34 protein-coding genes and 1 pseudogene (1 of these 35 cut by a window edge) are annotated in these 43,869 nt (G+C 70.1%); 7 read left to right on the top strand and 28 right to left on the bottom strand.

Features of this window, described 5'->3' with window-relative positions:
- Window positions 1–189, bottom strand: a 189-nt coding sequence (locus KGA66_RS03315) for a hypothetical protein (protein WP_211464333.1), incomplete at its 3' end; no start/stop codon positions are given.
- Between the two features lie 179 nt (window positions 190–368).
- Between KGA66_RS03315 and KGA66_RS03310 the strand changes: the two genes are divergently transcribed.
- On the top strand, window positions 369–869 hold the full coding sequence (locus tag KGA66_RS03310; protein WP_211464331.1) for a hypothetical protein: 501 nt from the start codon (window positions 369–371) through the stop codon (window positions 867–869).
- Window positions 870–1,562: 693 nt separating this feature from the next.
- Here KGA66_RS03310 and KGA66_RS03305 read toward each other — a convergent pair.
- The 8 genes and pseudogenes from KGA66_RS03305 to KGA66_RS03270 all read right to left on the bottom strand — a co-directional run bounded on the left by KGA66_RS03305 (window position 1,563) and on the right by KGA66_RS03270 (window position 11,473).
- Entirely contained in the window at window positions 1,563–2,831 is a 1,269-nt protein-coding gene (locus tag KGA66_RS03305; protein ID WP_211464329.1) for a tyrosine-type recombinase/integrase, read from the bottom strand.
- Window positions 2,832–3,259: 428 nt separating this feature from the next.
- Window positions 3,260–5,938 carry an RICIN domain-containing protein gene (locus KGA66_RS03300; RefSeq protein WP_211464327.1) on the bottom strand — a complete coding sequence of 893 codons (2,679 nt, stop codon included), beginning with the start codon at window positions 5,936–5,938 and terminating at the stop codon, window positions 3,260–3,262.
- Window positions 5,939–5,950: 12 nt separating this feature from the next.
- Complete coding sequence (locus tag KGA66_RS03295; protein ID WP_312886713.1) at window positions 5,951–7,246, bottom strand: poly(ethylene terephthalate) hydrolase family protein; 1,296 nt, start codon at window positions 7,244–7,246, stop codon at window positions 5,951–5,953.
- 653 nt (window positions 7,247–7,899) lie between these two features.
- A pseudogene (locus KGA66_RS03290) lies at window positions 7,900–8,427 on the bottom strand (Clp protease N-terminal domain-containing protein); the annotation flags it as partial.
- A gap of 2 nt (window positions 8,428–8,429) precedes the next feature.
- Window positions 8,430–8,663, bottom strand: a complete 234-nt coding sequence (locus tag KGA66_RS03285) for a helix-turn-helix domain-containing protein (RefSeq protein WP_211464322.1) — start codon at window positions 8,661–8,663, stop codon at window positions 8,430–8,432.
- A 98-nt stretch (window positions 8,664–8,761) separates the two neighbouring features.
- Window positions 8,762–9,457 (bottom strand): MOSC domain-containing protein, encoded by a 696-nt coding sequence (locus KGA66_RS03280; RefSeq protein ID WP_211464321.1) that lies wholly within the window; start codon window positions 9,455–9,457, stop codon window positions 8,762–8,764.
- Between the two features lie 155 nt (window positions 9,458–9,612).
- Complete coding sequence (locus KGA66_RS03275) at window positions 9,613–9,816, bottom strand: hypothetical protein (protein WP_211464320.1); 204 nt, start codon at window positions 9,814–9,816, stop codon at window positions 9,613–9,615.
- Window positions 9,817–9,859: 43 nt separating this feature from the next.
- Window positions 9,860–11,473 carry a hypothetical protein gene (locus KGA66_RS03270; protein ID WP_211464319.1) on the bottom strand — a complete coding sequence of 538 codons (1,614 nt, stop codon included), beginning with the start codon at window positions 11,471–11,473 and terminating at the stop codon, window positions 9,860–9,862.
- A gap of 614 nt (window positions 11,474–12,087) precedes the next feature.
- Between KGA66_RS03270 and KGA66_RS03265 the strand changes: the two genes are divergently transcribed.
- A complete protein-coding gene (locus KGA66_RS03265) occupies window positions 12,088–12,318 on the top strand; it encodes a hypothetical protein (protein ID WP_211464318.1) in 231 nt (76 codons plus the stop codon).
- Between the two features lie 249 nt (window positions 12,319–12,567).
- Here KGA66_RS03265 and KGA66_RS03260 read toward each other — a convergent pair whose 3' ends face one another.
- The 11 genes from KGA66_RS03260 to KGA66_RS03210 form a co-directional block, all read right to left on the bottom strand.
- The gene (locus tag KGA66_RS03260) at window positions 12,568–15,453 is read right to left on the bottom strand and encodes an ABC transporter substrate-binding protein (RefSeq protein WP_211464317.1); all 2,886 of its coding nucleotides are present in this window, start codon (window positions 15,451–15,453) and stop codon (window positions 12,568–12,570) included.
- Window positions 15,450–16,688 carry a GNAT family N-acetyltransferase gene (locus tag KGA66_RS03255; protein WP_211464316.1) on the bottom strand — a complete coding sequence of 413 codons (1,239 nt, stop codon included), beginning with the start codon at window positions 16,686–16,688 and terminating at the stop codon, window positions 15,450–15,452. The genes KGA66_RS03260 and KGA66_RS03255 overlap by 4 nt, the downstream gene beginning before the upstream one ends.
- Window positions 16,685–17,518: a PhzF family phenazine biosynthesis protein gene (locus KGA66_RS03250; RefSeq protein WP_211464314.1), complete on the bottom strand. Its 834-nt coding sequence runs from the start codon at window positions 17,516–17,518 to the stop codon at window positions 16,685–16,687. The genes KGA66_RS03255 and KGA66_RS03250 overlap by 4 nt, the downstream gene beginning before the upstream one ends.
- Window positions 17,515–18,864, bottom strand: a complete 1,350-nt coding sequence (locus KGA66_RS03245) for an aspartate aminotransferase family protein (protein ID WP_211464312.1) — start codon at window positions 18,862–18,864, stop codon at window positions 17,515–17,517. The genes KGA66_RS03250 and KGA66_RS03245 overlap by 4 nt, the downstream gene beginning before the upstream one ends.
- The gene (locus KGA66_RS03240) at window positions 18,861–19,625 is read right to left on the bottom strand and encodes a creatininase family protein (protein ID WP_211464310.1); all 765 of its coding nucleotides are present in this window, start codon (window positions 19,623–19,625) and stop codon (window positions 18,861–18,863) included. The genes KGA66_RS03245 and KGA66_RS03240 overlap by 4 nt, the downstream gene beginning before the upstream one ends.
- Complete coding sequence (locus KGA66_RS03235) at window positions 19,622–20,380, bottom strand: SDR family NAD(P)-dependent oxidoreductase (RefSeq protein ID WP_211464308.1); 759 nt, start codon at window positions 20,378–20,380, stop codon at window positions 19,622–19,624. Before KGA66_RS03235 ends, KGA66_RS03240 begins: the two co-directional genes overlap by 4 nt.
- Window positions 20,377–21,747 (bottom strand): 3-phosphoshikimate 1-carboxyvinyltransferase, encoded by a 1,371-nt coding sequence (locus tag KGA66_RS03230; RefSeq protein WP_211464306.1) that lies wholly within the window; start codon window positions 21,745–21,747, stop codon window positions 20,377–20,379. Before KGA66_RS03230 ends, KGA66_RS03235 begins: the two co-directional genes overlap by 4 nt.
- Complete coding sequence (locus tag KGA66_RS03225; protein ID WP_211464305.1) at window positions 21,744–22,934, bottom strand: Coenzyme F420 hydrogenase/dehydrogenase, beta subunit C-terminal domain; 1,191 nt, start codon at window positions 22,932–22,934, stop codon at window positions 21,744–21,746. Before KGA66_RS03225 ends, KGA66_RS03230 begins: the two co-directional genes overlap by 4 nt.
- A 110-nt stretch (window positions 22,935–23,044) precedes the next feature.
- Window positions 23,045–23,641 carry a DinB family protein gene (locus KGA66_RS03220; protein WP_211464304.1) on the bottom strand — a complete coding sequence of 199 codons (597 nt, stop codon included), beginning with the start codon at window positions 23,639–23,641 and terminating at the stop codon, window positions 23,045–23,047.
- Window positions 23,642–23,770: 129 nt separating this feature from the next.
- A complete protein-coding gene (locus tag KGA66_RS03215; RefSeq protein WP_211464299.1) occupies window positions 23,771–24,991 on the bottom strand; it encodes an MFS transporter in 1,221 nt (406 codons plus the stop codon).
- A 26-nt stretch (window positions 24,992–25,017) separates the two neighbouring features.
- Entirely contained in the window at window positions 25,018–26,265 is a 1,248-nt protein-coding gene (locus KGA66_RS03210; protein WP_211464298.1) for an ATP-grasp domain-containing protein, read from the bottom strand.
- A 500-nt stretch (window positions 26,266–26,765) separates the two neighbouring features.
- Here KGA66_RS03210 and KGA66_RS03205 point away from each other — a divergent pair, with 500 nt between their 5' ends.
- The 4 genes from KGA66_RS03205 to KGA66_RS03190 all read left to right on the top strand — a co-directional run bounded on the left by KGA66_RS03205 (window position 26,766) and on the right by KGA66_RS03190 (window position 31,251).
- Entirely contained in the window at window positions 26,766–27,008 is a 243-nt protein-coding gene (locus tag KGA66_RS03205) for a hypothetical protein (protein ID WP_211464296.1), read from the top strand.
- A gap of 633 nt (window positions 27,009–27,641) precedes the next feature.
- On the top strand, window positions 27,642–28,685 hold the full coding sequence (locus KGA66_RS03200) for a glycosyltransferase (protein WP_246506944.1): 1,044 nt from the start codon (window positions 27,642–27,644) through the stop codon (window positions 28,683–28,685).
- Window positions 28,682–29,719: a glycosyltransferase gene (locus KGA66_RS03195; RefSeq protein WP_211464292.1), complete on the top strand. Its 1,038-nt coding sequence runs from the start codon at window positions 28,682–28,684 to the stop codon at window positions 29,717–29,719. Before KGA66_RS03200 ends, KGA66_RS03195 begins: the two co-directional genes overlap by 4 nt.
- Window positions 29,716–31,251 (top strand): glycoside hydrolase family 130 protein, encoded by a 1,536-nt coding sequence (locus KGA66_RS03190; protein ID WP_211464290.1) that lies wholly within the window; start codon window positions 29,716–29,718, stop codon window positions 31,249–31,251. Before KGA66_RS03195 ends, KGA66_RS03190 begins: the two co-directional genes overlap by 4 nt.
- A 304-nt stretch (window positions 31,252–31,555) precedes the next feature.
- Here the strand turns inward: KGA66_RS03190 and KGA66_RS03185 are convergent, their stop codons facing one another.
- From KGA66_RS03185 to KGA66_RS31355, 8 genes are read right to left on the bottom strand one after another with little or no spacing between them, the layout of a single operon-like run.
- Window positions 31,556–32,935 (bottom strand): hypothetical protein, encoded by a 1,380-nt coding sequence (locus KGA66_RS03185; protein ID WP_211464288.1) that lies wholly within the window; start codon window positions 32,933–32,935, stop codon window positions 31,556–31,558.
- Window positions 32,932–34,158 carry a glycosyltransferase family 4 protein gene (locus KGA66_RS03180; protein WP_211464286.1) on the bottom strand — a complete coding sequence of 409 codons (1,227 nt, stop codon included), beginning with the start codon at window positions 34,156–34,158 and terminating at the stop codon, window positions 32,932–32,934. The genes KGA66_RS03185 and KGA66_RS03180 overlap by 4 nt, the downstream gene beginning before the upstream one ends.
- Window positions 34,146–35,108: a glycosyltransferase family 2 protein gene (locus tag KGA66_RS03175; protein WP_211464284.1), complete on the bottom strand. Its 963-nt coding sequence runs from the start codon at window positions 35,106–35,108 to the stop codon at window positions 34,146–34,148. The genes KGA66_RS03180 and KGA66_RS03175 overlap by 13 nt, the downstream gene beginning before the upstream one ends.
- The gene (locus KGA66_RS30805) at window positions 35,105–36,397 is read right to left on the bottom strand and encodes an O-antigen ligase family protein (RefSeq protein WP_211464282.1); all 1,293 of its coding nucleotides are present in this window, start codon (window positions 36,395–36,397) and stop codon (window positions 35,105–35,107) included. Before KGA66_RS30805 ends, KGA66_RS03175 begins: the two co-directional genes overlap by 4 nt.
- Entirely contained in the window at window positions 36,394–38,433 is a 2,040-nt protein-coding gene (locus KGA66_RS31360) for a glycosyltransferase (protein ID WP_211464280.1), read from the bottom strand. Before KGA66_RS31360 ends, KGA66_RS30805 begins: the two co-directional genes overlap by 4 nt.
- Entirely contained in the window at window positions 38,430–39,290 is an 861-nt protein-coding gene (locus KGA66_RS03160; protein WP_211464278.1) for a class I SAM-dependent methyltransferase, read from the bottom strand. Before KGA66_RS03160 ends, KGA66_RS31360 begins: the two co-directional genes overlap by 4 nt.
- The gene (locus KGA66_RS03155) at window positions 39,275–40,789 is read right to left on the bottom strand and encodes an oligosaccharide flippase family protein (protein ID WP_211464276.1); all 1,515 of its coding nucleotides are present in this window, start codon (window positions 40,787–40,789) and stop codon (window positions 39,275–39,277) included. Before KGA66_RS03155 ends, KGA66_RS03160 begins: the two co-directional genes overlap by 16 nt.
- A 46-nt stretch (window positions 40,790–40,835) precedes the next feature.
- The gene (locus KGA66_RS31355) at window positions 40,836–41,858 is read right to left on the bottom strand and encodes a sugar transferase (RefSeq protein ID WP_211464274.1); all 1,023 of its coding nucleotides are present in this window, start codon (window positions 41,856–41,858) and stop codon (window positions 40,836–40,838) included.
- A gap of 839 nt (window positions 41,859–42,697) precedes the next feature.
- Between KGA66_RS31355 and KGA66_RS03145 the strand changes: the two genes are divergently transcribed.
- Window positions 42,698–43,869, top strand: partial view of a DUF4012 domain-containing protein gene (locus KGA66_RS03145; RefSeq protein ID WP_211464272.1) — the 5' portion only. It continues 529 nt past the right edge of the window; only the first 1,172 of its 1,701 coding nucleotides appear in the window; its start codon is at window positions 42,698–42,700; the stop codon falls past the right edge of the window.

Here is a 43,869-nt window from a genome sequence, read left to right as displayed (position 1 = left end):
ATCCCCGGCCGCGACCAGCCGCGCCAGCAGCCCCGCACGCTGCGCCTGGTCCAGCGCCCGGGCCGACACGGCCGCCGGACCGGCCAGTACCGCGTCGCGCAACCTCGCCCGCCGCTCTGCCTCCAGGCCGGCGGCACCGGCCTGCGGCATGGACGAACCCGGCAGGCCAATGGCAGAATCGGCAGACAACGAAGCTCCTGGTTTTGCGCGTGGTGTCTCGACAACCCACGTCCTACCAGGAGCTTTGTTATATCTGACGCACCGTCCACATCGTGATCGAGTCGCAACCAGCGATCGTCAAACCACCCCACACACCATCAGACCACCCTTAACTTTAGGGCAGTGGCGGGAGCACCCAGCGCACCGGATTGCTCCAGTCCCTCAACGCGCTGCGCGACGAACGCAACCGCTCTGCCCACGGCGACATTCCTCAAAGCTTGCCCGAATGCGCCCTGCGCGCAGCCGAAGCAGGCCATCAGCTTGAGGCCGCAGTCACCGAAGCCGCATTCCTCACCGACTTCCCCTGGCTGCTGATCCGCTCAACCAACTACCGACCGGGCAGGCGAACTTTCGAGGTAACCGCTTCACTCACGATGGGAGGCCACCCGGACTTCGACCTCAGACGCTTCGTCCTCACCCAACCCGTCGGCACCGACCTGTTCTACCTGCTCGACCACGGCGCCCCCATCCTGCTGTCCCCCTTCGTGACCAGCCGTTTCTGCCCCACCTGCCGCAACCTGGAAGTGTGCTATCCGGTGCACGCCGACAGCGGCACCGGCCCCGCCACCATGCGCAGCTTTGAGCGCGGCCACGACATCGAAGACCTCCAACTCGGCGACGAAATCCGCAACCTCACCGACTCCCGCTGAGCTACGCATCACCGCCCAACCAAGCCGCCGCCTCATAACTACACGCGATATGAGTAGCGTCACACCGAGCCATCCAGCGGCACACACGTCCGGCCGCTTTGCCACCACCAATCGGACCGGTTTTGGCGAGCGTATTGCCCGGAACGGGGTGGCACGGCACGGTACGGGCTGGTAGAGTCGTATTGAAGATCCCGAACATAACGGGACGGATTAGGACCGGGCGATACAGTCCGGTACGGATAAAGCCTCGTATATCTGAACTCTTAATCAGCGGGTTCGGGGTTCAAGTCCCTGACGGCGCACCGAGCGAAAAGCCCAGCTTCACGTCACGTGAGCTGGGCTTTCTTTATTGCCCCAACTGTCTCCAAACTCTCGATCGTCACCCGATCGGTGGACGTGCGGTCACGCTGCGGTCACACGTGCTCGCTTCATGCCGTTGATCTTTGACTCAGGCTACTGACCCGTTAGTCCCGGTTCTCACGAGGCCCTAAATTGAACGTCAGGCTGAGCTTGAGCCGCAAGGGGACGTCGCCGTGCGGGCGACAACGCAACTGGGCAAGACGCCCACGTTGCAGGAGTTCAGCGACGTGGGGCGGCCGATCGCCGGGTGATCGTCGACCGTACGCGGACCGGCGTCGATGCTCCGGACGCCCGCTATAGCGGGCGTCCGGAGCATCGACGCTCAGAGAAGGGCTATGCGGCGAGTTGGTCTGCGATGGCGTCCGCCGCAACACGACGGGCTTCGTCGACGACGGATGTATAGGTGTCCGCAGTGATCGTGATGCTGGCATGGCCGAGCATCTCGGAGACGGTCTTCATCGGCACACCCGCGGTCAGGGCGAGGGTGGCCGCGCCATGCCGCAGGTCGTGGAGGCGGATCGGCGGTAAGCCGGCTTCGCGGACCAAGCGTTGGAACTGTTCGAGCACATAGTCGGGGTGCAGCGAGGCGCCGTGGTCGTCGGTGAACACGAGGCCGGTCTGCTGCCAGTCCTCACCGCAGGCCAAGCGGGCCGCGGCCTGCTTCTTGCGGTGTACGGCGATGGCCTTGAGGACGACGAGGGGCGCGATGACGGTGCGGTCCCCGGACTCGGACTTGGTGTCGTCGGTGGCCAGTCGCCCAGCCGAGTTGCACGATCTGCTGGGCGATCTGGATTTCGCCGGTGGAGAAGTCGATGTCGATCCAGCGCAGGCCGATTGCTTCGCCGCGGCGCAGTCCGCAGTGCGCGATGAGCGCGTAAAGCGGATAGAGCGGTGGGACGCGGCGCGCGCGAGGAACGCAGTGGTCTGCGGCGCTGTCCAGACCATAACCGGGCCGGGGATCTGGCCGTCCTCGCGCCAGGCCGTGACGCGCGCGTCGGTCCACACCTTCGGCTTGGGGCGGCGCCCGGAGCGCAGGTTGACCAGTTTGGCCACGTTGACGGTGACCAACTGCTGCTTCTGGGCGTCGGTGAGTGCCGAGCGCAGGCAGGCACGGATGCGTTGGACGGTGGCGGGTCCCGCCGGACGGCGGAACGGCGGCATCGCGACCAACTTCGCGCGGGCTGCCTGGGCGGCGGCACGGTCCCCAGTGCGCCACGCCTGGCGTGCCTCGGCCTCCACAGCATGACGGGCGGCGTTGGTCGTCTCGATCGCCGCCGCGTCCTGCGCGATCCTGTCGAGGGCGGCTTGGACGTGGGCGGCGCGCAGCCGGTCGAGGCGGTGGTGGCCGATCGCAGGGATCAGGTACTGCGTGATCTGCTGGCGGTAGGAGCGGCGGGTGTTGGCTTTCAGGTCCTTCTTCGCGTCGATCCACTCGAGGAGGAACTGGCCCACGGTCAATACGGTGTCAATCGGAACGCCGACGGTGATACGGGCACGCACGTCCTGCGGGTCGGGCAGCGGCGCATGGGTGCGGATCGCCTCCTGGATCATGTCGGCGATCGTGGAGCGGGCGGCGCCCGGCACATCGGCCAGGTCGGCCAAGGCCAGCAGGTGCCGAGCCCGCCTGCTCTCGGCCGAGGCGACCGACCGCTGGATTGCCGTGGTGATCGCCGGCTACGCCCAACTGCGGCCCGCCGCATCCCTGGTGGCCGACCAGCCCCGGCCCTGGCAGCGCAAGACCGCGCCCGGCGTGTTGCCGACGCCGTGCCGGGTCCGGGCCGGTTTCCGTCGCTTCCGCGCGCGCCTGGGCGCCCCCGGCCGGCGCGGCGAAACCCACGCGGCCCGGCCCGGGACGCCCACGCGGGAGCAGGAACGCGCCGAAACCCCGCCGACCGGTCTACGACAAATCGGATATCACGCTCATGGCGAGTCTCGCGCGCAACGTTCCGCCGCCATGACAAGACGGTTATACAAACCCATCACCTCAGCGCGAAGTGCCAGGAGGCCATCCCAGACCTCAAATCTCAAGCTTAGCTCGGCACCAGCTGCCACTGTTGGTTGGTGCCGCCGTTGGCGGTCCATTGCACGACTTGGGCTCCGTCGCTGGTTGAGCGTCCGTACACGTCCGCGACCAGTCCGCTGTCATGGCTGACGATGGTGTAATACCCGTCGCCGGTGGGCTTGAGGTACCACTGCTGGTTTGTGCCGCCGTTGGCGGTCCACTGTTCCAGCTGTAAGCCCGCGGCCGAGGAGCCACCGTTGACGTCGAGCACCTTGCCGGTGGCCGTGTAGGTCAGGGTGTAGGCGCCGCCCGATGTAGTGGCGATGGTCCACGCGGCGCCGCCGGTCTGCTGGACGGCCTTGGCGCCGTCGGCGGTGGAGTTGCCGGCGATGGCGAGGGGCTTGCCGCTGTTGCGGTTGACGATGTGGTACGTGCCCGGCGTGGGGCCGCCGCTGGAGCCGCCGCTCAGGGTGAAGTACTCGGCCGCGTCGCTGAAGGTGGTGGTGCCGGACTTGCTCGTGGCCAGCACCAGGTAGATCCGCGAGCCGCTGGCCGGGGCGGTGAAGGTGACCTGTTGGGTGACGCGGGAGCCGAGCGGGATGGTGAGGGTGCTGGTGCCGGTGGCGATGACCGTGCCGGTGGGCTGGTCCAGGTGCGCCGTCCAGGTGAAGCCGACGGAGGTGCCGGCGAAGTCGTCGTTGAAGACGGTGATGTTCCTTGTCACGGTGCTGCCGTAGGCGTATGAGGGCACTGATGCGGCCAGCGGGAAGTCGCCGTTGGAGTTCGAGACGCCGGAGGCCGACCAGTAGGGCAGGTCCAGGGCGGCGATGGGGTTGAACGCGGCCTGGATCCGTTGGATCTGCGGGTTGCTCCAGGGATCGGTCAGGTTGTCGGCGCCGTAGATCGGGTGCCCGCCTTCTTCGGGGGTGAAGTCGGTGGATTTCACACCGGGCACGAACCCGGCCCAGGCGGACAGCAGCGTGTAGGGGCGCAGGTCGCTGGCGTCCTTGCCGCGCTTGGCGGCCGTGGAAGTGGCGAACCACTCAAAACCCTGCTTGTTGTTACAGGCGGGCCAGATGTACTCACCGTCGCCGGTGGGGCGGCCGGTCCCGGACCAGACCTGGTCGCCGTAGTGGCCGAAGCCGTCCAGGTAGTGCGGCACGAGGTTGAAGTTGGCGTACGTCATGTTCGGGTAGTGGTTCGGTGACGTGCCGACACCCGCGTCGACGCTGATCGGCCGGGTGCCGTCGTTGCCGTTCATCGCCGCGTACAGGTCCTGCTCGAACTGCTGGGAGTCGAAGGTGCTGCCGGTCGGCTCGTTGGCCTGGCTCCAGCGGATGACCGCGGGGTGGTTGCGGTCGCGCAGCACCAGTGCGCGGGCGTGATTGACCATGTTGTCGTGTCCGGCGACGAAGTCCTGGGTGTTGTTGGAGCCGCGGATGGCGGTCTCGTCGATGATCATCAGGCCCATCTCGTCGGCCACGTCGAGCATGTAGGGGCTGGCCGGCTCCTGGTGGATGCGCACCACGTTGTAGTTGAGCCGCTGGTAGTTGTCGACCGCCTGCGGCCAGCCGCCGTTGGTGCCCGACGGCGGCAGGAAGCCGGGCAACGTGTCGTAGGCGTCGCCCACGCCGCCGTTGTTGACCCGGTCGTAGTCGGCGCCCTGCAGGTTGTCGCCGCGCAGGTTCGCGCGGATGCCGTTGAGGTAGTAGTAGGAGCCGTTCTGGGTGAACTCCCGGAATCCGAACCGGTAGGTGGCGTCGCTGGTGTGGCCGTCGTCGGTGGATGCGTGCACGGATAGATCGTGCAGCTGGGCACGGTAGCCGGAGCGGTAGGGCACGTTCGGCCACCAGTAGGAGGTGGTGCCGAGGTTCCAGGCCACCGGACCGACCGTCACCTTGGCCGTCGAATGCGCGGCCACCGTGACGGTCGCGCTCGGCAGTGTCGGGTAGCTGAACGATGCGCCGTTGTCGGAGGCGAGCGAACCGGTCAGCGTCACCGAGCGCGAACTGCCCGAGGTGTTGGTCACCGACACGTCGTAGGTGAGGCTCTGGTTGGCCACCGAGGTACGCACGAACGCGTCGCTGACGTAGACCGCCGGATACACGCGCAGGAACGCGGAGCGGAAGATGCCCTGAGGGACCGCTTCGCACCAGTCGGCGGCGACAGGCACCAGATAGTTGCCGGACGAGCTCTTCAGCGCATTGCGGCCTTTGACGTCCACGCTGATCGTGTGTGTGCTGCCGGGCGTCACGTACGCGGTGATGTCGAACGTCGAGGGGGTGAAGGCGGTGGTCTGGGTGCCGACCACGCGTCCGTCCACCGACAGCGTCGCCTGGTGGTTCACCACGCCGAACTCGATCCACACCGACTGCGGCTGCCCCGAGTCCGGCACGGTGATGCTGCGCGAGTACACCGCCTCGCCCACGTTGGTGAAGCCCTGCTTGTACCAGCCGCCCCCGGGCACCATGATCGACGTCGTGCCCTGGCCGACCGGGGTGAAACTCCAAGACCCGGACAGGTCGACGGACGCGACGGCGGCGCCAGTCGCGGCGTAGCTGCGGGCAACGGCGTTCGCAGAGGCCGCAGAAGCCGCAGGGGCGAAGCGCGGCAGGCCGAACGCGGCGGCCGCACCCACGCCGGTGGCCACCAGCCGGCGACGCGTGAGCTGGTGCTGGTGCTCTGGGATCGAGTCCGAAGCGGGCATGGAACGAGCCTCCTACTGTAGGGTCCACTTCTGGTTACTGCCGCCGTTGCAGGTCCACAGCTCAAGCGGCGTGCCGTTGGCCGTCCCCGCGCCGGTGGCGTCAAGACAGAGCCCTGATTGGACTCCGGTGATGCTGCCGTCGGCGTGCACCGTCCATTGCTGGTTCTGCTGGCCGTTGCACGACCAGATGATCACCTTGGTGCCGGGGCTGGTGCCCCGCGCGTTCGCGTCGAGGCAGCTGGTGCCGAACACCTGCAACTGGCCGGTGGCGGTGTTCGTCCACTGCTGGCTGGTGCCGCCGGCGCAATCCGCCAACTGCACCTGGGTGCCGCCGGTCTGCGTCCCGCCGGGCACGGTCACGCAACGCCCCGAGCCGGTGCCGACGATCGCGACCGACGTGGGCGGCGGCGGGGTGCTGCCGCCCGAAGGCACGTACGGGCACTTGGGCTGGTAGGCGGAGATCGTGGACGGGTCCGGCAGCGTCGGGCACAGGAACTGTGTGTAGCGGGTGTCGCTGTCCACGAACACCTTGAGCCACGGGATGATCAGCTTCATCTCAATGTTGTTCGCGTGCGTGTAGTACACGTGGTCCGCTCCGGCGATCTGCGCGAAATCGCTCTGCGTCGAGGCCGGGAGCGTGCCATACAGGTTGCTGAGATACGACGGCGTGACGGTCCCGTCGTTCTGTCCGCCGACGATCAGCGTGGGCACCGTGTCAGTGGCCAGAGTCAGTCCCTGGCCGGGGAAGCCGGGAGCCAGCCCGATGGCCGCCCGCAGCTCGGGGTGCTGTTCGGCCTCCTCCATGGCCCCGGCTCCGCCCGCGGAGTGACCGAGCACGGAGAGCCGGGCCGGGTCGACCTCGCTCTTGACCGGGCTCTGGGTGGTCAGCCAGGTCAGCGCGGCCTGGAGTTCGGCGGCGCGCTGGCTGTCGCTGTCGGTGCGGGTGTTGGTCTCGGTGCAGATCACGACGAAGCCGAACGAGGAGAGCCAGGGGCCCATCCAGGCCTCCTCGGTGGAGCACAGCGCGCTGTACCCGGGCACGATCGCCAGTGCGCCCCAGGTGCCCTGGGTGGTGTCCGTCGGGTAGTAGACCACCCCGCCGCCGAACCCGTTGCCGGACGGAGCGCTGACCTGCGCGGTGGCGAACGGCCCGCGGGTCGCCTCGATCATCGCGATCGTCGGGTCCGGCCCACGCTGCGTCCCCGTCGCCTGTACCGCCGCAGCGCTCGCGCCCGACTCGGCCGGCCGGGCGACAGCCGGTCCGGCCGAGAACACCGCCGCGAGCAATGCCGCGCCAACCGCGGCCACGGCGACCACCAGCCGAATCGAGTGCCGCCGAAGCGCTGCCCCGGATTCCGTTCGTGCGCAGCCAATCGGCACCGCCGCCCACCTCTGCCACCGCATGACGCGACCTCCTCATGACTTGCGCAGCGTTCACGGTCCACGCGGTCGGGCGGGCGCACAGCCCGCCCAGAAGAGATGGGATGTGTACACGAGTTTGCCGGACCTCGTCGGTGAAGATGGCGGGGCATCGGCGAGCACGCAAGGATCGGCCATAGGTTCGCCGGGACCCGCTGAAGATCAGCCAGTCTTCGCGAAGTAGCTGACCATTGCCTTCCGAACCGATTCGACGGTCGGCTCCTGTGCGCCGCCGGTCGCCGCCCGGTGAAACTTTCCGCCCGGATAGGCACGGCGGTCCGATTGATCAGCCTCCTTGCCTCGTATGCCGCCAAGCACGGTTGGCATCCCATGTCCTCAGTTCCGGGGACGGCAGCAAGCCAGCTGGTGTGGGTGCAGATGCATGGCCGGTGCGTCCGTACTGGCCAGCAGCGAGGTCCCTCCAGAAGAAACGCACCCACCCACCAAAACCACGGGCAGCCGGGACACTTCCGGTGCGGTCGCGTTTGCGCGTGTGGGTCAGCCGGGTCGGATCAACCGTGGGGTCATTCGGTCGTCGGCTCGATCATTCGGGTGATGTCGTCTCGGAGGCCGTCGAGGTCGCATCCGACGTCGGCCAACACCTTGGCCGCGACGCCCTTACCCTCGCGGATGAGGCCGAGCAGGATGTGGCCGGTGCCGATGGATCCGTGCTGGAGGCGCTGCGCCTCGCGCAGTGACAGCTCCAGGACCTTCTTGGCCCGTGGGGTGAACGGAATGTGGCCGGTGGGAGGTTTGCGTCCGGTGGAATCGAGCGCGCCAGGTCCGAAGGCCGACTCGGTCGCCCGCCTGACCTCGTCCAGATCGATTCCGAGGGTGGCCAGCGCCTCGGGATCCAGTCCCTCGCCGCCGACGATCAACAGGATCCTGCGACGCAGGTCCGCGGCGCGCAGGCCGCGCTCGTCCAGCACCTGCGCGGCCGGGCCACGGCCCTCCACCAGCAGGCCGAGCAGGAGATGCTCGGTGCCGATGTAGTGGTGGCACAGCTTCCGGGCCTCGTCCTGGGCAAGCACGACGACCTGGCGCGCACCCTCGGTGAACCGTTCGAACATCGTCACCGCTCCTTTGTGAGAATTCGCCGGCCGCCGCCGTGCTTCTTGTGGACCGCCTGCCGACTCACGCCGAGGCAGACCGCGATCTCCTGCCACGACCAGCCGAGCGTGCGCGCGTGTTCTACCTGCAGCTTCTCGAGTCTTTCGGCGAGTTCGCGCAGTGCGCGCACCGCCCGCAGCCCGACCGCGGGGTCGCGGCTGCCCGCCTCCTGGGCGAGCTGTACTCCATCGCTCATGGTGTCAATGTAGGTTGACCAAGCCAAGCCGTCAACCTACATTGACGCCGTCAACGGCCTGCGCCCTGATACCCGGCCAGGTCGGCGAGAGCCGAATGTCAGGGAACGAGATACGGCACGCCGCGGATCCATCCTCCGGCGTCGGGGGCCTCCAGGGATGCGTCGACGAGTTCCACCGGATCGCCTTGCCGGATCCGGCCGCCGTGCGCGACCCAGCAGTTGAGCGCCATCGTGCCGTCGAATTCGCGGATGATCCGCCGCAGGACTTCGAGGTCCTGTCGCCCGGTGTCCGGGTCGATCGTGGTGACGACGCAGCGCCCGCGCAGCGAGTCGACGCCGAGCAGCGTCTCGCCGATGCGCAGCGCCCTGCCCGGCCAGTCACGTTCGGCAAGCCCGGGTACTGCCCCGATGACGATGTTGGGACGCAGCCGGCGTCCGTCGCGGCCGAGTGCGTCGATGCCGCCGTCCGTGGCCACGAGCAGCGGCAACACGTCGAAGCGTTCAGGGCCCGCGTGACAGGCCAGGTCGGCGTCCGCCCCGGCCACGAAGCGCACGAGGTCCGCCGATCGCGGGTCGTCCCAGGGCCGGCCGTTGATCAGGACGCGGCCCTCTTGGTCGGTCGTCCCGGCGAGTCCGAGCAGACCGTGGCGGGTGCGCGCGGTGAGCACCTGGTTGCGTCGCCGCACGTGAATCACACGGTCGCCGCCTAGACCGCCCGCAGTGAACTCGGCCTGCGTGAGCATCTCGCCGCGCAGCGACTTGACCGGGTACCTCCACAGTTGCTTGACGTACATGTCAGCCGTTTCGGTCGATGGGATCGGAAGCGAGGAGCCCTCGACCAGATGGCCGTGTGGGCGCGCACGCGGGTGGAGGGCGGGTGGAATCAGCGCCTTTCCGCCGGCTCGGCGGACGAAGGTCGCGCACGAGCGCAGTGCCCGCGCGGGCCTCATCACACCTGATGTTCCTTGCGGGGCACACAGCGCAGGCTGAGCACGATAATCGTGAGGAAGCACAACGCGACCAGCAGGGTGCTGACGCGCAGGCCGAGCAGCGAGTCTCGCATGGCGATCAGCGAGCCGAGCAGGGCGACGCCCATGGCCATGCCGACTTGGCGGGCGGTGAAACTCCCACCCGGCTGGGAACGCTCCGACATCGCCTGAACTCCGTCCGGCACCGCTGCCTACTCGGGCGCAACGTCACGCGACGGCGGCGGCCAGCACGTTGTAGACGTCGGGCGGCAGCACCGGCCGCGCCTGCTGGATCCGGGTCTCCAGGTCGGGCACCAGGTCCTGCCCGGCGAGATCGACGCGCAGCGTCGAGGGCCGTCGCGGCCAGCCGCCCGGCACCGCCATCTCCCGCAAGTCACCCGTCGCCCACGTGACCAGCTTCGGATCGTCCGCCGCCGCGGCCACAAGTGCGCCCGCCACCCTCAGCGCGGAATGCTGCCGCCGACAGAGCCGATACAGTGCACGCCGCGCGCCCGCCGGCCGCGCAGGATCACCCAGCAGGGCCAGCAGCTGAGCCGACTCAACCTGTAGACCCGCAGATTCGACGGCGGCGACCGCCGCACGCACCACCACCGGCACCGGGTCGGCCAGCAGCGGCGCGATCAACGCGAGGGTGGGCACGCCAAGCAGCCGCAACGCGGTCACCGCCGCCGCACGCACCTGCGGCACGCCGTCGGCCACGAACGGCTCGACCAAGTCACGGGCCATGTCGGCCCCGGCGTTGCCGTTCACGGCGGCCTCGGCCAGCCCGAGCACCGCACCCGGTTCCACACGCCCACCGCGCAGCAGGGCCCGGTAGCGTTCGAGCACGTCGATACCAGCCGTGCGGGCGGCGAACCGCGCCGTCGCCCGCACCATCGGGCTCGGATCCGCCAGATGCTCCGTCACCTGATCCGCCAGTCCCGCACGCAGCAACCCGGCCAGCGCGATGGCGCGCACATCCGCGCTGCGCGCCGCGGCGAGCCGGTGCAGGAACTCATGCCTCCCGCTCCACAGGGCCTCGCGGGCCGCCGTCTCCGCCAGCAGATCACGCGTCCTCGGATCGGACTCGGCCAGCGCGAGGTGCACCAGCTCCGGCAGCCGAAAGCGACCAGCCTGCGCCGCGACCACGCGCCGCAGCAGCGGCTGCGGGCCGGCGAGAAGCCGCGTGAACTGCTCGTCCGTCAAACGCGACAGGACCGCGTTCACCTGTGACAGTGCGAAATCCGCACGCGTACGCCCGACCAGACGCGCCGCCATCGGCCCGGCAAAACCCACATACCCAGGATCCCAGTGCAAAGCGAGCGCGAGCGCCGCACACGCGCGCTCACGCACCGGCCCCGCCCAGTCGGCAGTCCGCAACACCAGAAACGGCATCAGCTCCGGCACCGGCCGCACACCCATCGCCGCGACCGCTCGCTCACGCACCCACCCGTCCGCCGCCAGCGACGCGACCGCGAGCACCACCGGATCCAGGCATCCCCCGGCGGCGTCGAACCGGGCGCATGCCTGATCGACCCACGCCCCGCGACGCACCGGCAGGTAGCCGTAATAGTCACGGTGCCGGGCGATCCCGTCGAGGCGCAGCAGCAACGCCGGTTCCCGCGCGAGCGCAGCAAGCAGGACACCAGCGTCCTGAGTGCCCGACAGCGCGCACTCCACCAACACTGCGCCAAGCCGGTCGACATCGTCGGCCGACCCGGAGCGCGCGGCGGCAATCAGGGACGGAAGATCAGGAATCGGCTGGGCGACGGCAGGACGATCCGCAGCCGACGTCATCGCGGCAGCAGTATGGACGGTGGCGGCACGGGAACGCTTGAGCACCGCGCCATCGTGCCCGCAAACCCCACGCTCACGCACCACGATTACCGCCGCCCACCCTCATGCAACGACAGGACCACAACCGTGACGGCAAACCGGCGGCAGGCAACCGTCCCCCGAACCAGTGACCTCCGCCAGTTGCTCCAGCGCCTGACTGGATCGATCCTCGAAACAGATCACGGATACGGACGCGACGACCTACGGGAATCGAGTGATCGCAACACGTTTACCCGGGTAGTGTGCGAGCGATTGGCGAGCGTACGTCCGGAAGTTGGTTGGTACGGTGCGGCATCGCGTGGAAGATCGCGGGGCTGAGGGCCTTGCCTGTGGGCGTGGTGAACAGCAGTCCACACGGCGCCAGGGGTACGCGCTCTACGTGGTCTGTCAGCGCCTGCAGCGCGAGATCGGGCAGCGGGATGGTCCGCTGTGCCCTCAGCAGGTGCACCACACAGGTCTGCGTGACCGCCCGCGGCCAGACCGCCTCGATGGCGGCTCATCGAACCTGGCCGTGACATCAGTGTCCTGAGCGTCGGGGCTGGCCGTGTCGGCCGCTGGTATGGCGGGTAAAGTGTCCGCGGGGACGGCGCGTGGTGGCGCAGCGGGCTCGGGGTCGCTGGGTGGCTGGTTGCGGTAACCACTCCAGCGAGCACGCCGACGCGCGGATGCACCTACGCCAGGCGAGTGAAGCGTTCAGCGAACTCGGGGATTGGTGGGCGGCGGCGGAGTGCGAACTCCACCTCGGTCTGGTGCTTCAGGAACTCGGCGAGACGACCAGCGCCAACGCGCGGCTCTGGGCCGCGCGCGAAGCATTCGAAAAGTGCGGGGACGCGTTCAACTCGGCCGTGTGAGGGACGCGCTGGCCACGAACCCGCTGGGCGCGACGAAACGCACGATACGGCGCCGGCGCGCCCGGCGATCCCGGCCGCCGGCAACGAACGCCGCGTCCGGCTCCCGGCGCCTGGACGGGGGCGCAGGGCCGAGCGGGCAACGGTAGTCCGGGGACAAGGCCGATGCGCTGGCAGCCATCACTCGCGGGGACGATTCCGGCGCTGTGGTGTTGCGGGGAGCCGTGAACCGCCCCTGGATCACGGGGCGCATCAAGCGCATCGCCGCGCTGCCGGTCTCTTCGGACGGAAGCTGCGCAGCACCGGCTCGCCGAACATGTCCACCACCGGGCCGTCCACGTCGAAGTCTTCGAGGTGCACGAGGTGGTACTGGACGCCGAACCAGAGCGGCAGCAGCGGCAGCTCCCGGCAGACCACGGATTCCGCCTCCTGATACAGGGCGCGGCGCTCCTCCTCGTCGGCGGTGGCGCGGGCGGTCTGGATCAGTTCGTCGACCTGCGCGCTGCGGTAGCGGGTGAAGTTGTCCTCGCCGATCGACGCGGAGTGAAACAGCGGGTAGAGGAAGTTGTCCACTGACGGGTAGTCGATGGCCCAGGTCATCCGGAAGAGGGTGTCGGCGCCGCCGAGCCAGCGCAGGAACTCGGTCCACTGCATCGGCCGGGGCTCGATATGCCAGCCCAGGTTCTCGTTGAGCTGATCGACCACGGTCCGCACCCAGCGGTCGTGACCGAGTCCCGCGTTGTACGCGAACGCGGTGGTCACCGGCCTGATACCGCGGGCTTCGAGCAGAGCCCTGGCCGCGGCCGGGTCGTAGCGCACGCCGGTCAGATCCGCCGGCCCGGCACCGGCGAGCATGGGCGGCACGATCCGCTGCGCCAGCGGGCGGGTGCCGCTGAACTCGGCGTCGATCACGGCCTGCCGGTCCACCGCCAGCGCCACCGCCCGCCGCACGTGCGGGTCGTCGAACGGCGCCACGTCGGTCGGGAAACCGATGTACTGCATCAGCGCGCACGGGGTGCGCCGGAACCTCTCGCCGAGCGCCAGCGCCTGCGGGATCCGGGCCGGCGGTACCTTCACCACGTCGAGCCGGCCCTCGTGCCAGTGCCGGTACGCCTCCTCGAGTTCGTCGTAGATGCGGAACTCGAGCAGGTCCAGATGGCCGGCGCCGCCGTCCGGAAAGGCCTCGTCGGCCCCGTGGTAGCCGGCGAAGCGCTCAAGGGTCAGGCCGCGGCCGGGGACCCAGGGTTCGAGGATGCGGTACGGGCCGGTGCTCACCGGGTGCGTGCGGAAGAGCTCGGGGTCCTTCTCCGCGAGTTCTTCGGGCACCGCCGCGGTGACGCGGTGTCCGAAGACCGAGGCGACCTCGTGGAACGGGCGCACCAGGGTGACGCGCAGGGTGCGCTCGTCGAGGGCGACGACTCCGCTCAGCACCTGGGAGCGGTGCGATCGTACGTCCTCGTATCCTTCGACACAGGCGAGGTGGTAGGCGAGCTTGGAGCCGGTCGCCGGGCGCGCGACGCGCGACAGGGAGTAGACGTAGTCGGCGGCTGTGACTTCGCGGCCGTGGTGGAACAGGACGCCGGGGCGCAGGGTGAAGTCGATGGCGCGGCCGTCCGCCGAGACGGTCCAGGACTGCGCCGCCGCCGGGTGGGGCCGGCCGGTGGCCGGATCGTAGTCGACCAGCGGGTCGGCCAGGAAGCGCAGGAGCAGCGCGCCGTCGTGCTCGAAGCCGTTGCAGGGGTCGATCGAGGACGGCTCCCCGATGAAGACCCGGATCCGGCTGGGGCTTGGGGACACGGGGGTCTCCTCTCGCGTGGGTTCGAGGGGTTGCAGGACGAAGGTGGCGGGGTCGGCGAAGTGCGCCGCGAGCGCGAACAGCTCCTCCGGTGAGTCGGCCGCCGTCACCACCCGCAGCAGGTTGCTCGCGGTGCCGTCCGCCGAGTCGACGCTCTCGCCGGGGCGCACCACCTGATGCACCGTGGCCACGCCGGGGATCGCGGCCAGCTGCTCGGCTGACGGTCCGTCGAGCACGCGGTGGCGTCCGCCGGGAGGCTGCGCGGTGAGGTAGGCGGACCAGCGGCGATGTACGGGTCCGGTCTGCGGCGGCAGGCCGGCCGAGACCCTGGCCAGGTTGAGCGGGAGGTCGTAGCCCGCGGTGAGCAGCAACTGCTCCGGTACGCTGCCGCCGACCCGGCCGTTGACCTCGATCACTCGCGGTCCGTGCGCGGTGAGCTTGACCTCGGTGTGCGTGGCGCCGAAGCGGATGCCGAGCGCGGCGTGCGCCTGCCGCACGTGCTCGACCGCGGGCTCGTATTCGGCGGCGGGGCGCAGCGCGGGCAGGATGTGGCCGTTCTCCCGGAACGGCGGGGAGAGCGGCAGTTTGTCCGAGACCGCCAGCACGTGGAGTTCGCCCTCGACGACGAGCGCCTCCACGGACAGGTAGTCGCCGAGTGCGTCGTGGGCGAAGGCCGGGTCGCCGAGCAGTTCCTCCTCGAGCAGCAGCGCCGGGCGAAGATGGCCCACCCGCTTGTCGGCGTGCGCCAGGGCCCGGGCCCGCTCCCACAGGCCGGGCAGCCGCGCGGCGTGCGCCACCCGGAACGTGGCCAGGCTGCCCATGCCCACGGCGGGCTTGAGTACCGCGGGAAAGCGCGCCGACGCCATCGCGGCGGCCACGTCCGCTTCTTCGCGCAGCTCAAGCACGGCGGGGACGGGCAGCCCGGCGGCGCGCAGCATGGCCCGCTGGACGCTCTTGTCCTGCAGCGCGGTCAGCGCCGTCGGCGGGTTGGCCGCGAGACCGGCCGCGTAGGCGGCGCGCTGGGCCATGTGCACGACCCGTTCGCTGAACGCGACGACTCCGTCCACACCGCCGGCGCCGAGGATCTCGGCGAGGGCGGCCGGAACCTGCTCGGGCCCGGTGACCGAGGAGAGCCGGCCCGCCTGGGCCGTCACTGCGGCCAGCGCCTCGATCCGTCTCGCCCTGGCCGCCGGGGCCTCCACGTCGAGCCAGAGTGCGTCGACGGCGAAGTGGCGTAGCAGCGAGGGGAGGTAGAGCGAGGGGTGCGGGCCGCCGGGCGCGTCCACCACGAGGATGCGGCGGCGCGCGCCGGTGTCCGTACCCGGCCCGGTCTCGGTGCTCATCTGTGTGCTCCTTGTATTCGGTCGTCGGCGCCCGCCGGCGGATCGGATGCGGGGGCGAGGCCCAGGGACGTCAGCAGGGCGGCGCCGCGCTCGGCCGTGGCCGCCGCGGCCGCTTCGCGCAGTTCGGCCGGCCAGAGTACGGCGCCCCACAGCAGTGACGGCCGGCAACCGCGGGCGAGCTTGGCGCCGTACGTGCCGGTACCGAAGGAGTAGCGCGTGATGCCGTGCTCGATGCCCCAGCGGACAGGCTCGTAGTAGACGGCGTTGAAGTACGCGAAGTCCGCGGCCAGGGCCCCGTAGTCGAAGCCGGCCAGGCGCACGTGCAGGTGGTCGCCGTCGAGCAGGGCGAGGCTCACGCCGACCAGCCGCCCTTCGCGTTCGCACCGGAACACCAGGACGCGCTCCTCGACGCTCGCGTGCAGGTGCTCGTAGTCAGCGAGGATCGACGCGGTCGTACCGCCGGCGCCGTAGCGCCGGCGCAGGGCGAGCTGCAGCCGGGCCGTGTCCTCGTCGAGGGCGACTGTACCGGGCACGGCCCGGGTGAGGATGCCCGCTTCGAGGAACTGCTTGCGTTCCCGGCGTATCTTGTTGCGGCGCGGGCTCGGCAGCGTCGCGAGGTAGCCCTCGAAGTCGGGCCAGCCGCCGGCGAGCTGCATCTGGGCCGCCACCGGGAACGGCGCCGCGCACGCGTCGCCGAGCGCCTCGGCCACGTCCTGCGCGCTATCGCGGTCGCGCAGGTACAGGAAGCCCACCGTGTCGCAGCCTTCTTGCGCCGCGTGCTGCGCGACCGCCCGCACCAGCGCCCGGCGCAGCGCCGAGCGGGTGGCCGGGTCGGCGCCGGAGTCGGTCAGCAGGACGCAGTGCGCGCCCGAGACCGCGCCCACGGCGTTGGGAAACACCAGAGACTTCGCCGCGCGGAGGGGCTCCTTCGCGGCGTTGGAACCCGCGCTGCCCGGCGCGTCCCCGGCCGGGGGCGCAGGCAGCAGCGAGGACAGGTCGTAGAGCGAGAGCACGTTCTCGTCCGGCACGATCCGGTAGGTGGCCATGGCCACGGCCCGGCCGGCCGCGTCCTCGAGCACGACGTGACGTATCCGGCCGCCGGCGGAGGCCTCGCAGTACGCGAGCCAGTCCGGTTTGGCGTAGAGCACCTCACCGGCCAGCAGGGGCGCGACATCCGGCAGGTCCGCCGCCCGGTGGTAGAGCCGTGGTGTCGGCGTGCTGTCAAGGCCGGTCACGGCAGCTCCAAGGTTCCGCGGGCCAAGGTGAGCACCCGGCCGCCGAGCTCCACCGTGTGCGGCCCGGCTACCCGCAGGTGCAGATGGCTGCGCTGCTGCGGCGCGTCCGGACCCTGGATCGCGAGCAGGTCGCCGCGCACGCCGTGCCGGGCTTCCAGCCGGCCCACGTCCAGGACCGCGCCGCCGGTGGCGGAGTCCTCGGTGCCGGCCAGGGAGGTGGTGAACACCCGGACGCGGAGCACGCCCGCCGTGAGCGGTGCCGCGAGCACCAGGCCGTTGGTGCCGCTCGCCGCGCACAGGGCCAGTACGTCGGCCGGGTCGATCTGCAGTGCGTCCAGCTGCCCGGCGTCGGCGCAGCCGAGGTGCACCCGGCTGCGCGCCTGACGGACGATCACCGGCGGGCGGTGCGGATCGGGATCGGCGTGCACGAACTCAGGCCACCTCGCCTCTTCCAGGCGCGCTGGCGAGTCGGCTTCCTGCCGGGCCCAGCACACCTGGCCTTCCCGGTACACGTGCAGTTCCTCGCCTTCGACGTGCCGGACCGGGTGCGCGACACCTTCCGGCAGATCGAGCGCGACCACGGCGGCGAGCGAGGTCTGCACGCACTGGGCGAGTTCCTCCACCGGGGAGAAGGTGCGCATCAGGATCCTGCCGGAGGCGTCGTCGAGGACGAATCCGGTGTCCGGCACGTTCAGCGCCGCCGCGATGGCCGCCCGGTCGGCGTGCGGCGCGCCGGCCGGGCCGGGCGGCAGCACCGCCGTGTGGTTGCCGCCGCGGCCCTCGGCCGTGAACACCCGGCCCCACCACAGCGGCTGGACGGTGCCGGTCATACCTCCACCCGCTCGGCTGTGTGCCGGTCCTGAGCCGCCTCGGCCTGTCCGCCGAGTGCGGCGGCGAGCACCTCGACCGACAGGTCGAGGTCCGCGTCGGAGATGTTGAGCGGCGGCGTCCACTTGATCACCGCGCCGTCGGCTCCGCCGCGCAGAGCCAGCACGCCGGCTTCGCGCATCCGGCGCACCACGCCGCGGGTGAAGGCGCCGCGGTCGGTGTCAGGGGCCTGCGCCACGCGCACGCCCGTCATCAGGCCGCGGCCGATGGCCTCCAGCCGCACGCCGGGCACCTGCAGCGCGCGCACCGCGTCGACCAGCCGTTGGCCGGCGACCGCCGCCCGGGCCGGCATCTGCTGCGTCTGTAGGACGTCGAGCACGGCGACGCCGGCCGCGCACGCCACCGGGTTCGCGGAGAATGTGCTGGTCTGCCGCAGCGGGGCGAGCGCGCCGAGCAGTTCGCGCGGCCCGGCGACCGCGGCGACCGGCAGGCCGCCGCCGAGCGCCTTGCCCAGGACCACCAGGTCGGGCTGTACGTCCTCGTGGCAGAACCCGAACATCGCTCCGGTACGGCCGAAACCGGTGAAGATCTCGTCCAGGATCAGGAGCTGACCGCGCTCGGCGGTGTGCCGGCGCAGCTCGGTCAGCAGCCCGGGCGCGGCGGCTTGCATGCCGCCGGCCCCCTGCACCGTCTCCACGATCAGCCCGGCCACGTCCGCGCCGCCGAAGTCGGGGTGGTCCAGGATCTCCTGGCCGAAGCGGTGCCCGCGGCCCGGCGCGGCCCCCGGAGGCACGTGGCCCGGCGCGACCGGATACGGCAGCGAGAGCCCGGCCACCGGCACCTCGGTCACGTCTGCGCGGAAGGCCGCGTTCGCGGTCACCGTGAGCGCGCCGGAGGTCTTGCCGTGGTAGCCGCCGAGGAAGCCGAGCACCTGGCGCCGTCCGGTGGCCGCGCGCGCGACCTTGAGCACCGCCTCGACGGCCTCCGAACCCGTGGTACACCAAAGGATCATCGGGTCGGGCCAGGGCAGTACGGTGCACAGCCGTTCGGTCAGCCGGGCCCGGGCCGGGCAGCTGAACTGCCAACCGCCGTGGGCGAACTCGGCCAGCTGGGCCTGCATCGCGGCCAGGACCGCCGGGTGCGCGTGGCCGAGCGCGTGCACCCCGGAGCCCGCGGTCAGGTCCAGGTACTCGCGGCCGTCCTCGTCCCAGACCCTGGTGCCGCGGCCGCGGGTGAGCGCGACGCCGATGTCGTTGCCGATGGTGGCGGCCATGGACGGGCTCTCCCGTGCGGCCAGCACGCGCAGGGCCGGGGAGTGCGGGGCGGTGTCGAACCGATGCGTGGTCATACCCAGCCTCTTTCCCGCACCAGCGCGTCGACCCGCTCGACCAGCGCGTCGGTGACGATCCGGCCCTTCTTCGCCTCGGCCGCGGTGGGGTCGCCGAGCACCCCGCTCGGCACGTCCTCGCGCCGCAACCGCGCGACGTGGTGCGCCCGCTTGCTCACGTGCAGGTCGTCTCGGGTCAGTTCGCCCGCCGGCACCGTGCCCGGGGCGATCGCCTCGGTGCGTACCCGCTGCGGATACCAGTGCAGGAACACGGAGGTCAGGCCCTCGCCCGCGTGCGACTCGCTGGTGGAGCTGGAGACCTCGCGGATGACGTCGCTGACCAGTTGCGCCCACTCGACCACCACGACGTCGGTGCCGTGGCGCTCGGCCAGGTCGCGCGCGGCCAGGATCAGCGGCTCGTGGTTCTCGTCGTGGCCGTTGAGGATCAGCAGCCTGTTGCTGTACGGCACGGCGGTGCGGCCCATCGCGACCGCCTGACCGATCAGGATCTCGGCCGGAACCCGCTGGCCGCCGGGGAAGTCCTGGAAGGCGTGCAGCACGCCGGACCGGATGCTGCCGAGGATGATCGAACCGTGCCGTGCCGCGGAGATCTCCGCGAGTTTCTGCACCACCAGTGTGTCCGCGGCCAGCGGCAGGTGCGGACCGTGCTGCTCGGTGCTGCCCGCGACCAGGATCCAGTACGGGACGTGCGCGGCGGCCTGCTCGAACTCGCTCCACGCGAAGTCCTCGAGATAGGCGGGCCGGTGATACGGGTCGTTCATGCGAGTCGTCCTCCGTCGACGATCAGGGTCTGGCCGGTGAGATAGGAGTTGGTGTCGGACAGCAGGAACGCGATCACCTCGGCGATCTCCTCGGCCGCGGCAAGCCGGCCGACCGGGATCTGTTCGCGGTAGCGCGCCACGGCTTGCGGTGCGTCGGGCCACGCCGGGTTGGCTATCTTCCCCGGCGCGACGCAGTTGATCAGGACGTGCTGTGGCGCGAAGCGCACCGCGAAGCCGCGCACCAGCGCCTCCAGGCCCGCCTTCGCCACGGCGTAGGCCGCGCCCGCGGTGGTGCGGCCGGTGCGTGCGGCGGCCGAACCGATCAGCGCCACCCGGCCCGCGCCGGCCTCGGCCATGACCGGGGCGAAGGAGCGCAGCAGCAGGTAACAGCTCGTCAGGTTGACCTCGAGAACCTCCCGGAACTGCGCGAGCGGCACCAGTTCCTCGGCCACCGGCAGCCCGTCCGGGCCCTTCGGGGACCAACCCTGGCATAGGGCGAGCGCAGCCGGGGCGCCGCGTTCGGCCAGCAGTCGCGCGACGGCCGAGCCGACCGCCGCCTCGTCGGTCAGTTCGGTCTCGATCCAGGCCGTCCCCGGCCGGGTGGGTGCGACGCGGTCGAGCACGACCACCTCGTACCCGGCCGCGAGCAGCCGGTCGGACACGGCCGAGCCGAGGAACCCTGAGCCGCCGGCGACCACCGCGTAGCCGCGCCCGCCCGGCCGGCGGGCGGCGGGAACGTCGGGCGTCTCGGTCACCGGGCCTCGATCCGGGCGAACCGGGCGAGTTCGCCGAGCGCCGCGGGATTGGAGGTGGCCGCGGCGGCGACCCCGCGCAACTCGGTTCCGCCGCCGGCGAGCAGGGCGAGGACGAAGGCCGCGAACACCACCCGGTGGTCTGCGGGCAGTTCCAGTACCGGCGGGCCCTGCGGCGGGGTCGGCGTCACCTTGAGCCCGTCGGCGTTCGCCCGCGCCCGGACCCCGAAGGCGGTGAGCAGGTCGATGGTGGTGGCGATGCGGTCGGTGTCCTTGCCGCGCAGTTCGGCCGCGTCCGCGATCACCACCGGTCCGTCCGCCGTCGCCGCCAGCGCCGCGAGCAGTGGGAGTTCGTCGATGGCGCTCTGGATCAGCTGCGGCCCGCTTATCACGGTGCTGTTGAGCCGGCCGGTCCGGCTGACCCGGACGGTGCCGACCGGTTCCGGTCCGTCCGCGCCGCGCGGCTCGAGGTCCACCTTGGCGCCCATCGCCGCGACTGCCGCGAAGAATCCGGTGCGCCGCGGGTTGAGACAGACCTCGTGCAACGCGAGTTCGCGTCCGGGCGCAGCGGCCAAATGCAGCGCGGCCAGGAATGCGGCGGCCGAGGGGTCGCCGGGGATCGCGAGGTCGAAGGCCCGCGGCCGGGCGGGCAGCACCCGCAGCCGGGTCTCGCTCTCCTCGACCTGCACTCCGGTCCAGCGCAGCAGTCGCTCGGTGTGGTCGCGCGCCGCGGTGCGGCGGCGGATGATCACCGGTCCGGCGGCCGAGACGGCCGCGTACAGCAGCGCGGAGACGGGCTGGGCGGAGTGGGCCTGCACCGCGACCTCGCCGCCGTGCAGCCGTACGCCGTCGATCCGCACCGGCAGCCGGTCCGCGGCCTCGAGCTCGGTCAGGTGCGCGCCCAGTTGACGCAGGGGCCTGATGACCTCGCCCATGGGCCGTCCGCGCAGCGAGGCGTTCCCGGTGACCGTGTACCGGCCACGGCCGCCGGCCAGCAGCGCGAGCAGCAGCCGCGAACTGGTCGCGCTGTTGCCCGCGTCGAGATCGACGTCCCGCTCGGCGAACGCGGCCACGTCCCGGCCGGTGATCGTGACCGTTGCCGGTCCCTCGGGCCGCACCGCCACGCCGAGCCGGGTCAGGGCCCGTAGGTTGTTGCGGGTGTCGTGGCAGTCTGCGAGTCCACGGATCCGGGACGTCCCGTCGGCCAGTGCGGCGAGGATCGTCGCGCGCTGGGAGATCGCCTTGTCCGGATGCGGCGTCAGATCGGCCGGCCGGTGGGCGTCGTGGTGCGGCGCGCCGATGAAGACGCGGTCCGGTTGCGCGTCCGGCGGACCGAACACCTGCTCGGCGATCGTCTCGGCGGTGTTCATCGGCCACTCATCAGCTCGATGAGCTCATCGTCGTTCAAAGCCTGCACGGCCTCCTCTTGCACGGGCGGCTGCGGGATCGTCCCCGGGTGCCGTTCGGCGTAGGTGGCGTAGCGGTGCCGCTTACGCTGCAGCCCGAGGCTCTCCGAGGGAATGAACGTCTGTTCGGACACCAGCAGTGAGCCGTCGGCCACCGCCGCGTCCACCAGTTCCTGGCCCACGGCCGTGCGGGTCAGCAGGACCGAGGCCTTCTCGGTCAGCTCGCCCGACCGGCTGGTGCGGAAGATGTTGGGGTCGCCGTCCGCGATGGAGATGTCGGCCAGGCCGCTCCACCAGTCGGGGCAGGCCAGGCAGCGGAAGGTTTTGAACTTCTTGAAGTCGAGCACGAGTTCGTGGAAGGGCAGCGTGTGCCGCTCGCCCTCGCGGTCCCAGACGGTGAACTCGCCCGGGTAGGTGCCGGCCCGGTACTTCAGCTTGCCGACCTCGATCAGCGGCAGTCCAAGCCGGTTCTCGATCAGGTGCTCGGTGCCCTCCCGCTTGGTGTTCGAGGCGCAGCCGATCTCCAGGGTCAGTGCGATCTTGCGCAGCGCCGGCGGCGGCTCGGGCAGGTTGCGCATGCGCTGGACGGCCTCGATCTGGCAGGCCAGGCCGACCAGGCCGATCCGCTCGTACGGGGCGTCGCGCAGTTCCTGCAGGTTCGGCGTGATGCAGTAGGTCGCCTGCGCGCAGTCGATGATCTCCTGCGCGGTCTCGACCAGGCGGGCCACCGGCACCCAGGGACGCTCCTCGTCCCGGCCGATCACCAGTGCCGCGTCGATCCGCTCCTGTTCGAGGGCTGCGACCAGCAGCCCGGTGGCGGCGCCGCCGGCCGAGGCGGCCTGCCAGACGGCCGGCGCGCCCGCCCTGGCCTGATAGGTGTGCAGGAAGATACCGGTCCACCGCTCCTCGGCGGTGCGGGTGCGGCCGAACATGCGCTGCTCCGACTCGGGCACCGCGGTGTCCCGGCCCGGGCACACGTCTACACACAGGGTGCAGCTGCCGCAGGTCTCGTCGGTCAGGCCGGGGGCCGGCCGGGGGATCGTCTGGTCCGGACCGATGGTGAGGACGTTCTGAGGGCAGACCGCCGCGCAGGCTCCGCAGGAGGCGCACAGGTCCGCGTCGAGCACGGTCTGCTTGAGTTCGCTGAACATCGTGTTCCTGGTTTCGGGATAGAGGCTTTGCGTGGACGGGAGCGCCCCCTGGCGTGCGCGGGCGCTCGGTGGCGACGCTCGCCCGAAGGCGCTGTGGCGCTCGGCCGTACTCAGCGGTGCGGGGCGACGGTGGCCCGCAGTTGGTCGAGGTGGTCGTCGTCGTGGCCGGCCAGGACCGCGAGCAGCACTCGCACGGATTCGGCGCCGCGGTAGGAGAGCACGCCGCGGCGGTCGAAGTCCTCCCGGCTGAGCGAACGCGCCAGGGCGACGGTGTTGCGCCGCGCCGTGACGAACCGGTCGAGCGCGTCGTGGATCGGCTCGATGTCGAAGAACCGCGTCCAGGGCTCGGAGTCGTAGCCGAAGATCTCCGGTGTGTCCTCGGTCAGGATCGAGCGGATGCGCACGGCGTTGACCGCTTCGTTGTCGGCGAAGTGGTGCACGATCTGCAGCGCGCTCCATTCGCCCGGGGCCGGCGGCTCGGCCAGGCTCTGCGGCTCGGCCGAGGCGAGCAGGTCGCGGACGGTGGCGGGGGTCTCGGTGAGCAGGTCCAGGATGTCGCGGCCGCCGGCGAGCAGGCCGAAAGCGCGGCGTTGCCCGGGCGTGCAGCGTCCCTCGGCGACGGCCGCGGTGGCCCAGGCGCGTGCCTGGGGGTCTTCGGGCTGGTCGAAGAGGCGGTCCAGGACGTTGGCCCAGTCGAGTTCAGCCATGATCGAAACCTGCTTTCTCGGGCGGGGGCAGGGCAGGGCGACGGCCCGTCGCTTCCTTGCGGCGCGTCCGGCGGTGAACGGTGCGGATGGTGAGTGGGACCGGCCGTTCGGGTGAACGGATCGGGTGGATCAGCCGACGGGCACGGAGGGCATGTCGGCGGGTGTGCTGAACAGCCGGTCCCGTAGCGTCGCGGTGGCCAGCACGAACACGAGCAGGTAACAGACGGTGACGCCGCCGTAGAGCAGCGCCGTGCCGTGCACGCCGAGACCTTCGGTCAGCGGCCCGGACAACGGGATCAGCGCGATCGCGGTGAGCGAGATCGCGCACTCCTGGGTGATCGCCAGCCGGCCGAGGATGGCCGCCGAGGCGCGGGTCTGCAACAGCGTGTCGAGGCTGGTGGCCCCGAGCGCGGCGGCGATTCCCAGGAGGAGGAACGCGGCGCCGGCCACGGTCAGCGATCCGGACGCGGCCAGCAGCAGCAGCGCGCCGACCGCGATCGCGCAGGACACACCGACCAGCGCGGAACGCTGGCCGCCGATTCGCCGTACCAGCAGCACCGCCAGCAGCGCGCCGAGCGAGGCGCTGCCGTCGAGCACGGCCACGCCGAAGGACTTGCCGCCGAACGCCGCGTTCACCGGGGCCACCAGCACGGTGGCGAGCGAGGTGATCACGGCCGGCAGCGCGCCGAGGATCAGGTGCATGCGCAGTCCCGCGTTCGCGCTCAGTACGCGCCCGAGTTGGCGCCAGTTCTCCAGCAGCGAGACCCTGGCCCCGGCCGCGTCGCCGTCGACCGCCGTCGCGTCGTGCACGGCCACGCGCAGCATGGCGATCGTGGCCGTGCCGACGAAGAAGAGCGCGCCGACCACGCACACCACGCTGCCGACCGGCAGTACCGCGTAGAGGCCGGCCACCACGCCCATTCCGCTCAGCTGCGCCACCTGCAGCAACGCGAACCGCAGGGCGTTGACACGGGGCCGGGCCTCCACCGGGCTGACCAATCGGGCGAGGACGAAGCTGGCCGAGCGGTAGATCGGGCGGATGAACGCGGACAGCAGGAAGGCGATGATCAGCGCGAGCTCGCCGAAGCCGCCCCAGAGCAGGGCTCCGCCGACGAGCACCATCACGGCCCGGATCGTGTTGGAGGCCAACGCCACCCCGAGCACCCCGCGGCGGTCGAGGACGCTGCCGCCGACGGACTGGCCGACGAAGCCGAGGCCGTACTCGATGGCCACCAGGAAGCCGAAGGCGGAGGCGTTTCCGGTCTGGCGGTAGAGCGCGAGACCCGTCACCAGCGTGAATCCGCCCACACCGACGTTGGTGAGGAAGAAACCCAGGAGGTAGACGGTCACCGCGCGGGGCCGGCCGCCACGCACGATCAACCCTCGTCGACGCGGACGTGGAGGGTGGCCATCGCCTCGTCGCGCAACCGGACCGCGGCCTCGGCGTCCTCGGCCTTGACTCGGATACACGCCAGCCGGGAGTAGGAACTGCGCAGCCCGGACAGTTCGCCGCCGTCCTCGATCAGCCGGTGCACGAACTCCACGCCGGGCAGTTCGCCTGCCTGTTCGAGCCCGTCGATGCCGGCCAGCCGCCCGGAGTCGGGCGGAGCCAGGAAGCCGATGGCGCCGGCCGCGTGGTAGTGCGGCCGCTCGCGGCGGGAGGCGAGCTCGTCCAGCTCGGCCAGGTCCGCGCCGGCGATCTGGCGCAGCAGCAGGTCCGTGACGTCGATCCCGGTGGCCGCGGTGACGAGGTCGATGATCCAGTCGCCGGCCTGGCGCAGGTGCGTCTCGACCAGGAACGGCCCGTCCGTACCGAGGATGACCTCGGTGTGGGTGATCCCGCGCTCGACGCCGAGGGCGGTCAGGCAGGCCCGCACGTGCGCGAGGATGGCCTCCTGCGCGTCCGCGTCGATGCGCGCCGGCACGACGTGGCCGAGCTCGACCTTGGTGGTCTCGTCCTTCAACTTCTCGGTGACGGCGAAGACGTAGTGCGTGCCGCGGTGGGTGAGCGCCTCCACGCTGTATTCGGGGCCTTCGACGTACCGTTCGGCCATCGGTGTGGAGCGGTCCAGCCGCGGCGCGTCCCCGTCCGCGCCGTCCGCGCGCCGGAACGCGGTCTCGATGTCCTCGGCCGAGCGGATCACCGCGATGCCCGCGCTGGCGCGCCCCTCGCTGGGCTTGATCAGCAGCGGCGGCCCGACCTCGGCGAAGAAATCGGCCAGTTCGGCGACGTCCGCGACCTGACGGAACGGCACCTTCTCCACTCTGGCCGTGCGCAGCCGCTCGCGCATGGCGTTCTTGTCCACCGTCAGCCGGACCGTCTCGGTGCTGTGGAACTCCAGGCCCAGGTCCTCGGCGATCGCCGCGGCCTTGTCCTGGTCGATCTCGGCGAGCGCGGCGACGGTGTCGATCGCGTACTCGGCGTGCAGGAAACGGGCCGCGGCCAGCCACTTCTCCAGCGGGGAATCGTCGTGCACGACGACGACCGCCTTGTTGTCCCCGAGTTGGTGCACCCAGGGCAGCACTGTCGCCCGGCACAGCGCCACCGTGCTCAGCCCCTCGGAGACGGCGCGCAATCTGGGCTGCAGGTCAGATCCTCCTCCCACCAACAGGACGCGGCTCATCGCAAATCATCCCCGTTCGTGAAACGACGGCGAGGTGTGGGCTCACCGCCGTAGATGAACTCGTTCGCACAACGTTCTATCAGGATCCTGCACGACCGGGCGAGGGTCGGTCAATGCGCGGTCCGCATCGTGGGATGAGGGATGCGCGACACACCCCGGGTATATCAGAGGGCGTTTGATAAGAACTTTTCGTCTTGGTCTGTCGATCCCAAGGTCGCAGCCCTGGTCGAGAGTCTCGTGGTCGTACGCGAGCCCGCGATGGAACATCAATCAGCTGATATTTCTTCCCGCGACCCAGCGGCGCGGCACGGCGCCCACCGGGCGGACCATCTGCCCGAATGAAACGTTCTGACCGCACGCGATGTGGCCGGTTGCGGAACAGACCGGGACGAGGTTCGCGTCCTGGCACGCTGCTGTTGGCGGTTAAGACGGATGGTTGTATCTCAGGCCTGCACCGAGATCCCAGCCAGGTGTCGGAACCCTGGTTTAGCGTCGCCGTCGTGACCAGTCCCGATGCCTGCGCGACCGCCGTGGCGCCGCCCTTCACAGCCGATGCGGTCCGCGCCGCCTACGACGGCGCGGCCGCCCGCTACGCCGAGCTTTTCGCCGACTCGCTGCGCGACCATCCGGTGGAGCGCGGTCTGCTTGCGGCGTTCGCCGAACTCGTGCGCGCGAACGGGTGCGGGCCGGTGGCCGACCTCGGAATGGGCGCGGGTCAAGAGCCACGGGTTCGCAGGAGATGATGGGCGGCCACCGCTGAACAGCTCCAGCCCCGATCGCCCGCTCACCGAGAGCAACAACCAGAGCCCGGATCGATCACGCCGGGAGCATGCCCGACGCTCTCGCTCCCTCAGGCACCGATCCGGCCCGGCTGGACGCGCGCTGCCGGGTCGGCGTATAGGTGGCGCGGGGTCGCCCGGCAGCCGTCCCCCGGTCGCGACGCGGCGTGGCACCGCGAACGGCGTCTGTCACCACGACTGCCGGCACACGCGCCGCGTCCCAGCGGGGAGATGCTACTGTGGCCAAGCCGACAGTTCCGGTGACGCCTTCTTCTCAGCGGACCTCGTTCGTCCGTTCCGAATCCGACGAGCCCCGCCTCGGGGTGCGGATCTCTCGCGTCACGTGTACGGCTGTTGATTCTGGTTCGCCTTCCTGGCGCTGAAGCGCCACCGACAGGCCACGCGGTCGGGTTTTCACGGAGGGTCTGCTCCGCGTGAGGCCGGCCGCTCGTGCCATCGGGCCTCCGGCCGTCCGACCTCGATGCCCTGTGAGGTGTGTCGTCGATGGTTAATTACGGTTTTCTCAGTACCTATCCGCCCACTCAGTGTGGGCTGGCAACGTTCTGCGCGGCGCTGCTGCATCATCTGTCGAACCCGATGGCCGGCAGCCGATGCGGTGTCGTCCAGGTCGTCGACGGGGCCTACCAGACGATGCGGCAGGACGAGGCCGCATCGGTGATCACTGCGCGCCCGCTCACCGCGAGCCGCGCGGCCGAGGTGCTCAACCGCTATGACGTCCTGATCATTCAGCACGAATACGGCATCTATGGGGGTCTGGACGGCGAAGACGTGCTCGCCGTGCTCGATCGCGTGGATGTCCCGGTGATCGCCGTGCTGCACACGGTGCTGGCCTCCCCGACGCCGCATCAGCGGCTGGTGTTACAACGCGTCATCGACGCCTCGGACGCCGTCGTCGTCTTGTCCCAGACCGCTGCCGCCGCCCTCAAGGCCGGCTACCTGATCGACGAAGGACGTGTCAGCGTCATTCCGCACGGCGCCCCGATACTGGGACACCGCCGGCCAGGCCGGGCGAGCGGCCTGCACAGGCCGACGATCCTGACCTGGGGACTGATCGGACCCGGCAAGGGCATCGAGTGGGCTATCGCCGCGCTCAGCCACCTACGCGACCTGCACCCGGCTGCCCGGTACCTGGTGGCCGGCCAGACCCATCCGAAGGTGCTTGCCGATCAGGGCGAGGCCTATCGCGACGGGCTGCGCCGTCAGGCACGGACCGAGGGCGTCTCCGACCTGGTCGAGTTCGACCCGACGTACCGTGCGGTCGGATCGCTGATGAACATGGTGCGCCAGGCGGACGTCGTGCTGCTCCCCTATGACTCCACCCAGCAGGTCACCTCCGGCGTGCTCATCGAGGCGGTCGCGGCGCAACGCCCCGTGGTCGCCACCGGGTTCCCGCACGCCCGCGAGTTGCTCGGCGGCGGCGCCGGGCTCGTTGTGCCGCACCAGGACCCGCAGGCGATGGCCCACGCGATCCGCCGGGTCCTGACCGAGCCGGGTCTCGCCGAGGCGATGAAGGAGCGCTGCGCCAAGCTTGCCCCCGCCCTGACCTGGCCCTCGGTCGCCAACGACTATCGCGCACTGGCGAAATCGCTACTGGCCGCCCCGGTCACGGTCGCGCCGTGACCGAATCGAGCGCCGGACTGCTGGAGGCCGCATTCAGCCACCTGGGCCGGCTCAGCGATGACACCGGGCTGTTCGAACACGCCTGCTACGGCACGCCACGGCGCGAGCACGGCTACTGTCTGGACGATGTCGCCCGCGGCCTGGTCGTGCTGTGCCGCCAACCGCCCCCGTGGCACCTGGCCGGGCCCTTGGATCCGCTCGCCGAGCGGTACCTGGCCTTCGTGGTGCACGCCCAGAGCGCCGACGGCCGCTTCCACAACAGGCTCTCGTTCGACCGGCGCTGGCAGGATGCGCCCGGACTGGGCGACTGGTGGGGCCGGGCACTATGGGCGCTGGGCACCGCCGCAGCACGCTCACCGCTGCCGTGGGTGCGTGAACGCGCCGCGTACGCCTTCGGCTCCAGCGTCCAGCAACGCTCCCCCTGGCCACGTTCGATGGCCTTCGCGGCTCTGGGCGCTGCGGAGTTCCTGGTCGCGCACCCCGCGCACCAGGGCGCGATCAACCTGCTCACTGACGCGGCGAAGATGATCGAGCGACGCGAACCGGGTACGGACTGGCCATGGCCCGAGGACCGGCTCGGTTACGCCAACGCCGTCTTCCCCGAGGTACTCATCGCCGCGGGGCAGCTTCTCCTCGACGCCGAGGCCGGCTACCACGGCCTCGAACTGCTCGAGTGGCTGCTGTCCACCGAGAGCGCACCCGGCCATTTCTCGCCCACCGGGTCCCAGGGCTGGCGCGTGGGCCAGCCGCGGCCGGGCTTCGACCAGCAACCCCTCGAAGCCGCGGCTCTGGCCGACGCCTGCGCCAGGGCGTTCGAAGTGAGCCAGGACGCGCGGTGGATCGCAGGCGTCGAGCGCACAGTCGACTGGTTCCTCGGTGAGAACGACCAGCGAGTCGCGCTCTACGACCAAGGCAGCGGCGGCGGCTACGACGGCCTGCACCCGCAGGGCCACAGCGCCAACCAGGGCGCCGAGTCGACTCTGGCGCTGATCTCCACCCTGCAGCAGGGCATCAGGATCGCAGGGCGACGATGACCCCGCAGTCCGCCGACGCGACGGGCGCCGCCGACGCCCACGAACTGGTCACCCGTGCGCCTCAGCGCCTCACCCCCGATCCGGGCCGGGTGATCGCGAAGCTGTTCGTGCCCGGTGAGGAGGTGCCGGAACACGAGTCGCGCACCGCGCGGGTCATCGCGCGCGTGCTGGCCCTGGGCGACTCCGAGGCGGGCGCGGCCCTGTCCGCGACCCTCGCGTCCTTCGCCACACGCCATCGGGACCTGCGCGGCACCTTCGCGGACCATTTCGAGACCGTCGCGCACCGCATCCCGCGCGCCGTCGCGGTCTCCGGCCCGCGGCGCCTGCTGATCGGCTCCTACTTCACCCACGAATACGCGATCGAGGGCGCGGCGCTGTGCAATCCGTGCATGGTCGCCCATCCCGACCAAAGCGGCCTGGGCCCCGACCAAGTTCGATTCGTGCTCAGCGCCCGCGCGATCGGCGAGGGCCACCTGTCCTGCATCGAGCTGCGCACCGGGGTCGCCGGGCCGGGCGGGCGGATCGACCTGGACGCACCCGCCCCGTACGCAGGCCTCGGCCGGGTACGGCCGCCGCAATACGACCTGCGGCAGTTCGAGGCGGTGCTGTCCGCGACCGGCGATGACGACGAGGTCGCCGCCTTCCTGCACCGGCACCTGCCCCGCCGGTTCGCCGCCGCAGAACTCGAACAGACGCTGGAGCAGCTGCCCGCGCGGCTGACCGCTCGTCAGGGAACTCACCGCACCATCGAGCGCATCCGCTGGATCGCCGCGTCCACCTACGACCTCGAGTTCTCACCCGACACCGCGATCAGTGAACGCGTGCTGTGGCCCAACGCGCCGACCGAGCGCCACGGCATGGAGGACGCCAGGTTCGTGCGCTTCACCGATGACGACGGCACCAACTCGTACTACGCGACGTACACCGCGTTCGACGGCGCCTCGGTCACCCCGCAGCGCCTGCACACCACGGACTTCCGCAGGTTCCAGATCACCCAGCTCACCGGCCCGGCCGCGCTGAACAAGGGCATGGCGTTCTTTCCGCGCCGCGTCGGCGGGATGTACATGGCGCTCTCGCGCTGGGACCGGGAGAGCACGAGCATCGCGACCTCTCCGGACAACCAGACCTGGAGTGTCGGCGCCACCGTGCACGCCCCGGGCCGGGCGTGGGAACTCACCCAGGTCGGCAACTGCGGATCCCCGATCGAGACCGCGGACGGCTGGCTCGTGCTGACCCACGGCGTCGGCCCGATGCGCACCTACAGCATCGGCGCCCTCCTGCTGGACCTCGACCAGCCCGACCGGGTGCTGGCGAGCCTGCCCGAACCGCTGATGACGGCCGCGTCCGCGGAGCGCGACGGCTACGTTCCCAATGTCCTCTACTCCTGCGGAGCGATGCGCCACCGGGACACCCTCGTCATCCCCTACGGCACCAGCGACACCGCCATCGCCTTCGCCACCGTGTCGCTTCCCGCTCTGCTTGACCGGATGCGCCACACCCGAAGCGACGCAGCGAGCCGTGGCGGCACATGAACTCGGCGGCGGTGACCGCGAATCGGCAGGTCGGCCGGGTTGAGTTCGGGCCGTGTCCGGGCAGGTGGTGCTGGACCCTCATGCATCCGCTTGCGCTCTGCCTTGTTCCACAAGCCAGAAGTCCACTACTCAGCAGCCTGATCACGACCCGGTGTCACATACTGAGGTTCCCCTCGTAATGCGCAGTTCCCGACGTAGGATGATCTTGGTCGACCCGACCCCCTCCTATAGGAACTCCGCTCACGACTGAACGCATCAGGTGCATGGTCCGGCAGCAGACAGACAGCCGCTGGGAACTCCACGTTCACGCGGCACTCGGGATGGTGAAGTCGGGCGCGGAGTTTCGGCGCGATTGCGGTGCGGTCCGGCTGAGGCCTGTCATGGCGGTGCCCGTCGCGCCGCCCGGCCTTTCGAACGTCGAACGTCGGGTGCCGATGGCACCGAGGACGAGTACACCCTCGATCGGGGTGCCGATCCTCTGAAGCAGCAGCACGGCGCGGCGCATTTCGGCACACCTCGTCATCCCCGCCCGAACGACGAGCACGGCTGCGTCGGTGCGCAGCGCGGGCGCCGCGATGTCCGCGCCTTGGAGGACGGCGGGCGCATGGACGAGCACGAGATCGCTGGTTTGCGCGGCTTTGTCGACGAGTTCGGCGAATGGGCGTCCGCGCAGCAAGGCCGCGCCGGTTCGAGGGTCGGCGGGTGCGGCCGGCATCACAGTAAGCGTCGATGGTGCGGCCAGCCGCTCGGGCATGACGGGACTCGGGCCGGTGAGCACGCTTTGCAGGGAGAACTCCTCCGACTCGGGAAACTGTCGCGCCATCGCCGAACGGCTGAGCTGAGCATCGATGAGGGTCACGTGTTCGTGGCATTCGGCCAGCCCCAGGGCGAGCAGGGCTGCCCCCATGCAGCGGTCGTCAGCTCTGACCTCCGTGACCAGGAGCCTGCGGTGGTCGGTGCTGTGCGTCAGCGCGGTGAGTAGCGCGGCCGCTTCACCTGCGGCCTCGGCCACGCGCCTGCGCCGGTAGGCCGACCGTGCGCCGGAGCGGATCGAGCGGCGGGAGATGCCGGGGATCGCGGCGAGGATCGGCAGCCCGAGCTGTGCTTCGATCTGATCGGGCCACCGCAGCCGGTCGTCCAAACGGCGGCGCATCGACATCAGGCCCAAGCCCGCCATCAGTCCGAGCAGAGCGCCGATAGCGTCGTTGAGCAGTGGCAGCGGCGTCGCTGCCTCCGAGGGAACGGCGGCTTCGTCGAGTGTGTGCGCCGCGATGCGACCGGCCACGCCGAGCGGTTGCTTTGCCATCTCGAGGCTCAGGACGCGTGTGGCTGCATTGGCGATGTTCGCTGCGTCGGTCGGCTTGTGGGCCGTGGCGGTAAGGGTGAGGATCTGCATTCCGGGCTGAGAGTCGGCGCTGATGTGGTCGATGGCGAGCGCTGCCGGAACCCGCGCCTCGTTCGCGGTCGCCAGGGCCACTTCCCTGGTTTCGGCCAGACGCGCGATCGTCGGCATCAGCTGGCCGGCATCACCGGTGATCAAGACGGAGGCGTGTGCTTGATATGTGCGGGGGGTCAGCGCGGTCGCGACATGGGCTCCGCCGATTCCGGCGCACGCCGTCGCCAGAAGAACTGCGGCGGCTCGGTAGCCGGCGCGCAGGTTGGGGCTTGGGTCGAGGGTGCTCATCGGGCGTTCTCCTTCGGTGGCGCGCTGTTGGCCGGCGAATAGCCGGGCTCATGGGTGAATCCGGGTCGGTTGGTGCGCAGCGCTGCGTCGGGCCGGGCCAGCTCCCGCCAGACACCACACAAGGATTCTGCGATGTGCGACCAGCTGAATTCCGTTGTGGCTCGCTCTCGTGCGGTTTGCGCCAGCTTCGAGGCATGGGCGCGATCGTCCCGGATCCGGGCGAGGCGTTCGGCGAGTGCCACGTGGTCGCCTGCCGCGAAGATGTGGCCGGCCGGGCCGATGACGTGCGGAATGTCGCCGGTATCGCTGCCCACGACCGGGATTGCGCAGGCCATCGCTTCGACCAGGACGCGCCCGAACTGTTCGCGAAGCGGGATGCCGATCCACGGAACGAGGTTGCGCTGGATGACTTCCCGTGAAGGGAGTGCGAGGACGTCCATGCGGGAGAGCAGGGCGGGAAGCTCCGTGTGGTCGGCCCACTTCTCAAGTTCCACCCGTCCCGGCCGAAGTGCCGCCGCCTGCTCGATTTCGCCGCGCAGGCTGCCTTCACCGACCACGAGAAGGTGGCAGTCCAGCGCCTTCGTGGCTCGAAGAAGGTCGCCGATTCCCTTGTGGGGTTCGAGCCGGCCGACGAAACCGACCGTGAACGGCCGGGGTTCACCGCCGGGCTTGGGACGAAACAGTTCGGTGTCGACGCCGAGCGGCACGATCGTGGCGGGACCACGGTAGCCCTTGCTGCGCAGCACCTGCAGTGCCGAGGGGGTGATCGGTAGCGCGTGCGCGATCGCGTTGTAGGAGCGGCGTTCGAGGATGGGGAACGGAAAGGGCAACCGCATCACGACGTTCTGCGCCGCGTAGAGGGTGACTGGCACGCGCGGCCAGTGACGATCGCGTAGCCGGATCGCCTGTCGGGTCGAGAGGTAGGATGCCTCGCCGATGACGTGGACGACATCGGGGTGAGTCCGGCGGATGGTTCGCGCGCTGCCGGGGCGGAACATCACCGAGGCCATATGGCCGGTGCGGTCCTCGCCGAGCAGGTGCGGGGCGAGATGGAAGCAGAACTTTTCCTGACGGCCTGCCAGCTGCGCGAATGCCTCCGCGGTCAGTCGAGACACGTCCGCCGCGAGCACGGTGATCGTGACGTCTCCCTGATCGGTCAGTGCCTTGAACAGGTCTGTCCAGTGTTCCGTGCGTTTGCCGACGGCGGTGATCAGGATGTGCATGGGCGTCCTTCGGTGCTGACGGGGCCGGCCGTTCTGGCGATCCGGGCCACGTGTGTCCAGGCCCGGATACGGGGGTTGTCCTTTGCCTGCCGGGTGGGCTGGCGGGTTCTGGCGAGCGCGATTCCGAGCACGGCCCGAATGAGAACCAGCATTCGTACAATTCGGTATGTCTCGGGGTGGTGCCGGGCGAAGAAACGCAACTGGCTTTGATAGAGATGCGGCCAGATCCGCGACGGGTCGGAGCAGCTGGCGCCGCCGATGTGGACGGCTTCGACGGCCGGCACGTACAGCACGTGGGCGCCGCGCCGCCATGCCTGGAGGCAGAGTTCCTCGTCCTCGTAGTACATGAAGTAGCCCTCGTCCAGGCCGCCGATCTGCTTCAGAAGGCTGGTGCGTACTGCGAGGCACGCGCCGGAGAGCCAGTCCACGGCAACGGGGGGCCCGGGGTCATGGCAGGCGTCATAGACGTGGCGGCGCCGAGGACCGCACAGCAGCCGGCGCAGCCAAACGGGTAGGAGCCCACCGCCGAACCGGCTGGCCAGCACGGTGGTCCAGGTTTCGAACGGGTGTGCGCTGATGGCGATCGCGCCCCGAGGGTCGACGAGTCGCGGGCCGACGACACCGACATGGGGATGCACGCGAAGCATCATGATGAGGGCGCGCGCGGTCGCTGCCGGCATTGTGCAATCCGGGTTCACCAGCAGGAGGGTGTCGGTGTCGGTCTCGGCGAGCGCTTGGTTCACCGCGGCGGCGAATCCGACGTTGGCCCGGTTGACGGTGAGCCGGACTCCGGGGAAGCGATCTTCGATCAACGCGGTCGTACCGTCCGCGGATGCGTTGTCCACCACCCGTACGGTTAAGCCTGCCTCGGTCAGTGCGGTGAGGCACCCGGTGATCTGGGCCTCGGAGTTGTGGGTGACGATGATCGCAGTGGCCTGAGACTGGTTCATCGGGCACCTTCCAGGGCGTAGGACGAGGGCGCCTTGTTCTCCAGACGGGCGGTCAGAAGAGTCAGCGCGGGGAGCAGCCCGAGCTCCCAGTGCCCGTCGGTGGGACCCGCGAAGGCTGCCGAGGCGAGGAAACCACAGGTGAGGCAGGCGAAGGCCAAGCTGTGGCCGTCTGCGTGAGCCAGTCCCGCCCGTAACGCCCGAAGGAGCGGCCACAGCATCGCGACCAGCCCCATCAGGCCCATGTTCGCCAGAATCATGACGTAGAACACGTGATAGGTCGGCCCCACGTTGGTGACGGCGAAATCGGGCAGGTAGATGTCCGGGACGCTTTGCCCAAGGCCGCCGCCGAGTAACGGGCGGTGGTCGAAGACATTCAGACCCACGGCCGCCTCCGACGCCCGGTAGCCCGCGGACTGGTGCAACTCCTGGCCCACGAGCACCGCGCGCGCGTGGGCCCCGGCGCTCAGCAGGACGGCGTTCGCCGTGAGCAGTACTCCGGTGAGCGCCGCAACGCTCACGGCGCGGCGGATCGGGCCTTTCGCGCGGACGAACAGGACGAGCAGCGCCAGGCCGGTCGCCAGCCACATGGCGCGGTAGGCCGCGAGCGTGATGTCGGCGGCGAATCCGGCGATCAGCAGGACGATGCCCGCGCGCCGGACGCCACGCAGCCGGCTGGCCGTGACCAGGAGCGACGGGAGCACGAGGACCGAGAGCAGTCCGCCGTGTCGGCCGGGTTGGGTGAACTGCGACACGGCCAGCCCCCCGGCGAGCACGACATAGAGGATTCCCGCGGCGCGCAGTCGATACTCACTGGTGAGGGTGTGGGTGGCGAGGAAGAAATAGGCGGGTGCCACGGCGAGTTCGTACGCAGCGATGAAGATGTCGTGGCGTGCGTTGCCCAGAGTCAGGCCGTAACCGGCGGCGACCAGGACGATCCCGGCCAGGACCAGCATCGGGAGATCCACGATCGTGCGCACCGGTTCGTCTCCGGGAAGAGACAACATCCGGCGCGTGACAAGGGCGACGGCACCCGTCGCCAGCACGCCGGCGTGGACCTCCACGATGAAGGTGACGTGCCCGTCGCCCAGTGCCGGGATGATCGCGGTCGCGCCCACGAGCCCCACGGGGAGTACGGCCCACGGCCAGAACACGAAGGCGACGAGACACACCAGCGCACCGGCGGCCAGGAGGCCGAGGCGTCCAGGGGCCAGATCCGCGAACGCCGCGCCGGCGGCGCCCAGGATCGTCGCGACCAGGACGATGCGGTTTGTTCGGTCGTGGCGAATCACCGGGATCCCTCGAGTTCGGCCAGAAGCGCGCGTACCTGCGCTCCGCGGTGTGCCCAACTGTTGCGCGCCGCCGCGGTCTGCCGCCGCACTCGGGCAGCCGGGTCGTCAGGGAACTGAAGCGCGGTTTCGATGGCCGCGATGAACTCCGGCGGATCGGCCGCGAGCTGGACGAGCCCGGCCAGTTCGCGAAGCGCCGGCAGCGGTGTGGAGACGACGGGTTTGCCGAGCGCCAGGTATTCGTAGAGCTTCTTGGGATGAACGTAGTCGATCAGGCCGCCCACCCGGTAAGGGATGAGGCACACGTCGCAGGCGCGAAGGAATGCGGGCACCTCGTCAAAGGCGACAGGTCCCGGCAGGTGGACGTTGGACAGCCCTGCCAGTGGAGCGCGACCGGACCGGGTCGCCGGTCCGAACAGTACGAAGGTCCAGTCGGGCCGGGCGCGGGCCACCGCGGCCAACAGGTCCGCGTCGAACGCGCGGGAGTCGATCGCGCCCGCGTAGCCGAGCAGGGGCCTGCGAAAGTCCCGCAAGGCATCGCTGGCGGGCCCGTCCGGCGCGAACCGGACGGGGTCGCACCCGTTGGACACGACACGCGCTGGGCGGCGCGAGGCCGGCAGCCGCGCGGGCAACGCCGAAGAGGAGGCCAAAACGAGATCCGCCGCGTTGAGCACCCGGCGTAGGCCCATACGCTGATGCCTGCGATTCCAGGGGCGGGCCAGGGTCCAGTCCATATCCGTCGCGTCGTAGATCATGGCGCGCTCACCGAGTCGACCGGCGGTCCACGCGGCCAGGTCCTCGTCGATCCACAGCAATCGCTCGCCGGGATGCCGGCTCAGCCAACCGCGCAGGCGCGCGGCCGCGACACGGCGGTTGAGCTGGTTGGCCGGCGGCACGTGACGGCCGAGCGGCAGCACACTCGGTGGCCTCGCGCGCCACAGGGACGGCCCGACCTGTTCGACGGTCAGGCGCCACCGTGCGCGCTTTCCAGGCGGGTCCACGAAGAGAACTCGGCGCTCGCCTGCCAATTCGCGGGCCAGAGCGTGCTGTCTGTGATCCCCGGCCGACCAGGCCACGCCGCTGAACATGATCACCCAGCCGCGAGTTTCAGATCCGGCGGGCGGCCCACTGCCGGGAAGCGGCCCGACTTGGCCGCGTACGGCTGCGATCAGGTCTCTTAGGCCGAGTTGCCCGGGTCGGCGAAGTGCACGGCGGGCAAGTCGATCGATCACTACCAGAGCCCGGAAGAGGATGGTCTTTTGTGTTGACTGCGTCGCGTCCACATAGCGGATCAGGCCGCCCAGATGATGACGTGACCTGACACCCGGGTCGAGGAGCCGGGTCGAAGCGCCCAGGGTGTGGGTGACGACGGCGTGCGGCGTCATCCAAAGCTGCCAACCCGCTTCGGCCAGCGTTCGGGCCAGGAAGACGTCGTTGAAATAGATCGGGAAGCGTTCGTCGAGGATCCGTGCTTCGTCGAGCGCGCTGCGGCGCAGCAGCAGGCAGCTCGCCGAGGGCTGGGGAACCTGGCAGGGGCACGACCAGTTCTGATCGCTTATCAGGTACCTGTTCCACGCTCGGCGGAAGCCGGGCAGGTATCTCAGGGCGGTGGCGAGTGCGAGGGCACTGCGGAACGTCGGCAGATCCATGTAGTGCTGCTGGACGGAACCGTCCGGATTCAGATACAGCGGGGCGACCCCGGCTGCCCGCGGGTGGTCGTCGAGGAAGCGCACCAGCGTCTCGAGGGCGCCGGGGTTGAGCACGACGTCGCTGTTGAGCAGTAAGACCAGTCGGCCGCTCGCCGCGCTGTATCCCTGGTTGACCGCGGCGGCGAACCCGCGGTTGGTGTCATTGGCGATCAGCGTGAGGCCGCTGCGCGCCTTGAGCAAACCGGCCGACCCGTCCGTCGAGCCGTTGTCGACGACGATCGTCTCGCAACGCAGTGTGCCTGCGGCGGCGGGCAGCGACGCGAGGGAGCGTTCCGTCTCGGCCGAGGTGTTCCAGCTCACCAGCACTACGGAAACGTCGGGGCTGGTCACGGCTGCGCGGGCCCTTCGGGCAGTTGGGCCAGAAGCCGCACGTGGTCGCCGAGCGATGGATGGGTCGTGCGAGCGGATCCCCACGCGGACCGGTCGGCAACCATCGTGGAGATGCCGGGCCTGCTGAGTCGATGGCGCCGTCTCATGTAGTGCCGTGACGAGACGGTGTCGCAACGGCGCACCAGGAAGCCGCTGTCCTCGACGATCCGGGTCAGTGATCGGGGCGAGAAGTGCCAGCGGTGGCAACCGGGTTGCAGGTGCGCCCATGATGCGCCGGCGCGCGTGGCGGCGGCCGAAGCGATGTTCGGAACTTCCAGGGCGAGCCAGCCACCGGTGGTCAGCGCCTTTCGCGCCACGGCGAGGAACATCCGCGGTTCGTCTACGTGTTCGAGCACGTGGAAGGCGCAGACGGCCTCGACGGCACCGGCCGGTGCGGCGCTTTCGAAGTAGCCCTGGCGCACAGACACCCGAAGTTGTTCGCTCGCGTACCGCGCGCAGGTTTCGGACGGCTCGACTCCGCTGGCGGCAAGGCCGGCGTGCGTGGCGGCTTCGAGGAAGTAACCGCCTGCCGAGCCCGCTTCGAGAACCGACGCGGGGTGAGCCGTGCCGAGAAGCCACCGTAAGCGCAACGCGGCCTCGAAACGCCACTGCGCGGCGCGGGCGAAGTAGTCATGGTAATAGGCGCCGTCGAAGAGGTCTGGCTGTGCCTGGGCCGCGTACCGCGTCGCAGTTCGAGTGAATCCGCACCCCCGGCAGCGGCTTAGCACGCCGTCGGCTGCGGACTCTTCTCCCGCCGCCTGTCGGCACACCACACACTGGGCGGCGTCCTCTAGTTGAATGGTCATCGGTTTCTCCAAACCATCGCGGGGGCCACGATGCGACGTGGTGTCAACTGTGTGATGACTGCCCGGAGACGCGAGCGGTCGTTGCCGTCGAAATAGCGAAAGGCGGCGAGCAGGACGGCGGCGAGCAGGACGATGAGCCCGGTCTGCCACGCCACGGCAAGCGCGGCGCTGGTCCGGCCCGGCCCCCCGGGAAACCTTCCGGCGAGCGCCTCGGTGATCGCGCCCGCTATCGCCGCAGCCAAGGTCGGCGGCCACAATGCACAAAGCAACGGCCCGATAGGACGGTGTGAACTTCGGTGGAAATGCACGAAGAAGTAGCCGGTGGCGCCGACTGCGGCGAGCGTGGTTGACAACAGGACGCCGGAGGGTCCGATCAACCGCAACAACGGGTAGGTAAGCAGCAGGTTGAGCCCGGCGGCGAGCAGTCCGCTGCGGGTTTCACGCCCGGGGCGACCTTCGGCACGGGTGACCACCGCGGCCGCGCTGGCGCACACGGCCACGGCGCAGCCGGGGGCTAGGATCTCGACCGCCCGCGCGGCGGCGGGCATGGGGCGGGCGAGCCACAACCGCACGAGCGGGTAGGCCGAAACCATCAGCACTGCGGCGCCGGTCGTGGTGAACACGGCCAGATACCGGGTCATCGCGATATACAGCCGATCGAGGCGGTCCGGTTCCCGCGCGGCGCGCGAAGCCGCCGGGAACAACGCCGTCAGAATGATTCCCGTGGGCAGGCGCAGCTGGCCGACGAGCCGGCTGCCGATGTCGTACCCGGCCACCGCGGGGGGACCGAAGAAGAAAGTCAGGACGAGCCGGTCCATCTCGCTGTTGACAGCGCCGGCCACGTTGGCGAGCTGGATGCGCGAACCATACGCGAAGGCATAGGAGACATCGGCTCTCCTGATCTCTCGGAAGGTAGGCGCAAGCTCAGGAGCGCTCCGGCGCACTGAGCGGACGAACATCGCCGCGGCCAGTACGCTCGTGGTCGCCGTTGATGCGGCCAGGGCTACCAGGCCGCCGCCGAGTTCGACGACCCCGACCGCCAACGCGGCGCCTGCCACCGTACTGGCGGCGCTCGCCCGGGCGACCGCCGCATAGCTCTGAGTCCCTTCCAACACGGCCCGCCAGGGCATCGCGAGGCTGTCGACGAAGAATCCGGCCAACAGCAGGAGGAGCGCGCTACGCGCGGGCGACCCGAGAGACCCCAGGCGGCACAGATGCGCCAGCCACGGCCAGCAGATCGCGGTACAAGTCAGCGCCAGAGCACTCAGGCAGGCACCCCACGCAACACCCAGTCCGAGCACCGCGCGAGCCTGACGTCGGCAGCCCCCGTCGGCCACTCGGGCGACCTCTCTGATCTGGGCCGAGCCGAGTCCGAGGTCTGCGAGCCTGACGATGGCGACCATCCCCGCCAGCACTGCCCAGATTCCGTACGAGCGGGTGCCGAGCCGCGCGTACACCACGGGCAGTGATGCCATGCCGGCCAGGATGGATACGATGCGGGCCGCGAACAACCTGGCGCTGTTGCCGGCTACTCGGGAGGTGAGGGGCAGCGTCGCACTAGCCACGTGGGAAGCCCCGCACAAGGTCCAGCAGGGTCAGGAGAAGCAGCTTGAGGTCCATCCGCATCGACCGGCAGTTCATGTACAGCAGGTCGCAGCGCAGTTTCTCCTCCACGGTGGCCGAATAACCGCCGATAAGCTGCGCCAGTCCGGTGATCCCGGGCCTGATGAGGTGGCGTGTCCCGTAGTGCGGCAGCCGGTGGAAGCCCGCGATGAACTCCGGCCGTTCCGGGCGCGGACCCACCAGGCTCATCTCGCCGCGCAGAACGTTCCACAGTTGCGGCAGTTCGTCGAGCCGCAGCCGCCGCAGTGTCCGCCCTACGCCGGTCGTCCTCGGGTCGTGCGGTCCGGCCATCACCGGCCCGCTCTCCCGTTCTGCGTCCACGCGCATCGTGCGGAGCTTGACGAGCCGGAAGGTCCGGCCGCCCTCGCCGACCCGGTCCTGGACATAGAAGGGCGGACCACTCCAGCCGATGACTGCGCAGATCACCAGAACCACCGCGACCACCACGGGGGCGGCGGCCAGGACCAGCGTGATGTCCATCGCGCGCTTCACCAGACCTGCTGCCCGCCGCCGATCAGGCCAGCCGAGGCGCAGCCACGGCACGCCGCCGAACCGGTGCAGCCGCGCCGGGCCCAAGAGCCCATAGGCCGGCAGCGCCAGGACAAGCATCTGGACTCGGTGTTCAAAGCAGACCCTCATGATCGAGCTGTCCAGGCTTTCCAGCGGAACGGTGGACAGCAGCATCCGGGGCCGGTGTGCCGCGAGAACCTCTGCGACCTCGGCCGGTGCGGACCGATAGCCCAGATGAGCGATAACGTCGAGTTCGTGGCGCAGGCGCTCGCGGCAGGCATCGCCGAGAACCTCGTCTTCCAGAACCACCACGCGCGGTCGGCCGCCGCCGCGGCGGCCGGCGAGCCCCCGTACTGTTGCGCGAATGGTCGAGACATCCGACACCGCAGCGGCAGGAAGACGAACGGACGGCTGTTCAGCGCGCAGCCGTTGAGCAGCACTTGTCACCGCGCGGACCCGATCGCAACCAGTCCGGCCTGTGTGAGGTCGCGTAGCGCCGATGACAAAAGCGCTTCACCTACCATCGCTGACCATCCAACTTCGCTCCAAAGACGCGATCGAGCACTCAATGCATGATTCTGTCCTCGATAACGGCACAGATGGGTATCGACACGCCTAAATCGGCGGTATACCCACCACAGTGGACAGCCGCCCATGGGCACCTACGCTGGCGGGCGACTCTCGGAGAGCCGCACCAAGGGCCCAAACGTGTTAGCACGTTGTCGTATGTTTCACCTGAATGGCGGCCTAATCAGAAAGCTAAGGCATCCAAGGTGATTAAAAGGCAGTACATAATTGTCATGCCTGGCAAGTTCCAGTCCTGAAAGGACATACCCCGTGAGCCCAAACTCCGCAGCACGGTGGTCTAGTACTGCCGTCGTGGCGTGTGCCGCACTTCTGGCACTGGCAAATACCGACGCGGCGGCCACGATCATGCCGCCCGTCGCAGCCGTGCGGGCAGAGCCATACCCCCCAAGCCCGCCGCCTCCCACCGCTTCCCCCAGTTGCGGCTGTTCACCAACCGCCACCGCCTCCAGCATCCCCGGCACTCCACCGAGCAGGGCCCATACGGGCACCGGAGGATTGGCGAACACGGGGGCATACGTACTGTTGCCGGCCGTAGTCGGTACCACCGCTCTGGCCAGCGGTGGCGCCTTCATCATCACGCGGCGCCGACGACGCGCTTCGGGCTCCGCCGAACGGTGAGGCGACTGTCGCTGCGACGATTCGCGTGCAGCAAGCGAAAACTGATGCTAGGAAGCGCCGCACTGCTGGTCGTCGTAGTGATGAGCGCCGCAGGTTGGATAGCCGCTCGTACGGCGACCGTGCGCGCGCACCTGAGCGCGGCGCGCACGGCGGTCGACCGCCTTCAAACCGACCTGGCCAACGGAAACGCCGCCGATGCCAGAAATTCACTGAAAATCGCACAACGCGAAGCCGCTGACGCGGCCCGAGCCACATCAGATCCCGTATGGTGGCTGGCCGCGCGGCTGCCGTTCGCAGGCCGCCCGATCCGCACCATCCGCGGGCTCGCCCAAGCCGCGGACGGGTTGGCCAATCACATCCTGCCTGACCTGCTCGACGCCACCTCCACAGTGCAGGCGGAAAACCCCCGGAAAAACGGCCACCCACTGTCCGCCATCCTCACCGCTGCGAAGGCCGCAAGCGTTCCTCTGGGGGACGCGGACCGCAGGCTCAGGGCTGTGACATCCCAACTGGCCTCCCTGCCGGGGAACACCGGAAGCGCCGAGATCGACAATGCCCGCACCGCCCTCGCCGAGCGCGTCGGGCGTCTTGAGAAAACCGTCGCGACCACGTCGACGGCGGCACACCTGCTGGCGCCGATGCTCGGGGCCCAAGGCCCCAGGCGCTATTTCCTGGCGTTCCAGAACAATGCGGAGGCGCGAGGCACGGGAGGGCTCGTAGGTGCCTACGGCGTGATTGTCGCGGACAACGGACACCTGAGTTTCGCGCAACTCGGATCGGATGTCGACATCCGAATGGCGGCACGGCCCGTCGTGGATCTCGGCAAGCAATTCGCCGCGCTATACGGCGCCGACGACAGTGCCCAGCTCCTGGCGAATTCCAACCTCTCACCGAACTTCCCGTACGCTGCCCGAATCTGGACCGGCCTCTGGCAGCGCCAGACCGGCCAGCGACTCGACGGCGCGATCGCCACCGACCCGGTCGGTCTCGCCGACCTCCTCGCCGCCATCGGTCCGGTGACCCTGCCCGACGCGGAGCAACTGACCGCTGCGAACGCCGTCCAACTCACCGAGAAAACCGCCTATGCCCGTTTCCCGGACCCGGCCACACGTAAGCACTTCCTCATCGAAGTCGCCGGCGCCGTTGTGAATGCGCTGCTCAACGAACCTCACGACCCGACAACACTGTTGCGAGCCGTGGCGCGCACTGTCGAGGACGGACGCCTCAAGGTGTGGAGCAGCACGCCTGCCGA

Origin of the sequence: Actinocrinis puniceicyclus (assembly GCF_018283645.1) — a bacterium.
GTDB classification, from domain to species: domain Bacteria; phylum Actinomycetota; class Actinomycetes; order Streptomycetales; family Catenulisporaceae; genus Actinocrinis; species Actinocrinis puniceicyclus.
Note: the sequence above shows the minus strand (reverse complement) of the source record. Positions and strands in the feature narration are given on the sequence as shown.

Bases quoted from the DNA above. Each gene is read 5' to 3' on its own strand.
- KGA66_RS03300 (WP_211464327.1), bottom strand. From the start codon at position 5,938: ATGCCCGCTTCGGACTCGATCCCAGAGCACCAGCACCAGCTCACGCGT.
- KGA66_RS03285 (WP_211464322.1), bottom strand. From the start codon at position 8,663: ATGAGCGATGGAGTACAGCTCGCCCAGGAGGCGGGCAGCCGCGACCCC.
- KGA66_RS03280 (WP_211464321.1), bottom strand. From the start codon at position 9,457: ATGTACGTCAAGCAACTGTGGAGGTACCCGGTCAAGTCGCTGCGCGGC.
- KGA66_RS03275 (WP_211464320.1), bottom strand. From the start codon at position 9,816: ATGTCGGAGCGTTCCCAGCCGGGTGGGAGTTTCACCGCCCGCCAAGTC.
- KGA66_RS03260 (WP_211464317.1), bottom strand. From the start codon at position 15,453: ATGAGCACCGAGACCGGGCCGGGTACGGACACCGGCGCGCGCCGCCGC.
- KGA66_RS03250 (WP_211464314.1), bottom strand. From the start codon at position 17,518: ATGACCGGCACCGTCCAGCCGCTGTGGTGGGGCCGGGTGTTCACGGCC.
- KGA66_RS03245 (WP_211464312.1), bottom strand. From the start codon at position 18,864: ATGACCACGCATCGGTTCGACACCGCCCCGCACTCCCCGGCCCTGCGC.
- KGA66_RS03240 (WP_211464310.1), bottom strand. From the start codon at position 19,625: ATGAACGACCCGTATCACCGGCCCGCCTATCTCGAGGACTTCGCGTGG.
- KGA66_RS03230 (WP_211464306.1), bottom strand. From the start codon at position 21,747: ATGAACACCGCCGAGACGATCGCCGAGCAGGTGTTCGGTCCGCCGGAC.
- KGA66_RS03225 (WP_211464305.1), bottom strand. From the start codon at position 22,934: ATGTTCAGCGAACTCAAGCAGACCGTGCTCGACGCGGACCTGTGCGCC.
- KGA66_RS03220 (WP_211464304.1), bottom strand. From the start codon at position 23,641: ATGGCTGAACTCGACTGGGCCAACGTCCTGGACCGCCTCTTCGACCAG.
- KGA66_RS03210 (WP_211464298.1), bottom strand. From the start codon at position 26,265: ATGAGCCGCGTCCTGTTGGTGGGAGGAGGATCTGACCTGCAGCCCAGA.
- KGA66_RS03200 (WP_246506944.1), top strand. From the start codon at position 27,642: ATGGCCGGCAGCCGATGCGGTGTCGTCCAGGTCGTCGACGGGGCCTAC.
- KGA66_RS03190 (WP_211464290.1), top strand. From the start codon at position 29,716: ATGACCCCGCAGTCCGCCGACGCGACGGGCGCCGCCGACGCCCACGAA.
- KGA66_RS03185 (WP_211464288.1), bottom strand. From the start codon at position 32,935: ATGAGCACCCTCGACCCAAGCCCCAACCTGCGCGCCGGCTACCGAGCC.
- KGA66_RS03180 (WP_211464286.1), bottom strand. From the start codon at position 34,158: ATGCACATCCTGATCACCGCCGTCGGCAAACGCACGGAACACTGGACA.
- KGA66_RS03175 (WP_211464284.1), bottom strand. From the start codon at position 35,108: ATGAACCAGTCTCAGGCCACTGCGATCATCGTCACCCACAACTCCGAG.